Source organism: Pseudoalteromonas sp. TAE56, from assembly GCF_000497955.1.
Lineage (GTDB): Bacteria > Pseudomonadota > Gammaproteobacteria > Enterobacterales > Alteromonadaceae > Pseudoalteromonas.
Genome location: NZ_AUTN01000147.1, coordinates 1 through 54752, shown reverse-complemented (window position 1 = coordinate 54752; position 54752 = coordinate 1). Strand labels below are relative to the sequence as shown.

Annotated in this window: 45 protein-coding genes and 1 pseudogene; 25 read left to right on the top strand and 21 right to left on the bottom strand. The window is 39.3% G+C overall.

Annotated features, from left to right (window positions below; all coding sequences use genetic code 11):
• From L656_RS1000000122995 to L656_RS0119050, 3 genes are all read left to right on the top strand, one after another.
• The coding region (locus L656_RS1000000122995; RefSeq protein ID WP_198923577.1) for a DUF188 domain-containing protein at positions 1-121 on the top strand (121 nt) is incomplete at its 5' end.
• A gap of 1 nt (position 122) precedes the next feature.
• Positions 123-686 carry a DUF6942 family protein gene (locus L656_RS0119055; RefSeq protein WP_024600382.1) on the top strand — a complete coding sequence of 188 codons (564 nt, stop codon included), beginning with the start codon at positions 123-125 and terminating at the stop codon, positions 684-686.
• A gap of 218 nt (positions 687-904) precedes the next feature.
• The gene (locus L656_RS0119050; protein ID WP_024600381.1) at positions 905-1297 is read left to right on the top strand and encodes an ACT domain-containing protein; all 393 of its coding nucleotides are present in this window, start codon (positions 905-907) and stop codon (positions 1295-1297) included.
• A 182-nt stretch (positions 1298-1479) separates the two neighbouring features.
• On the opposite strand, the pseudogene L656_RS01000000122435 reads toward L656_RS0119050, so the two are convergent.
• The 4 genes and pseudogenes from L656_RS01000000122435 to L656_RS0119030 all read right to left on the bottom strand — a co-directional run bounded on the left by L656_RS01000000122435 (position 1480) and on the right by L656_RS0119030 (position 7376).
• Positions 1480-2138, bottom strand: a pseudogene (locus tag L656_RS01000000122435) (class I SAM-dependent methyltransferase).
• A gap of 28 nt (positions 2139-2166) precedes the next feature.
• Entirely contained in the window at positions 2167-5817 is a 3651-nt protein-coding gene (locus L656_RS0119040; protein ID WP_024600380.1) for an AAA family ATPase, read from the bottom strand.
• Positions 5814-7061 (bottom strand): exonuclease SbcCD subunit D C-terminal domain-containing protein, encoded by a 1248-nt coding sequence (locus L656_RS0119035; protein ID WP_024600379.1) that lies wholly within the window; start codon positions 7059-7061, stop codon positions 5814-5816. Before L656_RS0119035 ends, L656_RS0119040 begins: the two co-directional genes overlap by 4 nt.
• A 78-nt stretch (positions 7062-7139) precedes the next feature.
• The gene (locus tag L656_RS0119030) at positions 7140-7376 is read right to left on the bottom strand and encodes a hypothetical protein (protein ID WP_024600378.1); all 237 of its coding nucleotides are present in this window, start codon (positions 7374-7376) and stop codon (positions 7140-7142) included.
• A 576-nt stretch (positions 7377-7952) separates the two neighbouring features.
• Here L656_RS0119030 and L656_RS0119025 point away from each other — a divergent pair.
• From L656_RS0119025 to L656_RS0119010, 4 genes are all read left to right on the top strand, one after another.
• Positions 7953-10400: a M1 family metallopeptidase gene (locus L656_RS0119025; RefSeq protein WP_024600377.1), complete on the top strand. Its 2448-nt coding sequence runs from the start codon at positions 7953-7955 to the stop codon at positions 10398-10400.
• The gene (locus L656_RS0119020) at positions 10400-10894 is read left to right on the top strand and encodes a DUF6702 family protein (protein WP_007583614.1); all 495 of its coding nucleotides are present in this window, start codon (positions 10400-10402) and stop codon (positions 10892-10894) included. Before L656_RS0119025 ends, L656_RS0119020 begins: the two co-directional genes overlap by 1 nt.
• A gap of 318 nt (positions 10895-11212) precedes the next feature.
• Positions 11213-11830 carry an HAD family hydrolase gene (locus L656_RS0119015; RefSeq protein WP_024600376.1) on the top strand — a complete coding sequence of 206 codons (618 nt, stop codon included), beginning with the start codon at positions 11213-11215 and terminating at the stop codon, positions 11828-11830.
• 133 nt (positions 11831-11963) lie between these two features.
• The gene (locus tag L656_RS0119010) at positions 11964-12689 is read left to right on the top strand and encodes a YebC/PmpR family DNA-binding transcriptional regulator (RefSeq protein WP_024600375.1); all 726 of its coding nucleotides are present in this window, start codon (positions 11964-11966) and stop codon (positions 12687-12689) included.
• A 209-nt stretch (positions 12690-12898) separates the two neighbouring features.
• On the opposite strand, the gene L656_RS0119005 is transcribed toward L656_RS0119010, so the two are convergent.
• Positions 12899-15088, bottom strand: a complete 2190-nt coding sequence (locus L656_RS0119005; RefSeq protein WP_024600374.1) for a malate synthase G — start codon at positions 15086-15088, stop codon at positions 12899-12901.
• 239 nt (positions 15089-15327) lie between these two features.
• On the opposite strand from L656_RS0119005, the gene L656_RS0119000 reads away from it, so the two are divergent.
• Positions 15328-16914: an isocitrate lyase gene (locus L656_RS0119000; RefSeq protein ID WP_024600373.1), complete on the top strand. Its 1587-nt coding sequence runs from the start codon at positions 15328-15330 to the stop codon at positions 16912-16914.
• A 526-nt stretch (positions 16915-17440) separates the two neighbouring features.
• On the opposite strand, the gene L656_RS0118995 is transcribed toward L656_RS0119000, so the two are convergent.
• The 3 genes from L656_RS0118995 to L656_RS0118985 all read right to left on the bottom strand — a co-directional run bounded on the left by L656_RS0118995 (position 17441) and on the right by L656_RS0118985 (position 22161).
• On the bottom strand, positions 17441-19459 hold the full coding sequence (locus L656_RS0118995; protein ID WP_024600372.1) for a S9 family peptidase: 2019 nt from the start codon (positions 19457-19459) through the stop codon (positions 17441-17443).
• A 154-nt stretch (positions 19460-19613) separates the two neighbouring features.
• Complete coding sequence (locus L656_RS0118990) at positions 19614-20348, bottom strand: 5-oxoprolinase subunit PxpA (protein WP_024600371.1); 735 nt, start codon at positions 20346-20348, stop codon at positions 19614-19616.
• 1 nt (position 20349) lies between these two features.
• Complete coding sequence (locus tag L656_RS0118985; protein ID WP_024600370.1) at positions 20350-22161, bottom strand: glycoside hydrolase family 3 protein; 1812 nt, start codon at positions 22159-22161, stop codon at positions 20350-20352.
• A gap of 919 nt (positions 22162-23080) precedes the next feature.
• Here L656_RS0118985 and L656_RS0118980 point away from each other — a divergent pair.
• Positions 23081-26935, top strand: a complete 3855-nt coding sequence (locus L656_RS0118980) for a S8 family serine peptidase (RefSeq protein ID WP_024600369.1) — start codon at positions 23081-23083, stop codon at positions 26933-26935.
• Between the two features lie 460 nt (positions 26936-27395).
• Entirely contained in the window at positions 27396-28964 is a 1569-nt protein-coding gene (locus L656_RS0118975; protein ID WP_446727585.1) for a sensor domain-containing diguanylate cyclase, read from the top strand.
• 41 nt (positions 28965-29005) lie between these two features.
• Here the strand turns inward: L656_RS0118975 and L656_RS0118970 are convergent, their stop codons facing one another.
• On the bottom strand, positions 29006-29881 hold the full coding sequence (locus L656_RS0118970) for a LysR family transcriptional regulator (protein WP_024600367.1): 876 nt from the start codon (positions 29879-29881) through the stop codon (positions 29006-29008).
• A 106-nt stretch (positions 29882-29987) separates the two neighbouring features.
• Between L656_RS0118970 and L656_RS0118965 the strand changes: the two genes are divergently transcribed.
• The 7 genes from L656_RS0118965 to L656_RS0118925 all read left to right on the top strand — a co-directional run bounded on the left by L656_RS0118965 (position 29988) and on the right by L656_RS0118925 (position 36358).
• Complete coding sequence (locus L656_RS0118965; protein ID WP_024600366.1) at positions 29988-30671, top strand: hypothetical protein; 684 nt, start codon at positions 29988-29990, stop codon at positions 30669-30671.
• Between the two features lie 15 nt (positions 30672-30686).
• On the top strand, positions 30687-30902 hold the full coding sequence (locus L656_RS1000000123160) for a hypothetical protein (protein WP_139016072.1): 216 nt from the start codon (positions 30687-30689) through the stop codon (positions 30900-30902).
• Between the two features lie 686 nt (positions 30903-31588).
• Complete coding sequence (locus L656_RS0118945; protein ID WP_024600364.1) at positions 31589-32101, top strand: ZrgA family zinc uptake protein; 513 nt, start codon at positions 31589-31591, stop codon at positions 32099-32101.
• A gap of 61 nt (positions 32102-32162) precedes the next feature.
• Entirely contained in the window at positions 32163-33497 is a 1335-nt protein-coding gene (locus L656_RS0118940; protein ID WP_024600363.1) for a dihydroorotase, read from the top strand.
• A gap of 17 nt (positions 33498-33514) precedes the next feature.
• Positions 33515-34426, top strand: coding sequence for a GTP cyclohydrolase FolE2 (gene folE2 / locus L656_RS0118935; RefSeq protein WP_024600362.1), 912 nt, complete (start codon positions 33515-33517; stop codon positions 34424-34426).
• Positions 34427-34537: 111 nt separating this feature from the next.
• Positions 34538-36166 (top strand): HAD family acid phosphatase, encoded by a 1629-nt coding sequence (locus L656_RS0118930; protein ID WP_029750952.1) that lies wholly within the window; start codon positions 34538-34540, stop codon positions 36164-36166.
• 24 nt (positions 36167-36190) lie between these two features.
• The gene (locus L656_RS0118925; RefSeq protein WP_024600361.1) at positions 36191-36358 is read left to right on the top strand and encodes an SEC-C metal-binding domain-containing protein; all 168 of its coding nucleotides are present in this window, start codon (positions 36191-36193) and stop codon (positions 36356-36358) included.
• 81 nt (positions 36359-36439) lie between these two features.
• On the opposite strand, the gene L656_RS0118920 is transcribed toward L656_RS0118925, so the two are convergent.
• Positions 36440-36877 (bottom strand): hypothetical protein, encoded by a 438-nt coding sequence (locus L656_RS0118920; protein WP_024600360.1) that lies wholly within the window; start codon positions 36875-36877, stop codon positions 36440-36442.
• 1 nt (position 36878) lies between these two features.
• The gene (locus L656_RS0118915; protein WP_024600359.1) at positions 36879-37457 is read right to left on the bottom strand and encodes a DUF3299 domain-containing protein; all 579 of its coding nucleotides are present in this window, start codon (positions 37455-37457) and stop codon (positions 36879-36881) included.
• A gap of 80 nt (positions 37458-37537) precedes the next feature.
• Between L656_RS0118915 and L656_RS0118910 the strand changes: the two genes are divergently transcribed.
• Together L656_RS0118910 and L656_RS0118905 are read left to right on the top strand one after the other, a co-directional pair.
• Positions 37538-38248 carry an ABC transporter ATP-binding protein gene (locus tag L656_RS0118910; RefSeq protein WP_024600358.1) on the top strand — a complete coding sequence of 237 codons (711 nt, stop codon included), beginning with the start codon at positions 37538-37540 and terminating at the stop codon, positions 38246-38248.
• Positions 38242-39480 carry an ABC transporter permease gene (locus tag L656_RS0118905; RefSeq protein ID WP_024600357.1) on the top strand — a complete coding sequence of 413 codons (1239 nt, stop codon included), beginning with the start codon at positions 38242-38244 and terminating at the stop codon, positions 39478-39480. The genes L656_RS0118910 and L656_RS0118905 overlap by 7 nt, the downstream gene beginning before the upstream one ends.
• 96 nt (positions 39481-39576) lie before the next feature.
• Here L656_RS0118905 and L656_RS0118900 read toward each other — a convergent pair whose 3' ends face one another.
• Positions 39577-40077: a lactoylglutathione lyase family protein gene (locus tag L656_RS0118900; protein WP_024600356.1), complete on the bottom strand. Its 501-nt coding sequence runs from the start codon at positions 40075-40077 to the stop codon at positions 39577-39579.
• A 114-nt stretch (positions 40078-40191) separates the two neighbouring features.
• On the opposite strand from L656_RS0118900, the gene L656_RS0118895 reads away from it, so the two are divergent.
• Positions 40192-41067: a LysR family transcriptional regulator gene (locus tag L656_RS0118895; RefSeq protein WP_024600355.1), complete on the top strand. Its 876-nt coding sequence runs from the start codon at positions 40192-40194 to the stop codon at positions 41065-41067.
• 60 nt (positions 41068-41127) lie between these two features.
• On the opposite strand, the gene L656_RS0118890 is transcribed toward L656_RS0118895, so the two are convergent.
• Together L656_RS0118890 and L656_RS0118885 are read right to left on the bottom strand one after the other, a co-directional pair.
• Positions 41128-41805: a haloacid dehalogenase type II gene (locus tag L656_RS0118890; protein ID WP_024600354.1), complete on the bottom strand. Its 678-nt coding sequence runs from the start codon at positions 41803-41805 to the stop codon at positions 41128-41130.
• A gap of 27 nt (positions 41806-41832) precedes the next feature.
• Positions 41833-42144 (bottom strand): EthD family reductase, encoded by a 312-nt coding sequence (locus L656_RS0118885; protein WP_024600353.1) that lies wholly within the window; start codon positions 42142-42144, stop codon positions 41833-41835.
• A gap of 221 nt (positions 42145-42365) precedes the next feature.
• Between L656_RS0118885 and L656_RS0118880 the strand changes: the two genes are divergently transcribed.
• Positions 42366-42902 carry a redoxin domain-containing protein gene (locus L656_RS0118880; RefSeq protein WP_024600352.1) on the top strand — a complete coding sequence of 179 codons (537 nt, stop codon included), beginning with the start codon at positions 42366-42368 and terminating at the stop codon, positions 42900-42902.
• A 172-nt stretch (positions 42903-43074) separates the two neighbouring features.
• On the opposite strand, the gene L656_RS0118875 is transcribed toward L656_RS0118880, so the two are convergent.
• Positions 43075-43866, bottom strand: coding sequence for a DODA-type extradiol aromatic ring-opening family dioxygenase (locus L656_RS0118875; protein ID WP_024600351.1), 792 nt, complete (start codon positions 43864-43866; stop codon positions 43075-43077).
• Between the two features lie 104 nt (positions 43867-43970).
• Here L656_RS0118875 and L656_RS0118870 point away from each other — a divergent pair, with 104 nt between their 5' ends.
• Together L656_RS0118870 and L656_RS0118865 are read left to right on the top strand one after the other, a co-directional pair.
• Entirely contained in the window at positions 43971-44876 is a 906-nt protein-coding gene (locus L656_RS0118870) for a LysR family transcriptional regulator (RefSeq protein ID WP_024600350.1), read from the top strand.
• A 1-nt stretch (position 44877) separates the two neighbouring features.
• Positions 44878-45825: a LysR family transcriptional regulator gene (locus L656_RS0118865; RefSeq protein ID WP_024600349.1), complete on the top strand. Its 948-nt coding sequence runs from the start codon at positions 44878-44880 to the stop codon at positions 45823-45825.
• Positions 45826-45892: 67 nt separating this feature from the next.
• Here the strand turns inward: L656_RS0118865 and L656_RS0118860 are convergent, their stop codons facing one another.
• Positions 45893-46900, bottom strand: coding sequence for a zinc-binding alcohol dehydrogenase family protein (locus tag L656_RS0118860; RefSeq protein WP_024600348.1), 1008 nt, complete (start codon positions 46898-46900; stop codon positions 45893-45895).
• A 121-nt stretch (positions 46901-47021) separates the two neighbouring features.
• The gene (locus L656_RS0118855) at positions 47022-47897 is read right to left on the bottom strand and encodes a LysR family transcriptional regulator (protein WP_024600347.1); all 876 of its coding nucleotides are present in this window, start codon (positions 47895-47897) and stop codon (positions 47022-47024) included.
• Positions 47898-47987: 90 nt separating this feature from the next.
• Between L656_RS0118855 and L656_RS0118850 the strand changes: the two genes are divergently transcribed.
• A complete protein-coding gene (locus L656_RS0118850; protein WP_024600346.1) occupies positions 47988-48416 on the top strand; it encodes a PACE efflux transporter in 429 nt (142 codons plus the stop codon).
• 622 nt (positions 48417-49038) lie between these two features.
• Here the strand turns inward: L656_RS0118850 and L656_RS0118845 are convergent.
• Together L656_RS0118845 and L656_RS0118840 are read right to left on the bottom strand one after the other, a co-directional pair.
• Positions 49039-50205 carry an aldo/keto reductase gene (locus L656_RS0118845; RefSeq protein ID WP_024600345.1) on the bottom strand — a complete coding sequence of 389 codons (1167 nt, stop codon included), beginning with the start codon at positions 50203-50205 and terminating at the stop codon, positions 49039-49041.
• Positions 50206-50555: 350 nt separating this feature from the next.
• The gene (locus L656_RS0118840) at positions 50556-51794 is read right to left on the bottom strand and encodes an NADH:flavin oxidoreductase/NADH oxidase family protein (protein WP_024600344.1); all 1239 of its coding nucleotides are present in this window, start codon (positions 51792-51794) and stop codon (positions 50556-50558) included.
• Between the two features lie 100 nt (positions 51795-51894).
• Here L656_RS0118840 and L656_RS0118835 point away from each other — a divergent pair, with 100 nt between their 5' ends.
• Positions 51895-52302 (top strand): MerR family transcriptional regulator, encoded by a 408-nt coding sequence (locus L656_RS0118835; protein ID WP_024600343.1) that lies wholly within the window; start codon positions 51895-51897, stop codon positions 52300-52302.
• 39 nt (positions 52303-52341) lie between these two features.
• Here L656_RS0118835 and L656_RS0118830 read toward each other — a convergent pair whose 3' ends face one another.
• A complete protein-coding gene (locus tag L656_RS0118830) occupies positions 52342-52533 on the bottom strand; it encodes a DUF3185 family protein (protein WP_024600342.1) in 192 nt (63 codons plus the stop codon).
• Between the two features lie 61 nt (positions 52534-52594).
• On the bottom strand, positions 52595-54061 hold the full coding sequence (gene rmuC / locus L656_RS0118825; protein WP_024600341.1) for a DNA recombination protein RmuC: 1467 nt from the start codon (positions 54059-54061) through the stop codon (positions 52595-52597).
• Positions 54062-54752 lie beyond the last annotated feature (691 nt).

The following is a 54752-nucleotide window of genomic DNA, read 5'->3' as shown; positions in this document are numbered from 1 at the left end:
GGATACCATGCGCTCAAGTGGCGTAGAAATGGGTGGTGGGCCGCCTCCACTTAGTCAAACCGATCGCCAAAACTTTGCAAATAACCTCGACCGTATTTTAGCGCAAAACAAGGCTAACTAACTTGAACACACAATTAGTTGGCTTAGGCGATACGCAATTTAGCGTGGCAGTGTACGTAGCAAAAGCGCCGCCAATGCCTTTTTTTGAAACACTTGAATACCTAGAACCGGTTATAAACGAGCAAATAAATACTATAAACCAGCACTGTGGTAATGGTTGGCGCAAAGTGTTTAACGTGTACGCAAAAGTGCTATTTTCCCTGCCAAGTGAGCATTACTCATTTGCTAAACAAGCCCCTACTTGGCAACAATATCGCGATGAGTATTTACTACAAAAAAATAGTAAAACCGCCCTACTATTTAGCGCACCTAACACTACTATTACTTGCGCAGATAAAGCTACTAGCAATAAAAACCAGTTACACATAATTGCAGGGCGTACGCACGCTAAAAACTTATTACAACAAGGTCAGTTACATGCACAGTTTGATTGGCTTGACGACGAGTTTGCAATCGATACCAGTAACAACATTATTGTGTGCCCGTATTTTGATTACAGGCAGCTAAGTAATATAAAAATAGCGAGATTAAGCGAACTAGTCGCGCAGCTAAAAATGACTAAATAACCTGAACTCTGGATAATAAATCTATCTCAAGCAGCTATTTTCAGCGCTAACCGCGTTGAATTTACTTGCAATAGGCCAGCTATTGACGCGTAAATTCGCCTTGCTTTCACTGAAAATCTCTGGCTAGAGAAAATAAATTTAAATATCAAAATAATTTAATATATTAGTAAATATCTTAACCAGAGTTCAGGTTAAATAACACATTGTAAGGAACGACCATGGCCGGAATTTTAGAGTTAAACGAATTATTAAAATCAATGCAGCCAGCGCTTAAGCAAGGCGAGTATATTTTTTGTTGCTTAGCAGGAAAATTGGCTGATTATGTTCATTTAGAGCCACTTGCTACTTATGTTGAAGAAGAAGGGCTAACCCTTATTTTAAAAGCTGAAACTGCCGATAAAGCAGGTATTACTTACGAGGGTAAATATAGTTTAATTACCCTTAACGTACATTCAAGCTTAGAGGCCGTTGGATTAACGGCTGCGGTATCTGCAAAGCTGACTGAGCATGGCATTAGCGCTAATGTGGTAGCTGCGTTTTATCACGACCATATTTTTGTACAAACAGATAAAGCACAAGCCGCGATGAAAGCGCTTGGAGAGATTGGTTAGCTTTGCTGGCACAGATAAAAGCTGAGTAATATTAACATAAGAGCGTCGGGTGGCGCTTCGCTTAACCGACCTACGCATAAAATAAAAGCGTGGTGTAGAGAGGTTTATATAAAAACACCGAGTTTGCTCACTCGGTGTTTTTATTGGTGCTAAATAGCGGGTGCTTGTTTAGCTTGTAAAAATTAAACTACATACCCGCTAAAACCTAGGGCTTTAAAATATAGCTTCGGAATGCCAAATTTGCACTCATTTAGCAGTTCGCTAAAGCGCATTCTATCAAGTGGGTAAAACTCATTTTCTAAGTCGTGCCCTGTTTGTGTTTTACCTGTTTCGGTTAAACCCAATTGCTCGCACGTTGTAAGCTGTGCTTCGCGTTCAAATAGCGTTTCAGGGCGCATTAAATCTGCTATATAAAGGTTTGCGTCTTTTTTAAGGCTGCCTTTAATCGCTTTTAATAACTCTTTTTTATCGCCGTTATCTTCTACAAAATGCATGACTAATAAACATAAAACAGCATCGGCTTTAACCGATAACTTATCAACTGGGCCATTATGAATATTTACGCGACTTGTTATACCTTGCTCGTCAAATTGCTGCTTTGCTATAGCAAGCATATCGGCTGNGATGTATCTTGCGCGGTAAATTGCCATGTAGGGTTTAGTGCTGCCAGTGCAAGTACTTCTTTGCCGGTGCCTGCCCCTACTACTAAAACATGCGCATTGTCGCTTAGCGTTGCTTGTAGCTGCGCGTTTGTGAGCTGATGTAATAATTCATAACCAGGAACTAAACGGGTTATACGGCTATCGTATTGTGTTGCTTGCTCGCCTGTAAACGTTGGCATTGTATCTCCTTGTTTTCAGTAATGTTGCTTATAAAACTTCAACTGTGGAATATCCACCTGGCTTTTTGGCTACATGCACTTGAGTGGCTACACGCTCGCTCATTTGTGTTACGTGCGATATAACGCCTACTTTTCTGCCTTGTGCTTGCAATGAATCAAGAGCGTCCATTGCAATGCTTAAGGTTTCGCTGTCTAACGTACCAAACCCTTCGTCAATAAACAAAGAATTGATTTGTACTTTGTTTGACGAAAGCGATGCTAAACCAAGTGCAAGCGCTAGCGATACTAAAAATGACTCACCGCCCGAGAGTGTATTAACAGAGCGTTGCTCGTCGGCCATGTCGCGATCGATAATTGCAATGTCGAGTGTTTGCGCTATGGCGGTTAATTCGTAGCGTTTGTTGAGTGTTTTTAAATGGCTGTTGGCATAGTGCAGTAATATTTTTAACGTTTGTGTTTGCGCTAAGTTACGCATGGTTTTACCCGTTGCATCACCCAATACTTTATTAAGCAAGTGCCATTGTTCAACCTGCGTTTTAAGCGTAGTTAACTCAGCTTGTTTGCCTTCAAGCGCTTTAGCGTTTTGGTTGTGTTGCTCAATGGCGGTATTGGTTGCCAGTAATGAATTTTGCAGCTGCGTTTGTTGCTCGTTTAAGCTGCTTAATTGTGTACTTAAAACCTCTGCACTTTGCGTTGATTTATCGCTACTGTTGTGTTTTTCAAGCGTAAGTTGCTGCTGTTTTAATGCGGCATTTGCATCTGTCAGCGCTTGAGTTAACTGCTCGTGCTCGTTTAAATGCGCTTTAATAGTCTCGCTACTAAGTGTTAGTAAAATTTTGACCTGTTCATGCGTTGCATTACTGTACTGCGCTTTAAAGTCAGTAAACCACTGGTTATAACGTTCCTCAAGCGTTGCTAGTTCTTGGCTGTTTTCAAGTAAGCGTTGCTCAACATTTTTAAGCGTTATAGCGTGCTCATCTCGTTGTTTTATCGCGTCGTCATATGCTTTTTGACTCGCTTGAACCTGCGATTGCATTTGCACTTGTGCACTTGTGAGTTTTGCTTGGTAGTCGTCTGCACTTATTTGCTCGTTATTAAATAAAGCTAAGCGCTCACTTTGCGTAGCGTTTAATAGCTCTTTAGCTTTTATAAGCTCTTCATTAAGTGCTTTTAACGATTGCTCGTTGTTACTTATAAGCGGGGTGAGCTGCTTTATTTGCTCATTAGCTGAGTCTTGACGTTTTTGGCTTTGCTCAAGTTGAGTTTGAGTTTGCTGATACTGCGTAACCTGCTCGTGCAGCTGCGTAAGTTCAAGCGTATTGGCTTGTAGTTGCTGCCAAAAATCACTGTTTTCAAATTGGCTATTGAGCGTTGTACCGAGCTCGTTAATTTGCGCACTTAGCTCGCTATGCTTACTCGTTAACTGGTTTTGCTGATGTGTAAGCTCAAGGTGTTTGTTACTAAGTTGCTGCTGTACTTGCTGCTCGGCTTTAAGTGCTGCTTGTAGCTCATTTACTTTAGTTTGCAGTGTACGTTGACGTTTTTGTTGCTCAAAGTATTGCGCTTTTTGCCCCGTTAACTGCTTATAAGTTACTTCAAGCTGATCAGGCGTTAAGTCGTTAAGCTCTGTGCGTGCGCCTTGCATGGTATTTTTAATGTCGAGCTGTTTAGCTTTTGCCGTTTGTATTATTTGCTCAAGTTGTCCGTGTTCAGCAGTTAATACGGCATGTTGAGTTTGATGCTTATGCAGCTCGCTTTGTGCATGATCAAATTGCTTTTTAGCTATATTAAAAGCATTTTCAAAATCAGTAATTAAGTTATTTAATTGCTGATTTTGATTTACCGCATACGGGTGCTCGGTTGCGCCGCACACTAAACAAGGCTCATTAGGGCGTAGCTCAGTGCGTAAATGCTCTACGTTTTCGCTGGCTCTTAAACGCGCTTGGTTAAGTGCGTACTCGCTGCTTTTAAGCGATTGCTCGCTGGTTATTAAATGCTGATTAAGTAAAGCATGGGCTTGCTGACTTTCATTTAATTGCTGATTAAGTACTTGTTGGCGTTGAGTGCTTTGCTTTAGTTCTGCGTTAAATTGCCCGTAACGCTCGCGCTGCTCTTTTAAGTAATCAATACTTTTTAACTGCGCGTCGCAGTGCTCTGCATTAAATTCATTAAGCTGAGTATTTAATGCCTGTAAAGTTGATTGCTCACCACTAAGTGCCACCTCGCTCAGCTGCACTTTATTATTTTGCGTATTTAAAAGATCGCTCTGATTTGCAAGCTCGCTATTAAGTGTTTGGCTTTGCGCAGCGTTTGCAGTTAATTGCTGTTGTGCATTTAAGTAGGTATTAAAGCTTTGCTGATAGTAGCTCCAGTCTTTTGCTAAAACGTGCAGCTGTGCATGCTCACTAAGCCATTGCTGGCTTTTAGTTGAGTCGGTATTAGCGAGTTCTAGCTCGTTATTGCTTTGTTTAAGCTGCTGATTGAGCTCATCAAGTTGAGTTTGCTCTTTGATTATTTGCGACTCTGCGCCTTTTACAGCTTGAGTTTGCAAAGCAATGCTGCTGTCGAGCTCTCTCGCTTTTGCTATAACGGGCGCTGCATTTTGTTTTTGCTCATTGGCGTTATTAAGTAGCTCAGTATGCTTAGCAAGCGCGGTGTTACGCTCGTTAATTACCGCTAAATGATCAACACTTTTAAGCGATGCTATTTGCTGATCTAACGCCGTATTTTGATCGGTTAATTGAGTAAAACGGCTGCGGTTATCTTTTATTTCAAGCGTTTGTTTAGCTTGTTTTGCTTGCTCGCTTTGAACAACGATACTTTCAAGCGCTGAGCTTGCTTGTTGCTGGGTTTGCTGTGCCTGTAGTAAATTTTGCTCAAGCACTGTAGCTTGCTGATACCAGTTAAGTGCTTTTTCGGTTTTGGTCAGCTCTTTTTTAGTGTGTTCGGTTTGCGCTTTTAAATCGGTTAACTTGGTTTGTTGTAACTCGAGTTCTTCTGGTGTTAATAAGGTATAGCTTTCAAGGCCTGCTTTAAGCGCTTCAAGCTTTGCTACTTGCTCTTTATGGCGCTCAAAAATACGCACGCCAATACGGCTAAATTTATCGGTGCCTGTTAAGCACTCTAAAAGCTGCGCTCGCTCATCGCCAGTGGCTTTTAAAAATGCAGCAAACTCATGTTGCGCTAAAAGTACGGCTCGGGAGAACTGCTCAAAGTTAAGCCCTATTTTACTCTCGACTTCTTTTATTGTGTGGCTTTTGTCAGCTATTAAAGTTTCGTCTGGCAGAGTAACTAATGTGTGCTCTGCTACTTTAAGTTTGCCTGTTACTTTTTTATGAGTGCGTGAAACTGTATAGCGTGCGCGATAAAGCTGTTTATCTTGCCCTAAAAAATCGACCTCGGCGTAGCCTTCCCATGTGCCTCTGCGTAGTAAGTTTCGCGCATCATTTAGCTTAATGCTGTCGCCGTTAAACTCAATTAAGTTACCTTTATCGCCGCGTAGCCTCGCTGTTTTTGTATAAAGGGCTAAACAAATAGCATCTAAAAAGGTACTTTTACCAGCGCCAGTATCGCCTGTGATGGCAAACAATCCTGCATCTTTTAATGGGGCTTTAGTAAAGTCTATTTCAGCGTCAACTATTGAAGCCAAATTATGAATACGAACTGCGGTTATTTTCATAGTTGTTCTTGCTCCGTAAGCTCGTTTATCACATCACTTAAAAGTGCTTTTAGCTCATCGGGTACACTTTGCCCTGCCATGTCTTTATCGTTTGCGAATGCTTGTTCTAATAAGTTAAGCGGGTTGAGCATTTCAACTTCGCTTAAATCTTCAAATACGGTGTTATCGTCATTTTGAGTCGATTGTTCACGTACACGTTCAATACCACAAAATTTAATATGCTTGCTTTCAAGTGCTTGTTCTATTTGTTCTCTGAAGGTGGTATCGGTATCACTTGATTTAAGCTTTACACGTAAATAAGGCGCTATTGTATTTTGTGATGTGTCGAGCACTTTAATTTGCTCGCATAGTTCGCTTAATGGTACACATTCCCCTTTTGGTAAAATAATTACATCGGCAGAGCGCGGAATGTAAAGGGGGTTTACAGTTGTACTAATATGTTGTTTTTCATCAACAATAAACTCAACAACATTTACTTGGTGCGTGTAGTTACGTTCTGAAAACGACATAGGGATAGGTGTGCCGCTGTATCGAATAACATCACTTTTAGCGACTTGTTGCGCTTTGTGTAAATGCCCAAGGGCGACGTAGTTGGCTTGTTTACCAAATACATTAGCTGAAATAGACTCTTCACCACCTATTACTAAGTTACGCTCAGAATCACTTGAAATGTCCCCGCCTTTTGCGTGTAAATGCCCCATAACTATTAATGGTGAGTTTTGCTCGTTTATATTAGTAGCTTGCTTTAGTGCAAGTTCGTAAGCTTTTGAAACGCCTTGTGCATAACTAGGGCCACTTTCGGTTTGGCTAAGTAAACTTACATCGCTTGCGCGTATAAATGGCATAGCGACGATTACAGCGCGTTTGCCATTGGTATTTATGGTAATAACAGTTTCGTCGGGTGTTGCGACATCAAAGCGCCCTACTACGTGAGTATCAAACTGTGCAAGTAATGGCTGAGCTGCCAAAATACGATTTGCAGAGTCGTGGTTACCCGCAATGATCACTACGTGTAATAGTGGGCATGCTTTTTTGGCGTCTTTAATAAATTGATAAAGCTGATTTTCGGCGCTAGCGCTTGGCGTCGCCGTATGATAAATGTCGCCAGCAACTAAAAGTAAGTCTATTTGTTGATCAACAAGAGTGGCTAATAACCACGTAAAAAAAGCTTGATGTTCAACACGGCGATCGTGTTCGTAAAATTGTTGGCCAAGGTGCCAATCTGAGGTGTGGAGGACTTTCATGTCGCGCTCTTAATAAAACCGTAAGAGCGCCAATATACCCAAGGCTGTTAAAGATGCAAGCCTAAGCCGTGCATTACGTTAGGTTAAACTGTACCAAGCTGAAAAAACAACCGGTAATGCTAAAAGTGCCATTAATAATGGGATTTTTAACGTTTTAGTTTGTTTTGCGTGTAGCGCCTTTAATGCATTTGTTTCGTTGCACGCTGCTACTTTATCGATATAAAAATAACCCGAATCGAGATACTGTTTACAGTTATTCTCACTTGCTGGAACCGCAATTAGTTCTTGTTGTTTTTTTAGGATGTAAAAATCCATAAGCCCACCGCATTTCTTGCTAGTAATCGATATTAATTTGAGGATAAATGTGACGAATTTATTTGCCTCAAATAAAAAGGTTGGCGATTTTAAATATAAACAGCACTAAAGATCAACCTAAAATTGCACTATTTGTCACTTATCGTATAAATAGCGAATATTAATGAAGTTCGGCAATATTTGAGCCAATTATTTACTCGTTTTCACTGTGTTTTTGTTCAGTAGAAAGGGCTTTTAGGCCATTTTACTTGTTATGAATTAGTAATACTTATAGGTAAGATTAATGGTTTACCTGGTAATACCAAAGCAATACTTTTTTAGCAATATATAAAATGAATGATATTTTTTAAGTTCTGGGACTTTGTATTTATCCGAACAAAACCATTATTAAAACTCAATTTTGTAAACCCCCTTTACAGTTTTATCCATTCGTATTTTGTTACAAAATATTTATATTTTTTAATCTAAAAAACTAAGTGAACATCACCCTAAAAATACGGTATTTGGTCGCTAATTTATTGAAGCTTGCTGGTATATTTGTCAAAGTACGCTCACAAAATTATATTAGGACTAACAATGAAAAAAATAGGTCTTACGCTAAGTGCTTTTGTATTGCCGTTGGCAATATCGAGTGCAGCTATTGCGTCTTCAGTTGAGCAAACAAAAGGTTCTTACGTTGATAAGTTTCGTCAATTAGACGAAGCACTTCCTACACCCAATGTATATCGTAGTGCCGCTGGCGAACCAGGTGAAAAATACTGGCAGCAACGTGTAAATTACGATATCGATGTGAAGCTAGATGAAAAAAAGCACCGCATTACCGGTAGCCAAAGCATTGAATATAAAAATAACTCACCGCATACGCTTAAATATTTATGGTTACAGTTAGATCAAAATATTTTTAAAAGTGACTCTATTGCCGAAACAACTAAAACGTTTAAAAGCACTTTAGAAAGCTTACCAGCTCAAAAGCCCGCTAAATTAAGTTTAGGCGAATTACGTCGCCAGCAATTTATGAGCGACAACGAACTGGGTTATACAATTAGTGGCGTAAAAGATGACGATGGTAAAGAACTACGCGTAACTGTAGTTGATACCTTAATGCGCATTGATTTAAACGAGCCATTAAAACCAGGTAAAGAAGTAGAATTTAGCATGAACTTTGCCTTCAACATTGTTGAAGAAGATGCTGTGGGTGCACGTTCAGGTTACGAGCACTTTGAAGAAGACGGCAACGACATATTCTTAATTGCTCAGTGGTTTCCTCGTTTAGCGGCTTATACTGATTATGAAGCATGGACAAACAAACCATTTTTAGGTTCTGGTGAATTTACGCTTGAGTTTGGTGATTACGATGTAGAGATTACTGTTCCGGCAGATCACATTGTATCGGCAACAGGTAAACTTGATAACGCGAGCAAAGTACTTACAAGTACTCAGCGCAAACGTTTAAAGCAAGCCGAAACATCTAAGCGTCCTGTGTTTATTGTTAACGCAGAAGAAGCGCTAGAAAACGAAAAAGAAGGCACCGACAAAACTAAAACGTGGCATTTTAAAGCGCAAAACGTACGTGACTTTGCTTGGGCGTCGTCTCGTAAGTTTATGTGGGATGCAAAGGGTTATCAGCAAGGTGGTGACGTTCAGCCTTTAGTTATGGCAATGTCGTTCTTCCCTAAAGAAGGTGGTGACTTATGGGAGAAGTACTCAACTGAAGCGGTAGTACACACAATGGAAGTGTACTCTAAGTATTCTTTTGACTACCCATACCCAACTGCGCAATCGGTAAATGGCCCTGTTGGCGGTATGGAATACCCAATGATTACCTTTAACGGCCCACGTACTAAGTTACAAGATGATGGTACACGTACTTATTCTCAAGCTGAAAAGCGCTTTTTACTTGGCGTAGTTATTCATGAAGTAGGTCATATTTACTTTCCAATGATTGTTAACTCAGATGAGCGCCAATGGACGTGGATGGATGAAGGTTTAAACAGCTTTTTAGATGGCGTTGCTGGTCGTGAATGGGATCCAACTATTCCTTGGGGTGTTGAGCCTCGCGATATAGTGAGCTACATGAAGTCTGAAAACCAAGTACCTGTTATGACTCAGTCAGACAGCGTACTACGTTTAGGGCCTAATGCTTATACTAAACCTGCAGCGGCACTTAATATTTTACGTGAAGTTATTTTAGGTCGTGACTTATTCGACTTTGCTTTTAAAGAGTACGCTCAGCGCTGGAAATACAAGCGCCCTACTCCAGCTGATTTTTTCCGTACAATGGAAGAAGCCTCTGGTGTTGATTTAGATTGGTTTTGGCGAGGCTGGTTTTACACCACAGACCATGTAGATATCTCTTTAGATAAAGTATATCAACTACGTTTAGACACTAAAAACCCTGATATTGATTACAGCCGTTTACGTGATATTGAAGCAGATAAACCTACTTCATTATTTGTTGAGCGTAACCGTGCTGAAGGTAAAAAAACATGGGTTGAGAAAAATACTGATGTTACCGACTTTTACGACGAAAACGACCGCTTTACTGTTACCAATAAAGAACGTAACTCGTACAACAAGTTTTTAAAAGGCTTAGAGCCGTGGGAGCGTAAAACGCTTGAACGTGCTTTAGAAGAAGATAAAAACTATTACGTTATGGAATTTTCAAACCTAGGTGGTTTGGTAATGCCTATTTTATTAGAGCTAACATATGAAGATGGCACTAAAGAAGAGCGTTATATCCCTGCTGAAATTTGGCGTCGTAATTACAAAAACGTACAAAAGCTAATAGTTACCGACAAAAACAAACCACTTGTATCAGTTACTGTCGATCCAGGCTGGGAAACAGCTGACGTAGATGTTGAAAACAATAACTACCCTCGTCGTATTATTCCTTCACGTATTGAAGTGTTTAAAAAGGAAAAGAGTAAAGCTAAAGTAAGTCGCGATATCATGCAAGATATTAAAACTGAGCTTAAAACTGATGAGAAAAAAGACGAAAAGGATGACGGTGAGGAGCAGCAATAATGCGCTTTTTGCTTATTATTGTTTGCCTTTTAGTTGCTGCGCCAAGTATGGCGCATCAACTAAAGTCGTCAGTTACAACCGTGCTTTTTAATAAACGAACGCATAATGTTGAATTAATGCATCGCTTTTATTTACATGATACCGAACACGCCGTAGGAACATTGTTTAAAGGCAAAATTGATATTATTAGTAATAAAGCCGACCAACAACGTTTTGCTAAGTATGTTGAATCGCATGTTGCTCTACAAACGTTAAGTGGTGAACCTTTACCACTTAACTTTGTGGGAGCACAAGTTGATGGTAAGTTTTTTTGGGTTTACCAAGAAGCACCAATTCCTGAAAACATTGAAGGAATTAAAATGAGCAATGGCGCGCTTCGTGATTTATGGCCGTCTCAGGTAAATATGGTAAACGTTGAGGGCAAAGGTAAGATTAAAACTTTAAACTTTGCTCAAGATGATACTTGGCTCGAAGCCCGCTTTGAGCAAAATTAATATTTAAAACTTCCCAACCGACGCGCACTGCAGTTAATGTGCGCGTTTTCTTCATACGTTTAAACTGCGTTCATGTTTGATCTGTTATTTGTAAATTTACGTAAAATTTGTTAGTTCAATTTGTATATTTACCTTTTTTTGCGCATGATATATCAAGCACTTAAATTACTGTGTTATCAATAGATTGATAATGGTGCGTATTAATATTTAAATATAGTTAGTTTCATTTATCCCTTTGTATTTAACGGCCTAGGGCATAAGCAGTAGAGAATTTTATGTTTAAATTTCATTTAGTAATAACTAAATTCAGGGAATGATATGACTACTCAGGTTGAGGCTATTTTTGGAGTAATTTTTGATTTAGATGGAACATTAGTTTCATCAGAATTAGATTTTGCATTAATAAAGGCCCAAATAGGTTGCCCTTGCGAGCAAGACTTGCTCGATTACATTGCTCAGTTGCCCTCACCGTATATGCGTGAAGAGGCAATGAATATAGTTCACCAACACGAATTAATAGACGCACAGCACGCCAGTATTTTACCCGGTGTGAGTGAAGCTATTCATGCTTTAAAGTCTAAAAATATTCCGATGGCAATTGTTACTCGTAATTTTGATAAAGCAGCGGCAATTAAATTACAAAATAATCCACTCCCTATCAGCACGGTTTTAACGCGAAGCGATGCACCAGCAAAACCAGATCCTAGCGCTTTAAATGCCATTGCTACACTTTGGAACATTAACGCCAGAAATTTACTTTATGTAGGCGATTACCTTTACGATATTCAAGCAGCGCACAATGCAAATATGCGCGCGTGTTTATATGCTCCAGAGTCAACGCCAGCCTATGCCGATCAGGCAGATTACGTTTTACATGATTTTATAGAATTAGTGACTTTAGTAGACAGTTACTCTAAAAAAATAGAATTATGTTAAATAGCATGCTATTAAATTTATTTAAGAATAAGTGCTACGTTATTTAAATTACAAAATAACGTTTGTTCCTAGCCCAATACGTTTTGAATTGGTAAAATACCGCAAAACGTAACGTATTCATTAGGGGCACAAAATGGGCAGAGCATTTGTAGTTCGTCAAAGTTCTATGATCAAAACAGCCAATGCAAAAACAAAAGTAAACTCAAAATATGGTAAAGAGATTTACGTTGCAGCAAAAAGTGGCGATCCCGATCCCGAAGTAAATCAAACACTACGCCGTCTAATCGAAAAAGCTAAAAAAGACCAAGTACCCGCACACGTTATCGATAAAGCAATTGAAAAAGCAGCCGGTGGCGCAGGAGAAGATTACTCTGTTGCCCGTTACGAAGGCTATGGCCCTGGTAACTGCATGGTTATTGTTGACTGTTTAACTGACAACCCGAACCGCACTATTAAAGATGTACGCTTACCGTTTACTAAAACAGACTCAAAAATTGGTACTCCTGGCTGCGTGGCGCATATGTTTGATCATTATGCAGTACTAGGCTTTGCAGGTGATGACGACGAAGTTGTATTAGAAGCATTAATGATGGCTGATGTTGATGTTAGCGATGTTGAAGCCGAGGACGGTAAAATATCGGTATTTGCACCACCAACAGAATACTTTAGAGCTAAAACAGCCCTTGAAGACGCATTTGAAGGCATTAACTTTGAAGTAGACGAAATTACGTTCATTCCTCAAGTTAATATTGAAATTGAAGACGAAGAAGTTATTGCTAACTTTGATAAGTTTATAAATATGCTTGAAGATTGTGACGATGTACAAAATATTTATCACAATGCCATTGTAAAAAATTAGATTTAATTCGCTAATAGCTTTAAAAAGCGTGTTTTGTATAAGCAAAACGCGCTTTTTTACGTTTGAATAAATGTTAAGTATTCATGCATATTATGCTTATTTTAATATATATTTTTAAAATGCCTTAAAAGTGCTGTTATTCTAATTTTAGGCGATAAAAAACCAGCTTAAAGCTGGTTTAGTACTTAATTTGAACGTTAGTTAAGCGGTTAAAGCGTATTCGTTTTTTGTGCTTTATATTTTATACGGTAGCTATGTAATAGTGGTTCAGTGTAACCACTCGGTTGGGTTACGCCCTCTAAAATCAATGCAAGTGCAGCTTGATAGGCAATGCTGTTAACCAATGTTTCTTCATTTTTTGCCATGGGTGTATACGCAGTGTCGTGCTCGTTTTGACCATCAACTACTTTAGCCATTTTTGCCATTGTTGATTTTATTTGCGCCTGTGAACACACGCCATTTAGTAACCAATTAGCCATATGCTGGCTTGAAATACGCAGTGTGGCTCTGTCTTCCATTAGCCCAATATGGTTAATGTCGGGTACTTTTGAACAGCCAACGCCTTGATCAATCCAACGTACAACGTAACCTAAAATGCCTTGTGCGTTGTTTTCAAGTTCGCTTTGAATATCTTCTTTTGAAAGCGTTTTAGGGTCTGCCATTAGCGGCGGTGTAAGCAGGTCATTAAGGCTAGCAATAGTACGTTTAGCAATACTTTGCTGCTCAGTAAATACGTTTATATCGTGATAATGCATTGCATGCAGGGTAGCGGCTGTAGGGGAGGGCACCCATGCTGTATTAGCGCCTGATTTAGGATGAGCTTGTTTTTGCTCCATCATTAATGCCATTTTATCTGGCATTGGCCACATGCCTTTACCTATTTGTGCTTTATGACTTAAGCCACAAGCAAGGCCAATATCGACGTTGCGATCCTCATAAGCTTGTATCCATGGTTGCTGCTTAATTTTTGCTTTTGGAAGCACAATACCCGCTTGCATAGAGGTATGGATTTCATCGCCTGTTCTGTCTAAAAATCCAGTATTTATGAATACAACACGCTCTTTAGCTGCATAAATACAGGCTTTTAGGTTTACAGATGTACGGCGTTCTTCATCCATAATACCCATTTTAAGCGTGTTTTTAGGTAAGCTTAACGCTTCCTCTACTAAACTAAACAAAGTATTAGTAAACGCCACCTCTTCAGGGCCATGCATCTTTGGTTTTACTATATTAATACTTTGCGCGCTGGTATTTTTAAAACCTGTTTTTTTATTTAGGTCATGCAGAGCAGCTGTGGCTGTAAACATTGTATCCATAATGCCTTCAAATACCGGTTGCTTGTACACATCGGTAATAGCAGGATTCGTCATTAAATGACCTACGTTTCTAACAAACATCATGCTGCGGCCTTTTAAAGTAACTGTGCCACCATCAAGTGCGGTGTATGTTTTATCACTTTGCAGAGTACGCTCTACTGTTTTATCGCCTTTTTTAAACGATTCAACTAAGTTACCTTGCATCAACCCAAGCCAATTTTTATAAACTTGTACTTTATCTTCTGCATCTACTGCAGCCACTGAATCTTCACAATCCATAATAGTGGTAAGAGCGGCCTCAAGCACTACATCTTTTAAGCCAGCTTTATCAGCTTGGCCAATCATGTGGTGGTGATCGATATGTAGCTCTATGTGTAAATCATTGTTTTTTAATAACACTACAGTTGGATTTTGTGCTTCACCTTGATAGCCAATAAGCTGAGATGGGTTAGCTAATGTGGTTTGAGAGCTATCACGCAACGTAATTAAAAGTGCGCCATCTACTACTGAATAATTAGTGCTTTCTATATGCGAGCCGTTAGTCAGCGGCAATGCTGTATCTAAAAACTGACGAGCGTAGGCCATTACCTTAAATCCACGAACAGGATTGTAGGTATTGCCTTTTTCGGCTCCATCGTCTTCGCTTAACACATCAGTACCGTATAAAGCGTCGTATAACGAACCCCAACGCGCGTTAGCGGCATTAAGTGCAAAGCGTGCGTTACTTACAGGAACAACTAACTGAGGGCCTGCTGTAAGGGCTACTTCGGGTTCTACATTTAGGGTTTCAATTTCAAAGTGGGCAGGCTCTTTAACCAAGTACCCTATATCTTGTAAAAAGGCATGGTACTTAACGCTATCCCACGTTTTATTAGCAAGATGGTAGTCATCTATTTGCTGTTGAAGCAATTCTCGCTTTTCAAGCAGTGCCTTATTTGTAGGGGTAAGTGTTTGAACAATATGTGCAAAGCTTTGCCAAAATTGATGCTCACTTAAGTGAGTGCCTGGTAGTAATTGATTTTTAACAAAATCAGCGAGTTGTGTATCTACGCTGAGTCCTGAATGTGTGAGAGTGTGGGACATATTTGCCTTCCTTAAACGGTCGCGATGTTGTTGTGTGCTTGTGCGTTAAGGCAACAATAACTCAAAAAAGCAATGTTGAGTGCTTTTTAGCCATTCACAAAATATATAGCCACAATAACAACTATAAATTAACTAAATCTAGAAAAGGAGCCTAATGTTGAATCAAGCGAAACGGAGCACACACTCCTAGCCACTCTCACAACATTAAAATAATTTACACTCGTTCGAAGGATTTTATTATGACAACATATCAACGCGAAACAGACACACTCTCTACTCTTTGCCAATCACAAGGCAGCGCGTGGGGTGCTATTAACCCTGAATACGCAAGCCGTATGCGTTTACAAAACCGTTTTCGTACAGGAATTGAAATTGCGCAATACACAGCAGACGTAATGCGTGAAGATATGGCTGNAAGCCAGTACACACAATCTTTAGGGTGTTGGCATGGTTTTACTGCGCAACAAATGATGATGGCTATTAAGCGCCATCAAAAAACAACTAAACGCAGCTATGTATACTTAAGTGGCTGGATGGTTGCAGCACTTCGCTCTGCATTTGGTCCGCTACCGGATCAAAGCATGCACGAAAAAACATCGGTACCTGCGCTAATTGAAGAAATTTACACCTTTTTAAAGCAAGCTGATGCACGTGAACTAGACCACTTGTTTAACGACTTAGATGCAGCAAAAGCGAATGGCGGTGACGTTCAAGCTGTTATTGATAAAATAGACAACTTTGAAACCCATGTTGTGCCAATTATTGCTGATATTGACGCAGGTTTTGGTAATGAAGAAGCAACTTACTTACTAGCTAAAAAAATGATTGAAGCCGGTGCGTGTGCCATTCAAATAGAAAACCAAGTATCTGATGCTAAACAATGTGGCCACCAAGCGGGTAAAGTGACCGTTCCACACGAAGACTTTTTAGCAAAAATTAACGCTGTACGTTACGCCTTTTTAGAACTCGGTATCGATAACGGTATTATTGTGGCACGTACAGATTCATTAGGTGCCAGCCTTACTCAAAAAGTACCTGTGTCGCAAAAACCAGGTGACTTAGCAAGCCAATACAATGCATTTTTAGAAACCACACCAATTAATGGTGTTGATGACTTAAATGAAGGCGACACGGCGATGAAAATTAATGGCCAGTTATGTAAACCAACTCGCCTAGATAACGGTTTATTCCAATTCCGTGAAGGCACTGAAAAAGACCGTGTAGTACTAGATTGTATTACGAGCTTGCAGTCGGGCGCAGATTTACTGTGGATTGAAACAGAAAAACCACATGTTAAGCAAATTGCTGAACTGGTAAATCGTGTGAAAGAACACGTGCCAAATGCAAAATTGGTATACAACAACTCGCCTTCATTTAACTGGACGCTTAAGTTTCGTGAGCAAGTGTATCAAGAGTGGGAAGAAGCAGGTCTTGACCTTAGTGCTTACCCAAGTATTGGTGATAATAAAGGCCTTATGGCGCCAGAAATGGATGCAACAGAGCTTGCGCAAGCAGCCGATTTACTAGTGCAAAACTTCCAGCGCGATGGCGCACGTGAAGCCGGTATTTTCCATCACTTAATTACTCTGCCTACGTACCATACAGCAGCGCTGAGCACTGATATTTTATCAGAAGGTTACTTTGGCGACATGGGTATGCTGGCTTATGTACGTGATGTACAACGCCAAGAAATTCGTCGTGAGCAAGCTTCTGTTAAGCACCAAGACCTAGCAGGGTCTAACATGGGCGATACGCACAAAGAATACTTCTCTGGTGATAACGCGCTAAAAGCCGGTGGTGAAGATAACACCATGAACCAGTTTTAATTCCTAACTAGATAGTGTTACTCAAGGGCCAATAGGCCCTTTTTTATTGCTTTAATTTTTAGATCAGACTTTAACTAACTAAATCATATTGGATCACTATTTAACTACCTTAGTGAATCTACAGATCAGAGTTTAACTAACGTTTCATAAAACAACCTTTTTTAGGTGATTTTGCTGTAATTAGCGTTTACGGCAACTAAAAAAAGCGGATAAGTGACTGATTTTTACTTTAATAGGCAAACGAAGATAATTTATAAACCGATTTTTTACTAACTTCTCGTTGCTATAAAACAAAATTTTACTAACTGAGAGGTTATAAACAGTGACTCAAACCGATTTTTTACCAACTCAAGTTACAAAAAATGCTATAAACCGAAATTTTACTAACTGAAGTTTTAGCTAAGTCCGATATTTAACTGTCATAGAAGTGTAAAGGGGGTTTACAGTTTGAATACTACGGCGGTAAATACAAAAGCCACTTAACTAAAGTGGCTTTTATTTGAGCTATAAATTTATTACCCAGAGTTTATTTAGTGTGTTTATCAAACCACCATTGAATATAGGCAACTTTGGTCATTAAGTTTGATGGGCGGGTTGTAATACCATGCGATGCATTGGGAATACGCACCATTGCAGTATCAACACCTTGTAGCTTTAATGCCTGATAAAACTGCTCAGTTTCTGAAATTGGTGTACGGTAGTCAGATTCCCCAGTGAGCAACATAGTAGGGGTTTTAACGTTACCAACATAGCTAATAGGCGAGCGTTTCATGTAGTGCTCAATATGATCCCATGGTTTACCTGGAAACCAGTAATCAGCAAAAAATGGATAAAAATCTGCTGTTAGTACAAAGCTGATCCAATTAATAACGGGTTTAGCAACAACGGCTGCGGCAAAGCGATCTGTGTGACCTACAATCCAAGCTGTTAGTACACCACCACCAGAGCCTCCTGTTACAAATAATTTAGACTCGTCAATAAAACCTTTTGCAATAAGGGCATCTACACCTGTCATTAAATCGTCAAAGTCGTTACTTGGGTAATTATGATGAATGGTTTGAGCAAATTCTTTTCCGTATGAATCGCTGCCACGTGGATTCATGTATAAAACGATATTTCCCTTTGCTGCAAACAACTGAATTTCGGCGCTAAAATGCGGCCCATAATTAGCGACAGGGCCGCCGTGTATTTCTAGTATTAGCGGATACTTTTTGCTGCTGTCAAAACCTGGCGGATAGGCAATCCATCCTTGAACAGGGAGTTCATCGTAGCTTGATTTAATCCAAACTTCTTCCACTTTAGCCAAAGCTTTGTCGCCCAATGCATCTGCATTAAGGGTAGTTAAACGCTGCGCTTTACCGCGTTTAATTGTTGCTATATCAGCAGGGCGCTGAGTATCGGCAAGGGTAAAGGCTACTTCGCCATCTTCGCTTACATCAAAGTCGCCACCAGAATAAGGGCGACCAAATGCAACGCTGCCAATTTGGGTTGTTATTATTTTACGCTTGCCACTGCGTGGTTGATACGCAAGGGCAGTTTGGCCTTTATCTGCATAGCTAAAGTATATGCCTTTGGAGTTTGCACTCCATTTTATTTGCCCTACGCTGCGGTCAAAATTCGGCGTTAAGCTAACTGTCTCTCCAGATTTTAAATCACGAATATAAAGCTGAGCGTTTTCGTAGTTAGTGCGTTTATCATCGTAACCTGTGTACGCTAAGTAACGACCATCGGGAGAGATTTTAGGCTGCTCGTCAGGACCATTTCTATCGGTAATTTCTGTTATATTTTGCGAAGCTAAATCGAGTTTATAAATTTCACTGTTTGTGGGTTTTAGTTGGTTGTTTGTGTGCCTGTTTGCAGAAAAATAAAGCGACTTACCATCGTTGCTAAAACTTACATCGCCCGCGTTATCAAACTCATCATGAGTGAGTTGTTTGGCATTACCACCGTTAGCATCTATGGAAAATAATTGGCTAAAGCCCTTTTGTGTGTAACCGCCACCATCTGAACGGTAGTAAACATCATCAATAAATTTAGCAGGCTCTGCCCACGTTGCACCTTTTGGTTTACCTGGTAAGCTCACTGGTACTGAATTAGCGCTTGGAACAAACATGCTAAATATTAATTGGTTGGAATCAGGGCTCCATGTAATCACACGAGCACTACTTGTTAAGTTACTTATTTTTGCCATAGCACCTGTTTTAAGCCATTTAATATATATTTGGCTGCTGCCATCGCGGGTTGATATAAACGCAAGGCGTTGGCCATCAGGAGAGAGTACTGGCGAGTAATCCATGTGCACGCCAGAGGTTAATGGCTGCATTTGTTTGGTTTTGTAATCAACAGACCAAATATTCCCCACTTTACGATCTGTTTTTATATCCATGCGATTACGCACAAAATAAACCGTTTTACCGTCTTCGGTTATATCTATTTGATTGGCATATTCTAAATTAAATACATCTTGCAGTTGTAGTGTATTTTTTTCAGCGTAGGCTAAATTGCTACAGCCTAAAACGAGGCTAAGTGTTAAAAACTTTTTCATTTTTATCCCTGTTGTTACTTTTTTAATTTTCTAAGTAGTTATATGTTAGGGATTATTAAATTAACAGTAGGATGCGATGAAGCTCTTATTTAACTCTATGAGTTAAAGCTGTAAAGGGGCTTTACAGCTTATAATTTAAGGTTGTGTGGAAAGCCTAATTGGCTGAGTTACACAGGGCTTTTATATCTTTTATAAGTGATATGCCATCGGCGTTGTCGCCATGTACACATAAGCTATGGGCGTTGAGCGTTAGTTTTTTTCCTGTTCGTGTTGTTACACTACCATCGGATAAAAGCTGAGTTACTTGCTCTAGTAATGCGGCTTTGTTGTGAACGCTGCCTTCAAGTGTTCGCGACACTAAATGCCCATCGTCGGTGTACTGCCTATCTGCAAAGGCCTCTAGTATTAACTCAACTCCTGAGCTTTTAGCTATTTGAATGTGCTTATTGGCATTTTTAGTCGCTAAAACCATTAGTTTTAAATCTATTGGGTAGCTGGCAATTGCATTTATAACGGTTTGTAATATTTGCTCATCAGCCATCATGTCGTTATAAAGTGCGCCATGCGGTTTAACATAGCTAAGTGTTAAACCTTGCACTTTAGCCATGCCCTCAATAGCGGCTATTTGATAATGCAGGCAATTTGTAAGCTCTTTTTCGCTAAGTACCATTGAGCGCCTACCAAAGCCTTGCTTATCTGGGTAGCTTGGGTGAGCACCAATTTGTACGTTATGTTGCTTGGCAAGTACAAGAGTGTTTGTCATTACGTCGGCATCACCTGCATGGAACCCACACGCAATATTAGCCATATCAATATGTGGCATAACGTCATCGTCTAGCCCCATTTTCCACGCGCCAAAGCTTTCGCCTAAATCACAATTGAGTTTCATATTAGTGCGCCTTTTGCGGTTTTATTGTGACAGGTAATACGCCGTTAGCCGGTGCTTCTCCTAGTAACACTTTTGCAAGTGCGGTAAAAGCGGGACCAGACACAATATCGTTTTTATCTACATCAATATTATATGCGTAAGATGCAAGTACAGCATTTGCATAATTGCCAAATTTAGCAATGTCGTAAGGCGCTCTTAGGCTTATAAAAACAGTGCTTTTGTTTTCTTCTTTTGCCATATTTAATAATGACTCAAGTGCTTTTGGTTGCTCTGCATTATTAAGTGCAAAATTAGGATCGTCTTTTAAATCATCCATACCGCCAATTTCTACCGCACTTTGATTAGGTGTTGCATTGCCGGCTATAACTACATCAGCAGCATGTATTTGTGCTTTTGCGAGTGCAGGGTCGAACCCTTGTAAGCTACTACAGCTATAGGTGTATTTTTGCTGGCTGATAGCTTCAATCGCTTGCTGCATTGCCATACATTTACGCGTATCGGGCATAATAATATGAACATTACTTCCTGCTTTTAAATTAAGCGGCAAAGTACTGTTATTATTTTTAACCTGCGTTATTGCCTCTACAGCAAGCTGCGCTTCTATTTCACGATGTGCTGCACTGCCAATAACCTGCTTAGCTTCAGTAAGCGCGGTAATAGGGTCAAAATTAGTGCTTAATCTAAATTTATTTTTAAGAGAGGTAATACGCATCGCAGATTGTGCTATTTCTTGCTCATCAAGTTGTTTTGATTTAACCGCTGCAACAAGCTCTTTAATAAGGTCATCGAGCTTATTTAAGTCATCGGGTGTTCTAATTTCAACGGGCATTAGGGCAATGTCAGCCCCAGCTGAAAATGTATTTATTACCGCTTGAGTTGGTGTAAAAAAGTTACTAATGCCAGCCATATCAAGCGCATCAGTTACTACAACACCTTGGTAATTAAGCTCACCGCGTAAAATATCAGTAATGATTGCGCGCGACATTGTTGCCGGTTTTATCATGGTTTTGCCATTAACACTTACAAACGTTGTGCTATCGAGCGCTGGGTATTGAATATGCGCCGTCATTATCATGCCGGGGTTTTGCTTGGCGATAATGTGTTTAAACGGTGCTAGGTCTTGCTCGTAAATAACTTCTTTTGCATGGTTTACTTTAGGCAAACCTGTATGGCTATCTACGTTTGTATCGCCGTGGCCCGGGAAGTGCTTTAACGAGGTAATAACACCGTTGTTCTCAAATCCTGCTACCTGTGCAGCACCTAATTTACTCACTAATGCTGGGTTTTCACCAAATGAGCGTACGTTGATAACGGGGTTGTCGGGATTCATATTTACATCAACCGTGGGCGCGTAGTTTACATTGATACCCAGTGAATTTAGCTCTTTAGCGATAACAGTTGCTGTTTTTGTCGCAAAGCTCGTACCGTGCTTTTTGTAGGTTGCGCCAATCGACATATTACCGGTAAATGATGTAGCAACATCGCGTGGTAAACGCGCTACACGTCCGCCTTCTTGATCTATTGATATAAATAGCGGCAGCTTACTACTGGACCTACTTGCAGCTGTTTGCAATTGGCTATTAAGCGTAATAGTTTGTTCTATCGATTGGGTATTTTCAGAAAATAAAATAACTCCACCAATATCGTATTTAGCAATAGCGGTACTAAGCTCATTAGGTAACTCGGTCATTGGTATTCGGCATTTACTGCTCGCACCATGCTGACAAAAATAACGAAAGTCGAGTATTAGCTTTTGGCCAAGCTGTTGTTCAAGAGAAAACACGGGTTTAGCAAACGAGGATTGTAATGGCATTAAGCACCCAGATATAAAAACAATAGACGATACAATACACTTATTTAGCAAAACACACTCCAAAGCTAAAAAGTAGATAAGTGTACGCAGCTTAACTACTTTTTAAAGCAACTGCAAAGCAGTACTCTAAGTGTTTTTACAAGCTTAATAGATGCTTAAGGTGTGTATTTATTATCTTATTTATACATATATGATCTTAAGTCAATCAAACCTGAACTATTATAAATTACGGGTACATTATTTTAGTAATTTTTATAGGCGCACAGTACGAGTTTTTGGAATGACTTGTTTTATAGTAATTAATTTCTATTGCTCACATTAAGTATAGAGCACAGGTATAGGAGGCATCTACCGAGCTAGCTAGATCATAGATCTCGCTTCGCGATTTAATCACGCCCTAATTCTTTTATAGTTAAACTCTAAAGGTTCGTAAACATACAGCCTAAACGCCTCATCATTAATATATACAGTTTTTATAAATAGAGTTTCAATCGAGTTTATGAAGTTTGTTACATAAATCGTGTTGAATCAAACATAAAGAAATATGTAAACGAATGTAAAGCCCAATTAACTTGCTAAACACATAATGATAGTAACTAATTTAGTGCGGTTAGTGATTTAAAATATATTCAACATTAAGTAAAAATTCTTATAAATCAATAAACAAAAAAGTAGAAAAAAGATATATTTACTTTTTTAAAATATTTTTACAGTCTATTTACTCACTACCATTTTCTCTGCGGTAGCTACATTAGTCACAAACTATCGAGAAACCAAATACACACTACATTTACATTTTAATGACAGATGTTATCTTTCTAGGCGACTTTATTTATTTTAATTTAAATTCACTTTAATTTTTAAATCAATCATCAAAAATAATAATTACATGCGCTAAAAAAAGCGCAAGGAGTATTCAGTGAAGACCCAAGTAGCATTAGCTGTTTCAGCAGCTTTATTAACTGTATCTTTAAGCTCTGTAGCCGGTGGAAGTAGTGTTCAACAAAAAATAGCACTTACAAAATCTGCAGTAGAGAAAACGAAGCTACCATCAACTTCACCTACCCGTATTACTAAAGCAGCAAAGAAAATTGTTGTTGAGCCTAATTTAGCACCTGGCGAATATACTTATATTGTACGCCTTGCAGATCTTCCGTTAGCTACTTACGATGGTAGTGTGGTTGGTTTTGCTGCAACAAATCCTAAAATAGCGAAGAAAGAGCTTTTTTCATCACTTGCTAATAGTAAAATGAGCTCACAAGAAGTACGTAATCAGCTACGTTTAGATACTAAATCAACTGATGCTATTCAGTATGCTAACTACCTTGAAGATAAACAACAAAATTTCCTTTCAACTGCTCGCCTTTCATTGGGTAAACAAGCAAACGTTGTATATAAATATAAAAATGCATTCAACGGTGTTGCTATGCGCTTAACTCAAGAGCAAGCTGTAAAGTTAGCTGCTTTAGATGGCGTTGATTATATTGAACGCGAACGTATGGAAACAATGGATACAGATACGGGTCCTATTCATATTGGTGCAACTCAAGTATGGCAAGGCGAAGGTAATTCAGCCACTAATATGGGTGAAGGCGTTATCATTGGTGTAATCGATAGTGGTGTAAACACAGACCATGATTCGTTTGCAGACATTGGTGGCGATGGATACGATCACACTAACCCTTGGGGTGCAGGTAATTACGTAGGTGATTGTGCAGCTGATTTTGTTGAGCTATGTAACGATAAACTAATTGGCGTTCGCTCGTATGCAAGTGTTACTGATAACTATGACGATGTAGAAGTTTTTGGCACTACACCGCCAGCTAAAAATGGTGAAGATTATGGCGGCCATGGTTCCCACACTGCAAGTACTGCAGGTGGTAATATTTTAAAAAATGTTCCTTTAGTGACTGGAGATTCTGGAAAGCTTGAAAGTGATGGTATCGTAAACGAAGCGTTTTCGTTTGAGCAAATTTCAGGTGTAGCACCCCATGCAAATATTGTTGCTTATCAAATTTGTAGCCCCGGTAATACAGGTGATAAGTACACAGGTTGTCCTAGTGCAGCTATTGTTGCAGCTTTGGATGATGCAGTTGCTGATGGAGTAGATGTTTTAAACTATTCAATTAGTGGTGGTGGTAACCCTTGGGCGAGTTCTACTGAGCTTGGTTTTTTAGCCGCACAAGAAGCCGGTATATTCTCTGCCGTATCTGCTGGTAACGATGGCCCAGAAGCATACACAACGTCAAAAAATGCGCCTTGGTATACTGTTGTAGGTGCTTCTACGCATGGTAGAACATTAGATAGCTTTGTTACATTTAACGACGAAGCTTTTGCATTTTCAAATGGCACAGGCCCTGTATTTTCTGAAGTTGTAACTGCTTTACCTATTACGGCAATGTCAGTTGATGCAAGCAATTTTGAAGGCTGTAATGCATTTGCTGCTGATTCGTTTAAAGATGCGGTTGCTGTAATTAGTCGTGGTGCATGTTCATTCTCAAATAAAGTAACAAATGCTGCTGATGCGGGTGCAACTGCTGTTATTGTTTATAACAACACGGATGGCGATGTACGCCTTACTATGTCAGGATTAGAAGCGACAACTATTCCATCTGTTGCTATCTCTGAGAATTCTGGTAAAGATTTACTAGCTGAATTAGCTTCAACTTCAGATACTACAATTTCTATTGACCCTGCAATTACTTTAGTTGTTGGTCAAGCTGACGACATGGCTGACTTCTCATCTCGCGGTCCTAACAGCACTACTGCAGATATTATGACACCTTCTGTAACTGCACCAGGTGTATCAATTTACGCAGCTTATAATGACCAAGATTTTGGTAATGACGTAACAGCAACCTCTCCAGCTGATTTCGCCTTTTTGCAAGGTACATCAATGTCAGCACCTCATACATCTGGTGCCGGTGCGGTATTAAAGTCTGCACATCCTACATGGACACCAGATAATATTCGTTCAGCACTAATGATGACGGCAACGACTGATGTACGTAAAGAAGATGGCATAACACCAGCAGATGTATTTGATATGGGCTCAGGTAGTATTCGCGTTAATTTAGCGACTAATACAGGTCTGATCATGGACGAAACGTTTGGTAACTACATGAAGGCAAACCCTGCAACGGGTGGTGTCCCTTTATCGCTAAATATTCCATCAATGACAAATACACAATGTATTGATACATGTACTTGGACTCGTACATTTACTGCAACAAAAGATGCAAACTGGACTGCGGCTTCAATATCAACATCTGACAGCATGTCGCTAACTGTTTCACCTACAAGTTTTGATATTAAAGCGGGCGAAACACAAACGATCACAGTTACAGCGGATGTGAGTACATCTGAAGCAGATAAGTGGAACTTTGGTAGTCTTTTACTAACGTCAGCTGGCTTACCTGATGCGCATTTACCTATTTCAGTTCAAGTCTCTGAAAGTAACCTACCTGAATCGTTGTCAGTAATTGCATCTCGTTCAAGTGGTACTTATACCTTCACAGATTTAACGTCGAAGAGCTTAACTGATATTAGTGTTGGTGTGTTTGATAAAAGCTCTAACTTGGTTGAACCACAAACAGTAGAAGTTGAAGATGAAGATTTTAACTTTATAGTAGTAACGTTTGATGAGGTTGTACCAAATGTTGTGTTTAGTACTTCATCAGTAACTGCTCCGGATGTAGATTTACGCGTTTTAGATGGTGAGTTTAATACTATTGGTCGCAGTGCGGGTCCAAACTCAAATGAGTCAGTTACTTTCCTTAACTTACCTGCTGATACTTATTACATTGTGGCAGACAGTTTTACTGCCTCAGCACCAGGTGCAACAGATGAAGTTGTGATTAGTGCAGTATCAATCTTAACAAATGACGAATCTAAAAGTGAGATTGTAAGTGCAACCGTTGACGAAAGTAATGGTTCATTTGACCTAACAGTTGCATGGTCAGAAAATGTGAATAGTAGCTCATTACTATCATTAAAATCAGGTACTGACTCTACAGAGGTACAAATTCCTTTAACAGTATCATTCACAGACGATGAAGTAACTGAAACTGTGTCACCTGAAATTGCAGCTTCGAGCCAAGAATTGGTGCCTGGTGATGCATATGCAGTTAGCTTTGATATTGAGCCAAACTTTACCAATGCAGATAAGGTCTATACATTAAAAGCAATGGTTACAGAAGGGCAAGAAATAGCTAACGCTGATAACGATGGTGTTATTACTGACAACATAGCTGAGTGGACTATTACTCGCGTAGCGGGAGATTCAACGAAAACAATGTCAGTAGGCTTTGATTTAATTCCTAGACAATCAGGAACTGATAAAGAGCTAGTATTAACAAATACGATTGACGGTAGTACAGTTGAATCGACTTATAGCTTTGGTGTTATTCAAGTTGCTCCTATAGCTTCTGTACCAGATGTATCAAGTGCACGAGAAGGTACGACTGTAACTATGGATGCTTCTAGCTCTAGCGATGCTAATAATGATGAATTAACTTACTCTTGGAAACAGTTATCAGGAAGCATTGTTAGCTTAACGGCTACTGGTTCATCAATCAGCTTTGAAGCACCAAAAGTGTCTACTGATGAAGTAATTTCTTTCCAATTAGAAGTTAGTGATGGAAACGGAAACTCAGACATTACAGTAGCAACCGCAAATATCACAAAAAACAAAGGTGATAGTGGTTCATTTGGTTGGTTAATGGCATTGTTTACACCATTATTGTTTGTACGACGCAGAAAGAATAATTCGTAGGATTAAAAGCTTACTATTAATAAAAAGCTATTAAGCTGAAGTGACCCCCAATAGTTGGACATACCCACTATTGGGGGTCTTTTTATTTCCTAGCCTTACCGGGCATTCAGATTAAAGCACACTCAGTTTTCCAGAGCATAACTCTGGTTCACCCGCTTAATGGGCTTAATAGTTTTACTTATAAAAGATGATGCTGAAGCGGTGTAGTCTCTGCATTATACTAGGTACCTACTTCAATTTATCCTCAATAATTGACTTTTCAATTAAGAAATCGTGCACTATGAAGTACTCAACTCAGCCGCATTGTTATTAGTAACAAATACACTAAAGCATGCAATAAGTAAGAGAAAGCAACACGTTTATTAAATTAAACAAACCAACTTAATTAAAAACACTTAAACGGGTATAATACTTAACTTCGTATAATACGCGCTGAATTTTAGTGCTTTGGGATGCTGCTTTGCTATATAAATTACTACCCGCTTTAAACTTAAGATTGCTTATATTGCTACTCGCATTATCTGCAGCATTGAGCACATTGGTAGGGAGTTTTTATTCTACCTATCAGGTTCAAAAAGAGCAGTTAACATCATATACACTAAAAAGTAATTTAGCCTATGCTCAAAAACTAGCCTCCACAACCGATAACTTTTTAAAATCTGCGCTTCAGCAGCTTGAATACTCGGCTAAAATTATTGAGCAATCACCAAATAACTCCAAATTATTAAACGATGAAGCCATTCGCTTAAATCAGCAAACTGATAGTTTTAACTCTGTTGTGATAAATGTACACGGCGTTATTGCAGCTACATCACCTCGTTTAGAAAGTATAATAGGTCAACAAATACAGTCTCCAGGTGCAATAGAAGCCCTAAAAGAAAAACGTCCATTAATTAGTGAGCCTTATTTGTCAGCAGCTAATAATTTAATTGTTTTTATATCGCACCCTTTGTTTGATTTTGAAGGTAAGTATTTAGGTTATATTGGTGGCTCTCTTTATTTAAAAGAGAAAAACATTTTAAATGAGCTTTTAGAACAACATTACTACAAAGGTGGCTCATATCTTTATGTTGTTAGCTCAAATAAGCGCATTTTATATCACCCAGAACCTGCCAGAATCGGCAACGTTATTGCTAACAACTCTGTGATTGACGCTGTTGTAAGTGGCGAAATGGGCACTTCAACAGTTATTAATAGCTTAAGCAAGCCAATGCTCGCAGGCTATGCACCTGTTACTTTATCTAATTGGGGAATAGTGGCACAGAGACCTTTAAAATCAACACTCTCCTCCCTTGATACATTAACCATTGAAGTGGTTAAGCAAACAATACCGATGGCATTAGTCACGTTTATTTTTATTGGCTTATTTGCACATTTCATAGCGAGGCCACTAAAACGCTTAGCCGATAACGCAAATACACTCGACGATCCTTCAAGCTTAGAAAAACTTAAAAATGTGAAGTCGTGGTATTTTGAAAGTCAGAAACTGAAGTTAGCTATGTTAAGAGAAGTTGCATTATTACAAGCCCAAATAGGTGTGCTGCGCCATGACTCACAAACAGACCCTTTAACAGATACGCATAACAGAAGAAGCTTAAACGGCCTACTTAACCAACTAACACTAAAGCAAACCCCATTCGCTATATTAGAAATTGATATCGATTTTTTTAAACGCGTTAACGATACTTTTGGACATGACAAAGGTGACGAAACTTTAGTTTCGCTAACAAATATAATTAAAAAACTATCAAGAAGAGACGATATAGTATCGAGAATCGGCGGTGAAGAGTTTGTCCTTGTACTACCTAATGAAAATAGCCAAAGCGCCTTTAAAATTGCTGAGCGCTTACGTAAAACAGTGGAATCGACGGAGATGGACACTATAGGTAACATCACTATTTCTATAGGCATTGCGACCTGGCCCGTGCATAGTACTGATATTGCCCAAGTATATAAATGTGCCGATAAAGCGCTTTACCATGCTAAAGAGCATGGTCGTAACCAATGTGTAGTGGCTGATATTAGCTAAGCGCAGCTTAACTTTGCATTGAACTCAAATTGATAAATACTTTACAGAGAGTGCATCAGTTTATTAAGCCAGCCATCTGCTGCTGATGGTTTGTAAATCACTACTATGCCTTCGCTATAGTGACTGTTAACCCCCTTTACAGTTATTTTTGTAAGTGCTAAATCATCAATCACAAAGTCTGGTAAATACGCAAGTGCTAAACCACTTTGTACTACCTCAATGAGAGCACTGTAGTCGCTACACCTGAAGACAATATTACGTTCAGCCATTTCATCTTGCCAACCATCAGAACCAATACCTTGCTCTAAACCGCACAGGGGTGAAAACAGCGGACAAGCAAAAGCTGATTGCGCAAACTCGCTTTTACTAAGAGCTAATAACTTTTTTTGTACTAAATTATGAGTGCGTGCCGCTGCTACACTAAACCCTGTATTAAATACGTCAACTGCCACTAAGTTAGTATGCTGGCTGTTATTTAATGCCTCGCGAGTAACCAGCGCAATATGCGCAGCTCCCGACGCCACTTGGCTTATGGCTTCGCCCTCAAACACATTATTTATTCGTACCGAGCAGGGCAGGTGGCTAAGTGGTGTAAGCAGCCTCTTTAAACCACTTTTAAGTAAAATAGCAGGGCCTGCAATTACTGCATTAAATTTATGATTATCGCTTTTAAAGCGGCTAGTGAGCTGTTGGTAGTTATGAACTAAATCGCTACTGTGCTTAACAAACTCTTTGCCTTTATCATTAAGTACTAAGGTTTTACCCACACGATTGAATAGTTTAGTGGCTAAGCTTGCCTCAACTTTTTTTAGGGTTTTAGAAAGCGCACCAGCGGTAACATTAAAATGCTTAGCGGTTGTGTGCAGGTTTTGCGAACCCGCCACGTGAATTACTTTTTCAATGTCATCTAAATACATAGCGCCAAACCGTATTGATTAAAAGGAAACAACTAACAACTTATTATCGATTATTTATACATAAAAATCAGCTTATAGTAGCGCTATATTAATTTGGAGCATAAACATGAAACACATACTGTTATTTTTTATTTTGTTTTCAACAACAGTTTTAGCAAACACTCCCCTACACAATTCACAAAATACGCATAAGAGCCACAGCTATGTAGGGCTTCACGGCATGGCGCTTATATTAGCAAACGATAAAGTGCTTGCCAGTCACATGCCTTTATATGCCACTCCCCACGACTACCAAATAGTGTATGAAGTAACTACAAGTGATACCCACTTAAAAATAATCAAAGATGCTTTAAGAAAAGCAGCAAACGAGCAAAGCCAGATCACTATTTTACCAAGTAAGTTTAACCTAAACTTATTAATAAAGAAGAAGACACCCATTTTAAATACCACTGTGTTTAATGGTCATTTTGAACGTGGAGGTACGGCCCTGTTTTCGACAAAGCTGACTTTTAAAAACCCGTTATATGTAAAAAAACTCGCTATTACACAACCCGTAAAAGCAGAGTTTGATTTAATAAAGGTATCAGCAGGGCAGGGGGTGGTAATTCATAAAATACAAAGTAAACCAAGCTATGACTCACTCAGTTTAGTATCACTAATTAACGGGAAATATAATGGCAAGTTAAGGTGTGATGCGCCAGTAACGACTGCGCTTAAAAATAAGCTAGAGGCCTGTTTTAAAAGTGTACCAAGCTATTTAGAAACTCGCGATTTTGCAGTTAACCTATAAATAACCCTATATACAATGACAGCTAATGTTAAATATTGCCGTACACAACACACCATTTTGGCGCGAGCAAGCGACACCGAGCAGTGCTCGCATAAGCGTTGGGTCAATGGCAAAAAACGTAATGCATCAAACCCAGTGAGTCAAGCTGCATTATTTGGCTTTATTGACATACCCGCAAGCGAGCTAAAGCGCATCCGTAATGAAGATTTAATCACACATTGTCGAGCGTAATTAGTTAGGCTTTTTGGCGTACAAACCACTACACCAACAACTGATATTATAAAAGATTGGGCACAAGGCCCACTCACAGCAACGCCGCTTGATACACTCGCAGCAAATACACATACGCCAGCACCTTCCATAACAGCGCAAAATGGCCCATGGCATCAAAGTTTAGTAGGTATTGGCAGTGAATGGTTGATGCAATTTCCGGGCTATGGTGCCGTTGATGCCGAAAATATAGGCATTGAGCAGTATTTAAAAATGTTAAAGCGTGATGTGTAGTAGCTGAGAATTGAGCTTAATGTTTTGATGAGTTGCTCATAACTACAATTGATAGGCCGTTATCAGCTGTGAGTTCAACCACTCGACAACATAAAACGTTGATAATAATTGGCAAGGTATTTTACTGTGTCGGATGGCGCTTCGCTTATCCGACCTACACTGGTACATACACTGCTGGCAAATTTAATTGAATCCTATTAATCAATTTTGACAACTAAACTTATTTCCGTAATTACGAGCCTTTAACACCCACGTTTAACAACAAAGCTTTTTAAACATTAGAGCGCGTTGATTCTGTAACCCCTTTTAATAACTAGTTAAACGCCCTTAATTATTATCTTTTTAGGACATGACCAGTATGTTATATTATAACAATTGATGTATTTAGCTCTATTTTTAATAAGGGTTAGCTTATGAAAACGTTTAAAAAAGGGCTGAGCGTTGCCCTGCTATTAGGGCTGGGCTTTAGTGCTCATGCGCAAAAGCATGTGCATGGAGAAGGTGAGTTACTTATTGCTCAAGAGGGTAGCTTGCTGCAAATGCAGTTTATTATTCCTGCTGCTGATGCGCTAGGTTTTGAGCACCAAGCTGCAAGCTCATCTGATAAAAATGCCATTAACGTGCTTGCTCAGCAATTAAAAAATAGTAGCCACGCTATTGATATTAAAGGGCAGTGTATTTTACAAAGCACCGAAAACTCACTTGCTCACAGCCACAGTGAGCACGATGAGCACGATGAGCACGATCATCATAATGTTGAAGCCACCTACAATTTTAACTGCAAAACACCCGTTATAGGCTTTTCGGTCACGCTGTTTAACTTAATGCCTTCGCTGAATGCGCTTAACGTGCAATGGATTAGTAATACGGGCCAAGGCTCAACAGAGGTAACGCGCAGTAATCCTCTAATAAGCTGGCAAAGCTAATATTTAGCCGCCAACTCACACCTATTAAACATAAATTGCTGACTAAATAAGAGCCGTAAGCATGAAAAGTCAACTAATAAAAAATGCCCAAATAGTTAACGAAGGTAAAACGCAACGTGCTGATGTACGCATTACCAACCAATTTATTGAGTGTATTGCCCCTAATATCACCCCGAGCGAAAACGATGACGTAATTTACGCGCAAGGTGCGTACTTACTGCCGGGCATGATAGATGACCAAGTGCATTTTAGAGAGCCGGGGCTTACCCATAAAGGATCTATATTAACTGAATCACGCGCTGCAGTTGCCGGCGGAATAACAAGTTATATGGAAATGCCTAACGTTAATCCTTCAACCACAAACAAAGCTGCGCTTGAAGAAAAATACGCCATAGCCGAGCAGCATTCTTATGCCAATTACTCTTTTTATCTTGGTGCAACCGAGCATAATTTAGATGATATAAAAGCGCTCGACCCCAAAAAAGTATGTGGCGTAAAAGTCTTTATGGGCGCATCAACTGGTAATTTATTAGTAGAGAACCCACAAGCACTTGAGGGGATATTTCGTGAATGCCCTGTGCTTATAGTTACCCATTGCGAAGATGGTAAAGTAATTAGTAAAAACAATCAGCGCTATGAGCAACAAGGCATTGTGCCTAACATTACCGATCATCCAAAAATTCGTGATGCCCAGGCTTGTTATGCCTCATCGTCGTATGCGGTGTCGCTTGCTAAAAAATACAATGCGCAATTGCATGTATTGCACATAACCACCGAAAAAGAGCTGAGCTTATTTACAAAAGGCGATATAGCCAATAAAAGCATTACCGCAGAAGCCTGTGTACACCATTTATATTTTAGCGAGCAAGATTACGAAGCCTTAGGCAACTTAATAAAATGTAACCCTGCCATAAAAGCTAAAACCGATCGCGATGCGCTTATAAACGCGGTTAAAAATAACCAAATAGATATTATTGCCACCGATCACGCCCCGCATACATGGCAAGAAAAACAAACCGATTATGTTAACGCGCCAGCAGGCTTGCCCTTAGTAGAGCACGCACTTTTAAGCTTACTTGAACATGTAAAACACAACCGTTTAAGCATTGAACAAGTAGTAGAAAAAACCGCGCATAACCCAGCGCTGCGTTTTTGTATAAATAAACGAGGCTTTATAAAAGAGGGCTACTACGCCGACCTAGTGCTGGTAAGTACACAGCAAACCACAAAAGTTAGCCACGACTCTTGCCGCTACTTATGTGGCTGGACACCTTTTGATAGTGTTGAGTTTTGCTCAAAAATAGTGAGCACCTGGGTTAATGGCGAGCGTCTTTACGATGGCAAAACGGTCACTAAGCCAAGTAAACCTGCTATGCCTCTTGTTTTTAATCGTTAACCGGAATATTTAAATTTATGAATGCCAAAAGCCATTTACCCGATATTACTTCGCAGCCTAATTCTCTTAATGCGCGTCCATTACAATGGGTCGGTATGGAAGGGGTTTCGCTGCCGTTACATATTTTAAATAACAAAGGTGAGCAACTACATACTCACGCCAAAGCAGGCATATTTGTTAGCCTTGATAAAGCAAATGCAAAAGGCATACATATGTCGCGTTTGTATTTATTGCTTAATGAACAACTGGCTAATAAGCCACTAAATGGCCAAGTTTTAACAACACTACTTGAAAACATACTTAGCTCTCAGCAAGGCTTAAGCTTAAGTGCAAAAATAGATTTAGCCTTTGAACTTATAATAAATAAGCCGGCGCTTTTATCAAATCAATTTGGGTTTCAGGCGTATCCGGTGGCTATTAGCAAAACTATTACTGATGGAGTCATTAATACAGCACTTAGCCTAACAATTCCTTATTCGAGCACTTGCCCGTGCTCGGCTGCGCTTTCAAGGCAAGCGTTAAGTGATGCCGTAGCAGAGCAATTTACAGAGCAGCAGCTTGATAAAAACGCCCTATTAGAGTGGCTCACATCGCAGCAAGGCAGTGTAGCTACACCGCATAGCCAACGCTCGTATGCGTATATAAATATGAGTATAAAAGGTAAACAACTCCCCGATTTACCCTCTCTCATTACACAAATGGAAGACGCTATAGGGACGCCAGTACAAACCGCGGTAAAACGAGAAGACGAGCAAGCCTTTGCCAAATTAAACGCCGAAAACCTACTTTTTTGTGAAGATGCAGCGCGCAGGCTAAAGCACGCCCTTGAACAAAAAACGAATATTTACGACTACAACTTTAAAGTTGAACACCAAGAAAGCCTACACGCACACAACGCCGTGGTGTACGACCAAAAATTCCCACAATAGGACGTTAATTAACAGCGAACATTTAACAAATAAGGCACTGTATACTTGACGAAGAGTCTTCATGAGTCGCAAGTAATAGCAGCAACAAAAATAATCCAAAGGACATAAAAAATGAATGCGTTTAGTTTATTAACTATTACCTGTGTAGCAACGCTAAGTATTGGCTGTACATCAACTATTCCTACAAAAGTAGTGGAGAGTTCACCAAATAGTGAGGTTGTTACTTCCTTGCAAAGTGTATCGCAGCCATTAAAGGTGGCAACATGGAACGTAGAGCACCTTGCTTATCCAATCGATACAGGCTGTAGAACACGAACACCAAGCGAAATAGCAGCAATGAAAGCGTATGCAAAAAACTTAGGCGCCGATATTATTGCGCTACAAGAAGTGGGATCTAAAGCGGCCTTACAGCAAATATTTTCTGAAGACGACTGGCAACTTATTATGTCTACCCGAGCAGACAGTAAAGCCTATACGTGCAGAAAAACAGGAGCTTTATCAACTCAGCAAAAAGTAGCCTTTGCAGTAAAAAAAGCAATACCTGTACTCAATACTGCTGCCATAGATAAATTAGCTTTAAAAAGAGCAGGGCTACGCTACGGCTTACAAATAACGGTTAATACTCCAAACGGCCCAACCGATATACTTAACGTACACATGAAAAGCGGCTGCTTTGTAGATGACTATCTTAAAAGCGACTCACCTGCGTGTAAAACCTACGCCCAGCAAGTACCTATTCTTGATAACTGGATAGCAAAACGAGAAGCTACAAATACGCCATACATTGTTCTGGGTGATTTTAACCATCGAATTTCTGCACCTTATAACCAATTAACACGCACTTTATTAAGTAATGAGCGCTCAACGAGCATTACTACCAACAATCTAATTGGTTGCCAAGCACGTTACCCTGCACCTATCGATCATATAATTGTGGGTAAAATGGATGCTAAAAACATCGCAAAATCAGCCCAAGGCCATAAATATAAAAATATGGATGATGAAGCCATGCTAAGTGACCATTGTGCGGTATCAGTTTCAATTACAGATAACGAAAATGCGCTATCAGCCTCGGTTTTATGGCAAACAACCAGTAAAGAGTATCAGGCATTAACAACTTATATGTATCAGCAAGCTCAAACTGCGGTTACGCAATTACCACGCTCTGCAACTAACTGGGTTGCAGTGATGGATGTTGATGAAACCGTGCTTGATAACTCTGCCTATCAAAAACAAACCGAACTGAGCGGTGAAGGTTATACCCCAAATACGTGGCAAGCCTGGGTAAAAAGCGAAAACGCAACGCTAGTACCTGGTGCTAAATCGTTTATAGAAGCGCTTTACAAGCAAGGCGGCAAAGTAGCACTGGTTACTAACCGCGATAAAGCAAACGATGTACACACATGGAATAACCTTAAAGCAGTTGGCTTACCTATAACAGTTGAAAACACCTGTTTAATGGGCCGCTCAGAGGCCGATAAAACCGCTGTAGATGGCAAACACTTTATTAACGATAAAGATCTTCGCCGCCAACAAATAACGCAAGGCAGCGCCGATTGTTTTGCACCAAAAGGTATGCAAAATAACTGGAAACAACCGCAGGTTATAAAGTTTCAGGTGGGGGATAACATAGAAGACTTTAGCGGCATCACGCAAGAATCGGCCAATATAGAAGCGCTGCAACCAAAACTTGGTAAGTCTTTATTTTTACTACCAAACCCTATGTATGGATCGTGGTAAACACGACTAAAAAAGGAATATAACATGACAAATAAATCGCCTGTACCAACCAGTTCTAGCTGCACTAATACAAGTTGCTGCCCGCCACCGCAAAGCCCAATAACCCGTGGCACGCCTAAACTAGGTCGAAACGATCCGTGTGTATGCGGCAACGGGCGTAAATATAAAAAGTGTTGTGGTAAAAACGAATAAAGTGCACTTATCATTTTTAATTTAGAACTAAAAAATAGGGCTACGCAATGTTAGCCCTATAAATTTCTAAGCTCAGCGTATTTAACTCGCTGTCACTTCTATTTTTTGCTCTAGCGTGAAAGGTTTTGTATTTAAAAAGCCGCTTATTTGAACCAGAATTTCTGATTTACCGGATTTATTAGCAACGTATTTTAAGCTGTGTATTCCGCGTGTACGCTCTAATAATATTGAAGGCTCGCCGGTAAGTTTAATACCTTGTGGCGCTACAAATTTAACACTTACCGCGCTGTAACGTTTTGGCACCAAGTAGCTAAAATTAGCTGTGCTTGTATCACCAACATTTACTTGCACTTGTTTAGCGTGCTTTACAGAAAAACGCTCAAATATAGGAGTCTGAAAGTTTTGACGAGCAAACGGATGAAACTGATTTAAGCCAACCCCAGAGTGAAACTCGCACGCATTAACGCCAACAGATGCACTTGCTAATATTAATGAGCAGAGCAGATATTTTTTATTCATATTATTCCTCGTACGGTAAAACTCGGTCTAACTTGAGCTCGTAAGCCGATCTACCTAATTCGTTTTCTACGGTATTTATTGTTATTTTTCCTTCAAACCAAAATGCGTCGTATAGGCTTTCAAGCTCAACGCCTTGTTCAAATTTAACGTAAATTATTTGGTTTGGCGGTGGTGGCGGCATATGCAAACACGCCCCAAAATAAGGCACTACAAAAAACTCACTAATGCGCTTACCTTCTTCTGATTCAAGCGGCACTATAAAGCCAGGCACACGAATATGCTTATTGTTATAGCTTTCAATCACTCGTGCGGAGCTTAATGCTTGCTGATAGCGTTTGCCTTGCTCGTTTTCGAACGGCTTGGCGTCTAGGCTATCTAGTGTGTCTTGCTCTGAGCCATCTTCAATTTCGGTTAAATACTCCGGTGGATTAAGTAATGCGTCTAAATCATCTTTAGGCATTAACTGAATCCACTCTATTTCTTCGTAGCTTTTACTTTGAGCCGCTGACTCACAAGTAAATACTAAACTGGTCAAGGCAATAACACACCAAGCAACCATGTTAGTTACATTTTTTGACATATTTTCATCTCAATTAGCTTATTGCTTAACTAAAAACGTTATAACATATCAACACTTATCAAACCATAGGAGTCTTATCTTTGCCTAATACAATTTATTCGGCCTCTACTCCCTTAGCTATACATATTAACCAACTTAGCTATAAGTACCACAAAGCCGACAAAACCTCGTTTTATATTCCTAACTGGCAAGTAAAACAGGGGGAGCAGGTATTTTTACACGGCGAATCTGGCTCAGGTAAAACTACATTACTTAATTTATTAGCAGGCGTGCTCACATCGCAAAGTGGCGATATAAACTTGCTTGAGCAAGCATTTTCAACGCTTTCATCAAAAAAGCGCGATAAATTTAGAGCACAGAACATTGGTGTGGTGTTTCAGCAATTTAATTTAATACCGTACTTAAGTGTGTTAAAAAACATTCAACTAGCTAGCTACTTTGCAAAAACAGGCAATACGAAAATAGAGCAAGAGGCGAACGCTCTGCTTTTAGCGCTCAAATTACCTACGACTATTTTGCAAAAAGCAGCAAATACATTAAGTGTTGGCCAGCAGCAGCGTGTGGCTATTGCCCGCGCTTTAATAAATAAACCTAAACTGTTATTAGTTGACGAACCCACCTCGGCATTAGACGCCGCATCGCGCGATGCATTTATAGCCTTACTAATTGATTTATGTAAGCAGCACAGCATAACGCTTGTATTTGTAAGTCACGACATGCACTTACAACAATTTTTTAAGTTAAGTGTTGATGTAACTTCGCTTTTAAAAGAGGAGTGTAACAAATGCTAGTATCGTTAGCGTGGAGCAGCTTAGCCAGTAGGCGCAAATCGGTCATACTTACGTTTTTATCATTACTTATAAGTATAAGCGTGCTGTTAAGTGTTGAGCATATTCGCCAGCAAGCCAAAGAGAGCTTTAACAGAACCATTTCAGATGTAGATATGATAGTAGGCGCACCTAGTGGGCAGTTAAATCTGCTGCTTTACTCGGTATTTAGAATGGGTAGCCCCACCAGTAATATTAATTATAAAAGCTATGAAACCTTAAAGAGCAGCTCGTTAGTAAAATGGGCAATCCCTATTTCGCTTGGCGACTCGCACCGTAGCTTTAGAGTAATGGGCACTAATAATAGCTACTTTGAACACTTTAAATACGGCACCAAACAACCACTTACTTTTAATAGCGGCCAGCCATTTAATACATTATTTGAAGCGGTGATAGGGGCCGATGTAGCCAAAAAGCTTAGTTATAAAATTGGCGACAGCGTAGTGATTGCTCATGGTATTGGTAACACGAGCTTTACCCATCACGAAAACACTCCCTTTATTATAAAAGGCATACTTAGCCCCACAGGTACGCCTGTTGATAAAACCATACATGTCAGCTTAAACGCCATTGAGGCCATACATTTATCACCGGCAAAACAAGCTAAATTACTTAACAATGTAGACTCGGTAAACACCACACCCGAGAGCATTACCGCAGTAATGCTGGGTTTAAAGTCTAAGTTTTCTACCTTTAAATTACAGCGCGATATAAACAACTATAAAGCCGACAGGTTAATGGCTGTGTTACCCGGTGTTGCCATGACCGAGCTTTGGCAAATGATGGCAACCGTTGAAAACCTATTACGCGTTATTGGTATTTTGGTATTGGTATCGTCGTTATTTGGCTTATCAACCATGTTGCTTGCCTCCATGGCACAGCGTAAAAACGAAATTGCCGTGCTACGTGTATTGGGCGCAGGGCCAAGCGCTATTTTTAGCTTAGTACTAGTAGAGGCCTTAATTTTAGTAATACTGGCAAGCGCTGCCGCAACGACTTTGCTAAGTTTAACTATATGGCTTTTAGGAGATTGGCTAGGCGCCACGTACGGCTTATTTTTAAATGCAAACATGCTTAATGTAGAAACCCTAAAAGTAATAACCGTTATTACTGTTGCCGCTATTATTACCTCAGCCATACCCGCATATGAGGCTTATAAAAATGCCCTGCATAGCTCGCTTGGCGCTAAAAGTTAACGCTTTTTAAAATTTAATCGTGTAATAAACAAAAAGGCCGCAGTAATAAATACAGCGGCCTTTGTTTTTAGCTAAATGCTTTAAGCTAAGTACGACTTAATAAGCGCCTGCGCTGTAAATAAGCTCGTAGCTGTGGCTGTAAATTTCAAGGATGTTACCAAACGGGTCTTCCATGTAGATCATGCGGTACGGCTTTTCACCTGGGTAGTAATAACGAGGGGCTTGCATACGTTTTTTACCGCCAGCTTCTACAATACGCTCAGCTAAGCCTTCTACATCGGGGTCTTGAACACAAAAATGAAAGATGCCTGTTTTCCAGTATTCAAAATTGTCTTTTGGGTTTTCTTGGTTTTTAAATTCGAAAATTTCGACACCAATACGATCACCTGTAGATAGATGCGCAATTTTAAATTTTTCCCACTTTTCGCCAAATACTTCTGTGCACATTTCGCCAATTGGGCTTTTGTCTTCGGTAATTAAAGTGGGTTCCATTATGGTGTACCAACCCATAACCTTAGTATAAAACTCGACTGCTTTTTCAACGTCGGGAACCGAAATACCAATGTGCGAAAAATTACGTGGATATGTATGACTCATAATGCTTCCTCTTTAACGTGTGACTTATCTTGTGACTAGTTGATGGAGTTAGTTTACGAATTGACCAATATTAAGTAAAATTATCATTAATCATCATTTTGAGTACGTTTTGTAATGATAAACCCTACATGGTTAAACACGTTTTGCACTTTGGTTGAGGTAAATCATTTTACCCTAACAGCTGAGCGCCTTTATATGACTCAATCTGGTGTAAGTCAGCACATTAAAAAGCTAGAGCAACAAGTTAACTGCGCTTTACTTGAGCGCCATGGTAAGCAGTTTTCGCTTACCCCTCAGGGCCAAAACTTATATCAGCAGGGCAGCCTACTTCTTAAAGATTGGCAGTTTTTAGAACAACAATTAAAAGATGATTCGCCGTACAGCGGAGCGATAAAGATTCAATCTCCGGGCAGTTGTGGTCTAAAGTTTTATAATCAATTATTAGCACTGCAATCTGAGCATAAAGAACTGATTATTGATTACCGCTTTGCGCCCAATGTAAGTGTTGAACAAGCTGTAGCAAATCACAGTGCCGACATCGGGTTTTTAACTCAAGCTCCAACATTTAGCGAACTAACCAGCCATAAAATAAGCCAAGAACCACTACTACTTGTAACGCCTGCAGGTATAAACATGCCTAATTGGCAAACCCTGTGTGAACTAGGGTTTATTGCTCACCCCGATGCAAGCCATCATGCGCAGCTACTACTAAGCGAAAACTACAGTGAGTTTGAGCATATTGACCAAATAAGACGTACGGGATTTTCTAACCAAATTAGTTTAATACTAGAACCTGTAAGCTTAGGGCTAGGTTTTACGGTATTACCTGCTCATGCTGTTGGCGCATTCAATAAACCACAGCTTATAAACACACATCATTTAGAATATCCGGTTAGTGAATCTATTTATGTGTGCCATCACCGAAATAGGCCGTTGGCAAAACGTATGAATACAGTGATTGAGCTAATAAAGGCGGGAGTAAATAGTTAAAACGTAAACCCCCTTTACACTCATGGCACTTAATACCTGAGCAAAAGAGGGAATAGAAAATTAGTTAACGCTTTCTAATTTTGCTTTTAAATCGAGTAAGTCGGTTGCAATAGTATTTGGCTGTATTTCCCAAGGATCGAAGATTGAGTCTTTAGATCGTTGAATCCAAGCTGCACGCATACCATGCGATATGGCACCGGTTACATCAAACGGGTTACTTGATACAAGCCATGTGTTTGCGCCCGTTGAGTTTGTTTCGCGTAAAAAGTAACTATAAACCCCAGGGTTTGGTTTAAAAGTTTTAACGTCATCGGCACTTACTACTCCTTCAAAAAGCTCACTAATGCCGGCGGTTTCTAATAAAGTATGAACCGCGTCGGCAGCGCCGTTTGAAAATGCAAACAAACGGTAGTCTTTTGCTTTTAATTGCTCAAGGCCTGCTTTTACATCGTCAAACGCTGGTAGTTTTTTATAAAGCTCTAGCAGTTGCCCTTTTTGATCTTCACTTAGCTCGGTTTTGTGCGCTAAGCAGGCGTAATCAAGTGCATGCTTTGTACATAGCGAAAAAGGAATATAATTTTGCATTAAGCCGCGTCTAAACGAATACTCTAATTGCTTTTCGCGCCATGTATTTGAAAATGCCTGGGCGTTGTCGCCAATCATGTCGTCGAGTAGTGAAAGCACACCATGAGTGTTAATTAGCGTGCCGTACACGTCAAATGCTAGTGTAGTTGCCATATTTGCCTCTTAATTTTAAATATAAATTTATAGCTTAATTTCGCTAATTTGGATTTGTGGCTGCGTGTTTGTAAAGTTAACTAAGTCGGCCAAAATTTTATCGGTATGTGGTGCAAATGAATTTTGAAATGATTCTACCGATTCAAACACAAGATGACCCATCGCTATATATGCAGGCGCTTCGTTTGGCACACCGCCAGCAAGCCCAGCATCTGCAGAGCCACTAATTAATGCATCCCCTAATAGCTCTGCTATTAAAGGAATATGCACATTACAATAGTAATCAAAATCAAATTGGGCATCATCTGCATTTGGATAAAGAACTGAAACTTTAATCATAATAAAATCCTAACTTTTAGAGAGTGCAAACAGAACACTTAAATTTACCAATTTTTGCATTGGTGTAAGTCATAAGTAGCTTTAGTCAAGCATCATAAATCGGTGTAGCTGAACTCACTATAAACAAAACTGAACGATTGCTCAATTAATTATTGAACACTCGCTCAAATTCATTTATATTTACCGCTGAAATCTTATTCTATTATTAATTAAGGCTATTTATGAGCACGCAAAAATTACATCCTGGCGATACATTTCCTCAAGTAAAAGTGACGCTTATTGATGACAGTGAAATTAATTTAGGAAAGTCGGAAAATGGATTACCGTGGCAAGCTATTTTTGTTTATCGTGGTAAACACTGCCCTATTTGTACATCTTTTTTGAATGAGCTAGAAGAAGTTAAATCGGCACTGGCCGATGCAGGCATAGGTGTAATTGCAGTATCGGGCGACTCTAAAGCGCAACTAGAAGAACACATGGCAAGCTTAAATATTTCGTATCCTATTGCATATGGCTTAACCGAAGAGTCGATGCAGGATCTTGGTTTATATATTTCTAAGCCGCGTTTTGCAAAAGAAACCGATCATAACTTTAGCGAACCGGGCCTATTTGTAGTAAACGAGCACGGTAAATTGCATGTCATTGATATTGCAAATAACCCTGTTAGTCGCCCAAATTTAAAAACGTTGGTAGGTGGTCTTACATGGATCCGCGATCCTAAAAATGATTACCCAATTCGTGGTACTTTAAACTATTAAATTTTAATTTAAACACCCTAAGTTCAAGTCTAAGTTTAAGTTTAAGCCTAGAACACCTGGACTTGGGGCATTTATACAACCCTTGGCTCTATTATAATAAGTTAAAAAACTCGCGTTCAGCTTTGAGCAAAACCAACCTCACAACTAACAATCCTCCTATATATACAAACCTTTAAGTAAATTTATAAGCATCAAGCGTTAAAACACCCATTTCGATATCACTAAATATTTTTTCAACTTCATTTGTACCTGCTCCCATAGCCGCAAAAAGTGGTAAAAAATGCTCTTGGGTAGGATGATTAAATAATACGTGAGGCGCTTGGTTTAAATAATCTAGCAACGCGAATGTATTGTGCGCTAAAAGCGTTTGTTCAACCCATTGAGTAAACTCACTAACCATTTGAACGCGGTTAGGCGTAGGTGGTTTTTTAAATATTTCGGGTAGATTATGGCTAATGCCACCTGAGCCAATAATTAATATGTTTTGATCGCGAAGCGGTGCAAGTAACTGCCCGTATTCATACATGGTTTTTGCGCCTAAACGGGTATTAATAGACATCTGAACAATAGGTATATTAGCCGCTGGATACATTAACCGTAGTGGTATCCACACGCCATGATCCCACCCTTGCTTTACATCAAGCACAGCTTTAATACCTTTAGTGCTAAAAAGCTGTGCAATGGTATTGGCAAGTGCGGGCTCACCTGGTGCAGGGTACTGAATTTGATACATGTACGCAGGAAAATTATAAAAATCATGAATAGTCTGCGGTGCATTACCGGCAGTGATCACTATGTCGTGCGTTATCCCATTATTAGCAATATCAAAGTGCGCCGAAAAAATAACAATAGCGCTTGGTGTTTTAAGAGTTTGACCAAGCGATGTTAAAAAATCAGAGGTAACCGATTGCTGTACAGCCATCATTGGCGAGCCGTGAGATATAAATAAAGCGGGCTGAGTCATGCTATTACCTAATTAGTTGATTTTGATATATCAATTTTATTACTTTTTAATTTGGTGATAAATGTGCTATTTATTTATAAATTACAAACAAGATATTGTTAAAAATGGATAAGCTAACCACTATGAAGGCCTTTTTAGCCGTTGTGCAAGAAGGATCGTTTTCAAAAGCTGCCGACAAACTCGATATTTCGCCGCAATTAGTCAGCAAGTATATTTCTGCATTGGAAGACAATTTACACACGCGTTTATTGCACCGTACAACTCGAAAGGTAAGTGTTACTGAGGCCGGAAACCAATATTATCAGCGCTGCCAACAGGTCGTTATTGATATTGAAGATATGGAAAACTCACTCAATAACTTAAGCGAAAATGTATCGGGTGTGCTTAGTATTAGTGCGCCAATGTCGTTTGGGGTTAAGCATTTGGCAGGTTTATTAGTTGATTTTCAAAACCAGCATCCAAATTTAAAAATAGATTTACGATTGACCGATCAATTTGTAGATATAGTTGAACAAGGTATTGATATAGCACTGCGTATTGGTACGTTAAAAAGCTCAACATTAATAGCGAAGAAAGTAGCACCTATTCGCTTAGCAATATTTGCATCACCTGCCTATTTAAAGCAAAACGGCACGCCAACCACATTAGAAGCGCTGCAAGAGCATAACTATTTACGTTATGCACACGCCGAGCCCACAAAAGGACTCAAAGGCTATGACGAGTTAAAAAATGAATTAAAACTTGAAAGTAACTTAGTAGCTAATAATGGTGACTTGTTACTAAACACAGCCATTGCAGGAGGCGGTATTACCATGCAGCCTACGTTTATAGCAGGGGAGGCACTGGCTCAAGGTAGGGTGGTACGCATTTTAAAAGACTATGAACCCGAGCCAATGGGGCTTTACATGGTGTATGCAAACAGGCAATTTTTACCCAGTAAAGTACGTGCTTTTGTTGACTTTACCAGTGGCTATTATGGCGATGTTCCTTATTGGGATTTAGGAGAGTGATATGTCGATAACTAATCAATTAACGTTATTTGTAGATGTAGTGCAACAAGGCTCATTTGCCAAAGCCGCAGCACTGCATGATATGGATAATTCGTCGCTGTCTAAACAAATTAAAAAGCTCGAAACCAGTTTAGGTGTGCAATTGCTGAATCGCTCAACGCGCTCGTTTTCGCTTACCTCAGCAGGAGAGGAAATTTTAGCGCAAGCGCATATTCTTATTGATACACTTTCTGATATCCATAGCATAGCCGACTCATATCAGGCAAAGCCGAAAGGGATTTTGCGTATTACCTCAGGTATGTTTTTTGGTCAGCAGTATATTCAGCCCGCTATTAATATATTTATGCAAAAGTATCCTGAGGTAAAAATAACCCTGATGCTTGACGATAAGCGTAACGATATTATTAGCGACCATTACGATTTAGCCTTTAGAATAGGCAAACTAAACGACTCTAATTTAATGGCTAAAAAAATTGCTAATATGCACTTTGCGCTTGTTGCATCACATGATTTTATAAAAAAACATGGAATGCCTACCACACCAGACGATTTATTAGCTTTACCCGCTATTATCTATGGCAATGGCGATGTAAGTCTCGACCAGGTAAAAATAAGTACTGAGCCTCATGGTGATGAGCAAAAAATATATAAAATGAAAGGAAATTACAAAGTGAGTGACGTACGCGCTATGGTCGATGCAGTAAAAGCAGGGCTTGGGTATGTAATGCTCGATTTATTTAATTTAGAAGAACCTATTGATAAAATGGGCCTTGTGCCGCTTTTAACTAATTATAAACTATCAACTATGGGCACTGGTATTTACGCGCTTTATCCTCATCGTAAACAAACCCCATTGGTAAGTGAGTTTATTAAAACCGTGCAAGAGTATATTGGTACACCGCCATTTTGGGTTGAACATATGCCTAATTACAAAGAGTTATACAAATAACAGATATAAAAAAGCCCCGTTAGGGGCTTTGCTTTGTGTACTCAAAATGTACTTATAGAGTGGTTATTTAAAAACCCTCTAAAACAACCTTACCTTTAGCCGTTTGCGTTTCAAGATGCTGATGCGCTTTACGTAAATTAACAGCGTTAATAGTGCCTAAATGCTCACCAAACGTTGTTTTTATAAGGCCTTCGTCAATCATCGTCGCTACGTTATTTAAAATAACGTGTTGCTCTTGCATATCGTCTGTTTTAAATAATGAACGAGTAAACATAAGTTCCCAATGTACCGACACACATTTGGTTTTGAATGGCACAATATCAAGCGTTTCAGGGTCGTCAATCAGTGCAAACTTACCTTGTGGCTTAATAACTTTAACTATTTCAGGCAAGTGTTGAGCAGTGTTATTTAAGCTAACAACATAATCTACTTCACCTAAGTTTTTAGCTGCAAACTCTTCGCTTAATAAATTACGGTGATTAATAATAGTATCGGCGCCTAAATCCTCTAACCACGATGTGGTTTCGGCGCGAGACGCTGTAGCAATAATTTTAAGCTTAGTGCGCTGCTTTAACAATTGCACCATAATTGAGCCTACACCGCCGGCAGCCCCGATCACTAAAATACTTTTAGAATCATCTTTTTCCGCTACGTTTAATCTATCAAACAACAACTCCCATGCGGTAAGGCTAGTAAGAGGAAGCGCTGCGGCTTCAAAGTTAGATAACGTCGTTGGCATTTTACCTACAATACGCTCATCAACTAATTGAAACTGTGCATTACTGCCTGAACGCGTTACATCGCCGGCATACCAAACTTTGTCGCCAGGTTTAAATAAAGACACATTTTCGCCAACAGATTTAACAATGCCTGTAGCATCAAAACCAAGTACTTTGTATTCGCCTTCTGGCGCAGGCATTGATTCACGAATTTTAAAATCAGCCGGATTAACAGATACTGCTTTTACTTCCACTAAAATATCGTGGCCGTGTGCTGTTGGCATTTCAAGTTCGATGTCTTGAAGTGATAGCTCGTTTGAAATAGGTAAGTTTTGTTGATATCCAATTGCTTTCATGTATTTTGCCTCTAGTCGTTTAATACGCTGTGTTGATGACGCTATTTTGGCTTTATCAGCGCAGTTAAAAAAGAGGTAAAAAACCCAATCATTATGGAAGTAATATTCCACAATAGAAATTTTATAACAGCCCTCGTAATACACTTCGAAGCGCTTTAAACACTTTTTGATTACTATGCCGCTGATGCTGTAATACATCAACATTAGCCAACCAACCCATTTCTTCAAACTCAAGAGGAAGTTTAACCAGCTCACCACTTTGTACTGCATCTAGAGCTACATGGTTTGGTAATAAGCACCACCCGTTACCTTGTATTGCTAGCTCGAGTAATACAAAGTAATTATCGGCATACCAAATCTCTGGGCTAATTTTTAGCTGAAAGCTGCTTGTTTGTGTATTGCGCGAACGAAGAAGAAGTTGTCGATGTAGCCGAAGGCCATCCATATTTTCACATCTGATCCCCGCTAAAGGGTGCGATTTAGCAACATATAAATCAAATTTTACCGATCCAATACATTCATAGTCTAAGTAACTCGGTATATTTAATTCACTAAAAATAATACCCGTTATAGGCTTTTCGCTATTTAGCATGTCAATTATGTCATGGCTCGATGCACTTAAAAACTCAAGCGATACATAAGGATACTTAGTTTGCAGCTTGCTAATAATACTTGCGATAGTTTTAAATGGGATCCCTTCGTCAAGTGCGATAGTGATTTCGGTTGGTGTTTTTTCGTTTAGTGCTAATGCAGAGCTTGTTAATCGCTGGTGTTGATTAAGCACAGCCTTAGCCTGAGGTAGTAACTGTTTACCGGCATCCGTTAATTGTGGATAACGCCCTGTACGCTCAAATAATGTTGTATTACAGTCTATTTCTAAATTAATAATATGCTGACTTACTACCGACTGCGCTTTACTTAAACTACGCGCTGCGGCCGAAAACGATCCAGCCTCAACGGTAGCTACAAATGCCTGAAGTTGTTCAATACTAAACATATCGCTTTTACCGATACTAGCTAACTAACATGTATCTTAATAATGAATGAAAATAACCATCTCGTCATTCACTAAAGAACTTATTTATATATGAACACATTAGAACGTATTTTTCAGGCCCTAATATTTGAGATGATTGCATTATTTATTATTGTTCCTGCATCTGTTTATTTTGGTGGGTTTGCAACAGGAAAAATGGCAATAGTAGGTATTGGTTTATCAATTTTTGCCATGTTGTGGAACTACATTTACAACATAGTGTTTGATAAAATAGCAGGGCATAACCGAAAAGATCGCAGCTTACTAACCCGTGTTACCCATGCATGTGGCTTTGAGCTGGGTATGGTTGTAATAACGCTGCCAATGCTCGCTTGGTATTTAAATATTACATGGCTGGCTGCCGCAGCATTAGAAGCAGGCTTTTTAGTATTTATACTCATTTACACGTATATCTTTAATGTACTGTACGATAAGCATCAGCCATACAAAAAGTGGGTTAATAAATCGCAATGTGCTTGATATTTTAAAGTTTATAAAAGCAAAGTTGTAGAGTATTGCAATCATTTTAGCAAAAGCACAATGGTATAAAAATAATGGTAAATGTGCTTTTTAATTAAATCAGTTAGCAATGCTCAATTGACTAAGTAGTGCTAACTTACTATTTACAGCCTAACTGTAATGGGGGTTTACAGTAACTTTTTGCTTTATATATGTAGCTCTTTTAATTAGTTCCATACGCTCTCGCCAGCAGGATAAAGCGCTGCCTAATACCAAACCGCATAATATCTAATAGGCACGCAATGATGCTTTTAGTCAACCACAATTAAACAATCCTCTTTTAACATATTCACTGCGGTGTTCGTTTTGTTTATAAGGTTACGAGCTGTTATATAAAACATTTTACCGCTTGAGGTAGTGTAATCGGTAGGTTCTTCTATCTATTAGATCTGCGCCTTGTGTCTACTATTTATCGGGAGATACAAGACATAGAGCTTGCTCACGCTAGATGCGCAGCTTCTCATTTATTCGAATGCAGGAGTTAATGAATGTGTGGTTTAAGAATTTTGTAAAAGCGTTGCTTAAAAAATTAACAATACATTAGCTATAACTAGGTGTGCCAAGTAAATGGCACACCTATTTTTTATGCAGGTATGGGCGCGTTTTCTGCAATAAGCTGTTTAGATTTCAACTCACTCCAAAATTCGCTTGGTATGGTAACTTTCATTGAGGCTACATTAGCTTTAATTTGCTCTGCCGTGCGTGCGCCAGGAATAATTGAGGATACCGTTGAAGGCGCCTCTGCAAACTGCAGTGCAGCTGTTTTAATATCAATCCCGTGTTTAGATGCAACTTCGCTGATTGCGTTAAATTTTTGCTGCATAGGTCCAGGAATTTTAGGTGAATAATTAAAGCGATTACGCCCAGCTAAAAAACCACCATTAAGCGGAGCACCAATAACCGCAGAAACACCTCGTTTATCAAGCATAGGAAAGGTTTTATCAAGTGCTTGCTTATGATCTAAAATTGAATATTGCAGCGCTAGTAAGCAAATATCGGGGTCTGACATATCAAGCGCTTTATAAATAGCATGAGGTGTATTTACTCCAAAACCCCAGCCTTTAATTATTCCTTCATCACGCATTTTAGTTAACTCAGGAATAGCTCCTTTGGCCGCTTGATCAAAGTACTTAAGCCAGTCGTCTCCCATATCACTATTTTGTGGCGACAAATCGTGAATATAAACAATATCAAGTGAGGCGACACCAATACGCTGTAGCGTATCTTCTATAGAGCGACGTGTACCCGATGCTGAATAATCATATTTATAATGAAAAGGTGAGTGATCAGCCCAGTGCCAGCTATTTTCTAAAGGCTCTGCGGAAGGAGTAAGCAAGCGGCCAACTTTTGAGGATAAAACATAATCTTCACGTTTTTTGTTTCGAAGTAAATCACCGAAGCGCCTTTCGCTTAAACTCAAACCGTAAAAAGGTGATGTATCAAAATGACGAATACCAGAATCCCATGCGGCGTTTAGCATTGTTAAAATTTCTGTATCGCTTGATATAGTGTTAAAGCCATTACCAGCGGCTAGGCCACCTAAGCCCATTCTTGCTTCTGGGCGATAATGCTTAGCGTTAGTAAGATCGTTTGTGGGTAGAGCAGCGCTTTTATCTATTGATCCTTTAGTTTGCATAACACTGCCGTTAGACATTTTTACCTTTAGTTGTTCAGCCAAAGCTGAAGCACTAAAAATAGAGCCTAAACTTAAAGCAGCGCCTGCTTTAATAAAATTTCTGCGAGATACCATGTAACTATTCTCCTTGAGTAAGGTTAAATATCTACGCTATAACCTAGTATAAATACCAACCAAATTCAAGCGAGCGAAAAGCAATAAACATCAACATTATCAATAAGATGGTTAAATTAACGAGCGCTGAACACGTACTTTAATTAACATTTAGGAATGATTATTTTCTTTACTCGTACAGTACTTTAAAGTGCACAAAATAGTGCACTTTAATAGCTTGATAAAAAAGCAAACTTCCAAATTGGTGCACGCCTTAATACTCATTTATACAACATAAAAATGGTTACATTTATTCATGTGTACAAATTAGTAAACAAAACCTAATAAATAAAAAATATGAATACTAAAGCTTAGTTAATCTCACTAGCAAAGCGGTTGCGGTAACGCTTAGTTAATTTAACCGAACGTAGTTGGTCGCTGATTAAAGTAAATATTGGTGAAGCATTTGTTTTTACAGGTTTGCCTTGGCCTACACGGCGTATTTGCCTTTTTACCAGTGCCATAGTGGCAAGCCCTGCTAAGGTTTTATCTTGCCAAGTAACACTGGGTAATACGGCTAGTTGCAGTGGCTCGTTTTGCCATTTGTTTACTAAATTTGGTTGGTATGCAAGCGCAGTGGCAATACCCACGAGGGCCACTCCACTTTCAATCACGTTGTTGGCTATAGATAAGCGACTAATGCCACCAGTGGTCATTATTGGGATTGATGAGCGGTGGCTAATCGCTTTTGCAAACTCTAAAAAGTATGCTTCGCGGGCAAGTGTGCGTTGGTCACCTGTTTTACCTTGCATGGCAGGTGCTTCGTAACTACCACCCGATAACTCCACAAAATCAACATTGAGTTCATTCAATAAATCCACTACAACTTGCGCGTCATTGGGTTCAAACCCACCTCGCTGAAAATCAGCAGAGTTTAACTTTACCGAAACCGAAAAGGTAGGGGAACAAGTTGCTTTAATACTGCGAGTTATTTCGAGAAGTAAGCGGGCTCTATTTTGTAGGTTGCCACCCCATTTATCGTGGCGCTTATTGGTAAGTGGCGATAAAAACTGAGCAAGTAAATAGCCATGCGCTGCATGTATTTGTACGCCATTAAAACCGGCTTTTTCGGCTTGTAGTGCAGTTTGTGTAAAGCGGGTAATAACATCGTCAATGTCGGTTTGCGTCATTGCCCTTGGTACGCCAAATAAGTGCGAGTGCTTACCCATATTAAGTGCAACACTTGACGCTGATAGAACTTTTCCGCCCATTTTTTTAAATACTTGCCTACCAGGGTGATTAATTTGCATCACTACTTTGCAATTATTTTGCTTTGATAAACGAGCAAGCTCTGCAAAGGCTGTAATATCGGTGCTTTGCTCAAGCACAAGGCCACCAGGGCCTGTCATCGCTAAATGATCAACCATTACATTGCCAGTAATAATTAGCCCTGTACCGCCTTTAGCCCATGCGCTATAAACGTTTTTAAGTGCTTGGGAGGGCGTTTGGTCCTCTTGTGCTAGGTTTTCTTCCATAGCGGCTTTGGCAATACGATTTTTTAATACTAAACCACTTGGCAAGGTAAAGGAGGTAAACACAGGGTTGCGCATAATTATTGGCTAATTAAATTGACATTAAAACAACTATAACCTTAAAGTTAGCTTGAAGGTCAACCTACTAAGTTTATGTAAAGTGGAGTTATTATTAGTTATGAAAATAGGCGAACTTGCAAAACTTACCAACATACCTGCCAGCACTATTCGTTTTTACGAAAGCAAAGGGTTATTAGCACCAACCACTCGCAGTGCTAATGGTTATAGGCTGTACACCCAACAAAACTTAGAAAAACTGCAATTAATTAAATTTTCACAAAGCTTGGGGTTTTCACTCAACGAAATACCTTTATTACGTAACGAAAACGGCGAGCTAAACCACACAGTAATAATCGAACGTTTAGAAAAAAAACAAAAAGAAGCTGACATTTTGATTGAGCAAATGCAGAAAAAATCACAGCGTATTGGCAGTTTAACTGCGCTACTAAACTCTTATTGGGATAAAGGCGAATGCCTGCCAGAAAGTAAATTAAATGAATTACTAAAAATGATGGATTACGAATAAACTAATACAGCTTATTTAGTAAGCTGTATTTTATTTATGTTACTTAAGCTTTTTAATACCAATTAACACACAAACAGCACCGCCAATAAAACCCGCCCATGCTTCTATTGGTGTATCACCACTAAATGCACGGCTTAACTGCGAAGCTGCCGCATCATATACGTCATATCCCCACATAATTAAAGCGATACCTATAACGATTAAAACAATACCTATAATCTTATTATTCATAAACACCTCTGATTTCTAACGTACATTATTTAGCATACTTAAATGAAAACACTTAACAAATTTAATCAAGCTCTAGCTGCGCGCGTTCAACACTTTCATTAGGTAACTCTTTTTGTACCGATACACCAAGCTCTTTAAATTCAGATGCTTGTTTAATTAAATTACCTTTACCACGGTATAACTGCGAGAATGCTTTATCGTAGCTTTCTTTGGCTTTATCAAGCTGCTTACCAACACCTTCCATACTCAATAAAAAGCCATTGAGCTTGTTATAAAAGCGCTCAGCCCGATTTGCAAGCTCTTTTGAATATTTGGTTTGCTCTTCAAAACGCCAAAGCTGTTTCACAATATTTAAACTAGTAAGCAGGGTAGTGGGTGTAGCTACCAGTATATTTTTTTCGATTGCTTGTTGGTAAATATCACTTTGGTATTTAAGTGCTTCTACAAAAGCTGATTCTATTGGTACAAACATAACCACAACTTCTGGCGAGTTAATACCTGGTAAACGGTCGTACGATTTACTCGCAAGCTCATTAATACGCGCTGTAACAGCGTTCACATGCTCTTTAATTGCTTGATTAGCATCTAGCTCATTTTCGGCGTTAACGTAACGGGTATAAGCATTTAGCGATGTTTTAGCATCAATAACTAAGTGGCGACCTTGTGGTAAGTAAACAACTACATCAGGGCGCAAACGACCATCTTCAGTGTTAAACGACACTTCACGCTTATAATCAACACCGGCACGTAAGCCAGCGCTATCTAACACGTTTTCGAGCATAAGTTCGCCCCAATTACCTTGGGTCTTCTTTTGCCCTTGTAGCGCGTTGCTGAGCTTGTCGGCTTGATCTGTTATAGCTTGGCTTTTAGCCTGTAAATGCAGTAATTCGGTTTTGAGCGCAGTACGTTGTTTTATATCTTCAACGTGTATTGACTCCATTTTTTCTCTAAAGCCTTTTAGCTCGCCCTGAACTGGTTTTAATAATTGTTCAATGCTTTCTTGATTTAAGGTTTTAAAGCTTTGTGATTTTTCTTCTAGTATTTTATTGGCTAGGTTTTCAAATTCTTTTTTGAGCATATTTTTACTTTGCTCAATTTGCGCGAGTTGCTCGGTAAAGTTTTGTTGTTTTTGCTCAAGGGTGGTGCGCATATTATTATATTCAACATCGCGTTGATTATATTGCTCGCGAAGCGCTGCAAGCTCGCCTTCGGCTTTACGCCAAAAATGATTGTATTGAACGCTTTGTTTTTCTTGTTCGCTAAAACGCGTTTTAAAATGCTGGGCTTCGTCGCGCTGTTCTTGGTGAGTATGCTCTAGCAGTTCGTGATCTTCTTGCAAGGCGCTATATTGCAGCTCTTTATTATCAAATTGATTTTGTAATAGGGAAAGCTGTTGCTGCTGTTCGCTTATTTGTAGATGTAACTTTTTGCGAAGCTGTGTTGATACAACGCCGTAAAATAGGGCGCCTAACGCAACACCAGCACCGGCGCTTAGCCAATCAATATTAGTGAGTACTTGAGTGAGCATAAAATAAACTTATAAAATTTAGAGACATGCCATCATAACCAATAACAGGCAATAGAAGTAGGGGAGCAAAGAAATTACAGACATAAAAAAACCAGCTCAAAATAAGCTGGTCAAATATTACTAAATTAAGTAATCAAAGGGAAAATCAACATGTGCCTGAGCAAGCTGCAACTTAAATACATAATCACCAAAATAACTAATATTACTGGGTGAGGCTATATAACAACAGGCATTAGAGTAGACCGGAAAACAAAATAATTAATTCAAAATAATTTACAAAAGATTATTTATTTTTATTCAGATTGATTTAAACAAATCAAATTATGGGCATAAAAAAAGCCAGTTCAAAATGAACTGGCTTAATCATTACTAAAATTAGTAATCAAATAAGGGGAAATCAACATAAAACCTGTATTAACTGCAATTAATCAACAAGCATTATAGTAGACGCCGCTCTTTGAATTAAGTTCATAAAAAAATAAAATTTTTAAATTAAGTGCTGCACGCTAAATTTTGGGCATAAAAAAAGCCAACTCAAAATGGGCTGGCTCAATCATTACTAAAATTAGTAACTAAATGGGGGGAATCAACATGAAAACTTGTATTAACTGCAATTAATCAACAAGCATAATAGTAGACGCCACTTTTTGGATTAAGTTCATAAAAAGATCAAAACTTTTTAAATAAGTGC

Excerpts from the sequence above, each read along its gene's own strand:
- L656_RS0119050 (WP_024600381.1), top strand. The coding sequence starts at position 905 with ATGGCCGGAATTTTAGAGTTAAACGAATTATTAAAATCAATGCAGCCA.
- L656_RS0119040 (WP_024600380.1), bottom strand. The coding sequence starts at position 5,817 with ATGAAAATAACCGCAGTTCGTATTCATAATTTGGCTTCAATAGTTGAC.
- L656_RS0119035 (WP_024600379.1), bottom strand. The coding sequence starts at position 7,061 with ATGAAAGTCCTCCACACCTCAGATTGGCACCTTGGCCAACAATTTTAC.
- L656_RS0119030 (WP_024600378.1), bottom strand. The coding sequence starts at position 7,376 with ATGGATTTTTACATCCTAAAAAAACAACAAGAACTAATTGCGGTTCCA.
- L656_RS0119025 (WP_024600377.1), top strand. The coding sequence starts at position 7,953 with ATGAAAAAAATAGGTCTTACGCTAAGTGCTTTTGTATTGCCGTTGGCA.
- L656_RS0119020 (WP_007583614.1), top strand. The coding sequence starts at position 10,400 with ATGCGCTTTTTGCTTATTATTGTTTGCCTTTTAGTTGCTGCGCCAAGT.
- L656_RS0119015 (WP_024600376.1), top strand. The coding sequence starts at position 11,213 with ATGACTACTCAGGTTGAGGCTATTTTTGGAGTAATTTTTGATTTAGAT.
- L656_RS0119010 (WP_024600375.1), top strand. The coding sequence starts at position 11,964 with ATGGGCAGAGCATTTGTAGTTCGTCAAAGTTCTATGATCAAAACAGCC.
- L656_RS0119005 (WP_024600374.1), bottom strand. The coding sequence starts at position 15,088 with ATGTCCCACACTCTCACACATTCAGGACTCAGCGTAGATACACAACTC.
- L656_RS0118995 (WP_024600372.1), bottom strand. The coding sequence starts at position 19,459 with ATGAAAAAGTTTTTAACACTTAGCCTCGTTTTAGGCTGTAGCAATTTA.
- L656_RS0118990 (WP_024600371.1), bottom strand. The coding sequence starts at position 20,348 with ATGAAACTCAATTGTGATTTAGGCGAAAGCTTTGGCGCGTGGAAAATG.
- L656_RS0118985 (WP_024600370.1), bottom strand. The coding sequence starts at position 22,161 with ATGCCATTACAATCCTCGTTTGCTAAACCCGTGTTTTCTCTTGAACAA.
- L656_RS0118970 (WP_024600367.1), bottom strand. The coding sequence starts at position 29,881 with ATGTATTTAGATGACATTGAAAAAGTAATTCACGTGGCGGGTTCGCAA.
- L656_RS0118965 (WP_024600366.1), top strand. The coding sequence starts at position 29,988 with ATGAAACACATACTGTTATTTTTTATTTTGTTTTCAACAACAGTTTTA.
- L656_RS1000000123160 (WP_139016072.1), top strand. The coding sequence starts at position 30,687 with ATGACAGCTAATGTTAAATATTGCCGTACACAACACACCATTTTGGCG.
- L656_RS0118945 (WP_024600364.1), top strand. The coding sequence starts at position 31,589 with ATGAAAACGTTTAAAAAAGGGCTGAGCGTTGCCCTGCTATTAGGGCTG.
- L656_RS0118940 (WP_024600363.1), top strand. The coding sequence starts at position 32,163 with ATGAAAAGTCAACTAATAAAAAATGCCCAAATAGTTAACGAAGGTAAA.
- folE2 (WP_024600362.1), top strand. The coding sequence starts at position 33,515 with ATGAATGCCAAAAGCCATTTACCCGATATTACTTCGCAGCCTAATTCT.
- L656_RS0118930 (WP_029750952.1), top strand. The coding sequence starts at position 34,538 with ATGAATGCGTTTAGTTTATTAACTATTACCTGTGTAGCAACGCTAAGT.
- L656_RS0118925 (WP_024600361.1), top strand. The coding sequence starts at position 36,191 with ATGACAAATAAATCGCCTGTACCAACCAGTTCTAGCTGCACTAATACA.
- L656_RS0118920 (WP_024600360.1), bottom strand. The coding sequence starts at position 36,877 with ATGAATAAAAAATATCTGCTCTGCTCATTAATATTAGCAAGTGCATCT.
- L656_RS0118915 (WP_024600359.1), bottom strand. The coding sequence starts at position 37,457 with ATGTCAAAAAATGTAACTAACATGGTTGCTTGGTGTGTTATTGCCTTG.
- L656_RS0118905 (WP_024600357.1), top strand. The coding sequence starts at position 38,242 with ATGCTAGTATCGTTAGCGTGGAGCAGCTTAGCCAGTAGGCGCAAATCG.
- L656_RS0118900 (WP_024600356.1), bottom strand. The coding sequence starts at position 40,077 with ATGAGTCATACATATCCACGTAATTTTTCGCACATTGGTATTTCGGTT.
- L656_RS0118895 (WP_024600355.1), top strand. The coding sequence starts at position 40,192 with ATGATAAACCCTACATGGTTAAACACGTTTTGCACTTTGGTTGAGGTA.
- L656_RS0118890 (WP_024600354.1), bottom strand. The coding sequence starts at position 41,805 with ATGGCAACTACACTAGCATTTGACGTGTACGGCACGCTAATTAACACT.
- L656_RS0118885 (WP_024600353.1), bottom strand. The coding sequence starts at position 42,144 with ATGATTAAAGTTTCAGTTCTTTATCCAAATGCAGATGATGCCCAATTT.
- L656_RS0118880 (WP_024600352.1), top strand. The coding sequence starts at position 42,366 with ATGAGCACGCAAAAATTACATCCTGGCGATACATTTCCTCAAGTAAAA.
- L656_RS0118875 (WP_024600351.1), bottom strand. The coding sequence starts at position 43,866 with ATGACTCAGCCCGCTTTATTTATATCTCACGGCTCGCCAATGATGGCT.
- L656_RS0118870 (WP_024600350.1), top strand. The coding sequence starts at position 43,971 with ATGGATAAGCTAACCACTATGAAGGCCTTTTTAGCCGTTGTGCAAGAA.
- L656_RS0118865 (WP_024600349.1), top strand. The coding sequence starts at position 44,878 with ATGTCGATAACTAATCAATTAACGTTATTTGTAGATGTAGTGCAACAA.
- L656_RS0118860 (WP_024600348.1), bottom strand. The coding sequence starts at position 46,900 with ATGAAAGCAATTGGATATCAACAAAACTTACCTATTTCAAACGAGCTA.
- L656_RS0118855 (WP_024600347.1), bottom strand. The coding sequence starts at position 47,897 with ATGTTTAGTATTGAACAACTTCAGGCATTTGTAGCTACCGTTGAGGCT.
- L656_RS0118850 (WP_024600346.1), top strand. The coding sequence starts at position 47,988 with ATGAACACATTAGAACGTATTTTTCAGGCCCTAATATTTGAGATGATT.
- L656_RS0118845 (WP_024600345.1), bottom strand. The coding sequence starts at position 50,205 with ATGGTATCTCGCAGAAATTTTATTAAAGCAGGCGCTGCTTTAAGTTTA.
- L656_RS0118840 (WP_024600344.1), bottom strand. The coding sequence starts at position 51,794 with ATGCGCAACCCTGTGTTTACCTCCTTTACCTTGCCAAGTGGTTTAGTA.
- L656_RS0118835 (WP_024600343.1), top strand. The coding sequence starts at position 51,895 with ATGAAAATAGGCGAACTTGCAAAACTTACCAACATACCTGCCAGCACT.
- L656_RS0118830 (WP_024600342.1), bottom strand. The coding sequence starts at position 52,533 with ATGAATAATAAGATTATAGGTATTGTTTTAATCGTTATAGGTATCGCT.
- rmuC (WP_024600341.1), bottom strand. The coding sequence starts at position 54,061 with ATGCTCACTCAAGTACTCACTAATATTGATTGGCTAAGCGCCGGTGCT.